The sequence below is a fragment of the Corynebacterium nasorum genome (genome assembly GCF_030229765.1).
GTDB lineage: Bacteria > Actinomycetota > Actinomycetes > Mycobacteriales > Mycobacteriaceae > Corynebacterium > Corynebacterium kefirresidentii.
In genome coordinates this window covers 288,358-345,170 of sequence record NZ_JASPGY010000001.1, presented here as the reverse complement: position 1 = coordinate 345,170, position 56,813 = coordinate 288,358, and the positions used below count along the sequence as shown (strand labels likewise).

At 57.8% G+C, this 56,813-nt stretch carries 56 protein-coding genes (2 of these 56 only partly in view); 40 read left to right on the top strand and 16 right to left on the bottom strand.

Features of this window, described 5'->3' with window-relative positions; genetic code table 11:
- The 4 genes from QP904_RS01655 to map form a co-directional block, all read left to right on the top strand.
- Positions 1-441, top strand: partial view of a M50 family metallopeptidase gene (locus QP904_RS01655; protein ID WP_200288928.1) — the end only. Its footprint begins 768 nt before the window's first position; the window shows 441 of its 1,209 coding nt (coding positions 769-1,209); the start codon falls outside the window, past its left edge; the stop codon is at positions 439-441.
- Between the two features lie 106 nt (positions 442-547).
- Positions 548-1,711, top strand: coding sequence for a flavodoxin-dependent (E)-4-hydroxy-3-methylbut-2-enyl-diphosphate synthase (ispG, locus tag QP904_RS01650; protein ID WP_023021310.1), 1,164 nt, complete (start codon positions 548-550; stop codon positions 1,709-1,711).
- An 81-nt stretch (positions 1,712-1,792) separates the two neighbouring features.
- The gene (locus tag QP904_RS01645) at positions 1,793-3,646 is read left to right on the top strand and encodes a penicillin-binding transpeptidase domain-containing protein (RefSeq protein ID WP_284835419.1); all 1,854 of its coding nucleotides are present in this window, start codon (positions 1,793-1,795) and stop codon (positions 3,644-3,646) included.
- A gap of 78 nt (positions 3,647-3,724) precedes the next feature.
- A complete protein-coding gene (map, locus tag QP904_RS01640) occupies positions 3,725-4,594 on the top strand; it encodes a type I methionyl aminopeptidase (RefSeq protein ID WP_200288930.1) in 870 nt (289 codons plus the stop codon).
- A gap of 191 nt (positions 4,595-4,785) precedes the next feature.
- On the opposite strand, the gene QP904_RS01635 is transcribed toward map, so the two are convergent.
- From QP904_RS01635 to QP904_RS01620, 4 genes are all read right to left on the bottom strand, one after another.
- On the bottom strand, positions 4,786-5,181 hold the full coding sequence (locus QP904_RS01635) for a hypothetical protein (protein WP_284835418.1): 396 nt from the start codon (positions 5,179-5,181) through the stop codon (positions 4,786-4,788).
- Between the two features lie 47 nt (positions 5,182-5,228).
- The gene (locus QP904_RS01630; RefSeq protein WP_239207577.1) at positions 5,229-5,615 is read right to left on the bottom strand and encodes a hypothetical protein; all 387 of its coding nucleotides are present in this window, start codon (positions 5,613-5,615) and stop codon (positions 5,229-5,231) included.
- 315 nt (positions 5,616-5,930) lie between these two features.
- Complete coding sequence (mtr, locus tag QP904_RS01625) at positions 5,931-7,334, bottom strand: mycothione reductase (RefSeq protein WP_023021316.1); 1,404 nt, start codon at positions 7,332-7,334, stop codon at positions 5,931-5,933.
- A 27-nt stretch (positions 7,335-7,361) separates the two neighbouring features.
- Complete coding sequence (locus tag QP904_RS01620; RefSeq protein WP_023021317.1) at positions 7,362-8,393, bottom strand: alpha/beta hydrolase; 1,032 nt, start codon at positions 8,391-8,393, stop codon at positions 7,362-7,364.
- Positions 8,394-8,657: 264 nt separating this feature from the next.
- On the opposite strand from QP904_RS01620, the gene mqo reads away from it, so the two are divergent.
- A complete protein-coding gene (gene mqo / locus QP904_RS01615; protein ID WP_023021318.1) occupies positions 8,658-10,154 on the top strand; it encodes a malate dehydrogenase (quinone) in 1,497 nt (498 codons plus the stop codon).
- A gap of 82 nt (positions 10,155-10,236) precedes the next feature.
- Here mqo and QP904_RS01610 read toward each other — a convergent pair whose 3' ends face one another.
- Together QP904_RS01610 and QP904_RS01605 are read right to left on the bottom strand one after the other, a co-directional pair.
- A complete protein-coding gene (locus QP904_RS01610; protein WP_248098769.1) occupies positions 10,237-11,592 on the bottom strand; it encodes a protein adenylyltransferase SelO in 1,356 nt (451 codons plus the stop codon).
- Positions 11,593-12,414 (bottom strand): PhzF family protein, encoded by an 822-nt coding sequence (locus QP904_RS01605; RefSeq protein ID WP_248098767.1) that lies wholly within the window; start codon positions 12,412-12,414, stop codon positions 11,593-11,595.
- Between the two features lie 67 nt (positions 12,415-12,481).
- Between QP904_RS01605 and QP904_RS01600 the strand changes: the two genes are divergently transcribed.
- From QP904_RS01600 to QP904_RS01580, 5 genes are all read left to right on the top strand, one after another.
- On the top strand, positions 12,482-13,669 hold the full coding sequence (locus QP904_RS01600; RefSeq protein ID WP_023021321.1) for a sensor histidine kinase: 1,188 nt from the start codon (positions 12,482-12,484) through the stop codon (positions 13,667-13,669).
- Positions 13,662-14,405 carry a response regulator gene (locus QP904_RS01595; protein ID WP_284835417.1) on the top strand — a complete coding sequence of 248 codons (744 nt, stop codon included), beginning with the start codon at positions 13,662-13,664 and terminating at the stop codon, positions 14,403-14,405. The genes QP904_RS01600 and QP904_RS01595 overlap by 8 nt, the downstream gene beginning before the upstream one ends.
- Positions 14,406-14,471: 66 nt before the next feature.
- Complete coding sequence (locus QP904_RS01590) at positions 14,472-15,371, top strand: ABC transporter ATP-binding protein (protein WP_259824661.1); 900 nt, start codon at positions 14,472-14,474, stop codon at positions 15,369-15,371.
- 45 nt (positions 15,372-15,416) lie between these two features.
- Entirely contained in the window at positions 15,417-16,169 is a 753-nt protein-coding gene (locus QP904_RS01585; RefSeq protein WP_284835416.1) for an ABC transporter permease, read from the top strand.
- 27 nt (positions 16,170-16,196) lie between these two features.
- A complete protein-coding gene (locus QP904_RS01580; RefSeq protein ID WP_284835415.1) occupies positions 16,197-17,510 on the top strand; it encodes a DUF4921 family protein in 1,314 nt (437 codons plus the stop codon).
- 30 nt (positions 17,511-17,540) lie between these two features.
- On the opposite strand, the gene yaaA is transcribed toward QP904_RS01580, so the two are convergent.
- Positions 17,541-18,263, bottom strand: a complete 723-nt coding sequence (gene yaaA, locus QP904_RS01575; RefSeq protein WP_239204221.1) for a peroxide stress protein YaaA — start codon at positions 18,261-18,263, stop codon at positions 17,541-17,543.
- A 31-nt stretch (positions 18,264-18,294) separates the two neighbouring features.
- Here yaaA and QP904_RS01570 point away from each other — a divergent pair, with 31 nt between their 5' ends.
- Positions 18,295-20,064, top strand: a complete 1,770-nt coding sequence (locus QP904_RS01570; protein ID WP_239207586.1) for a proline--tRNA ligase — start codon at positions 18,295-18,297, stop codon at positions 20,062-20,064.
- Between the two features lie 40 nt (positions 20,065-20,104).
- Positions 20,105-20,467 (top strand): DoxX family protein, encoded by a 363-nt coding sequence (locus QP904_RS01565; protein WP_034655866.1) that lies wholly within the window; start codon positions 20,105-20,107, stop codon positions 20,465-20,467.
- A 126-nt stretch (positions 20,468-20,593) separates the two neighbouring features.
- Here QP904_RS01565 and QP904_RS01560 read toward each other — a convergent pair whose 3' ends face one another.
- Positions 20,594-20,923 carry a transglycosylase family protein gene (locus QP904_RS01560; RefSeq protein ID WP_239207588.1) on the bottom strand — a complete coding sequence of 110 codons (330 nt, stop codon included), beginning with the start codon at positions 20,921-20,923 and terminating at the stop codon, positions 20,594-20,596.
- A 169-nt stretch (positions 20,924-21,092) separates the two neighbouring features.
- The gene (locus QP904_RS01555) at positions 21,093-21,944 is read right to left on the bottom strand and encodes a DUF4439 domain-containing protein (RefSeq protein ID WP_284835414.1); all 852 of its coding nucleotides are present in this window, start codon (positions 21,942-21,944) and stop codon (positions 21,093-21,095) included.
- 38 nt (positions 21,945-21,982) lie between these two features.
- Between QP904_RS01555 and rimP the strand changes: the two genes are divergently transcribed.
- The 9 genes from rimP to QP904_RS01510 all read left to right on the top strand — a co-directional run bounded on the left by rimP (position 21,983) and on the right by QP904_RS01510 (position 31,511).
- Positions 21,983-22,522, top strand: a complete 540-nt coding sequence (rimP, locus tag QP904_RS01550) for a ribosome maturation factor RimP (protein WP_023021331.1) — start codon at positions 21,983-21,985, stop codon at positions 22,520-22,522.
- 23 nt (positions 22,523-22,545) lie between these two features.
- Entirely contained in the window at positions 22,546-23,562 is a 1,017-nt protein-coding gene (gene nusA, locus QP904_RS01545; RefSeq protein WP_284835413.1) for a transcription termination factor NusA, read from the top strand.
- A gap of 84 nt (positions 23,563-23,646) precedes the next feature.
- Positions 23,647-23,994: a YlxR family protein gene (locus tag QP904_RS01540; protein WP_284835412.1), complete on the top strand. Its 348-nt coding sequence runs from the start codon at positions 23,647-23,649 to the stop codon at positions 23,992-23,994.
- 106 nt (positions 23,995-24,100) lie between these two features.
- Positions 24,101-26,935 (top strand): translation initiation factor IF-2, encoded by a 2,835-nt coding sequence (gene infB / locus QP904_RS01535; RefSeq protein WP_284835411.1) that lies wholly within the window; start codon positions 24,101-24,103, stop codon positions 26,933-26,935.
- Positions 26,936-27,199: 264 nt separating this feature from the next.
- Positions 27,200-27,643: a 30S ribosome-binding factor RbfA gene (gene rbfA / locus QP904_RS01530; RefSeq protein WP_023021335.1), complete on the top strand. Its 444-nt coding sequence runs from the start codon at positions 27,200-27,202 to the stop codon at positions 27,641-27,643.
- Positions 27,644-28,606, top strand: a complete 963-nt coding sequence (locus tag QP904_RS01525; protein WP_239204205.1) for a DHH family phosphoesterase — start codon at positions 27,644-27,646, stop codon at positions 28,604-28,606.
- Entirely contained in the window at positions 28,603-29,943 is a 1,341-nt protein-coding gene (locus QP904_RS01520) for an MATE family efflux transporter (RefSeq protein WP_023021337.1), read from the top strand. Before QP904_RS01525 ends, QP904_RS01520 begins: the two co-directional genes overlap by 4 nt.
- 84 nt (positions 29,944-30,027) lie before the next feature.
- Positions 30,028-30,840: a metallophosphoesterase family protein gene (locus QP904_RS01515; protein ID WP_284835410.1), complete on the top strand. Its 813-nt coding sequence runs from the start codon at positions 30,028-30,030 to the stop codon at positions 30,838-30,840.
- Positions 30,837-31,511 (top strand): 4'-phosphopantetheinyl transferase family protein, encoded by a 675-nt coding sequence (locus QP904_RS01510; protein ID WP_284835409.1) that lies wholly within the window; start codon positions 30,837-30,839, stop codon positions 31,509-31,511. The genes QP904_RS01515 and QP904_RS01510 overlap by 4 nt, the downstream gene beginning before the upstream one ends.
- Here the strand turns inward: QP904_RS01510 and truB are convergent.
- Positions 31,508-32,401, bottom strand: coding sequence for a tRNA pseudouridine(55) synthase TruB (truB, locus tag QP904_RS01505; protein WP_284835408.1), 894 nt, complete (start codon positions 32,399-32,401; stop codon positions 31,508-31,510). The genes QP904_RS01510 and truB overlap by 4 nt on opposite strands.
- Before the next feature lie 23 nt (positions 32,402-32,424).
- Here truB and QP904_RS01500 point away from each other — a divergent pair, with 23 nt between their 5' ends.
- The 4 genes from QP904_RS01500 (at position 32,425) to QP904_RS01485 (ending at position 37,210) form a co-directional block, all read left to right on the top strand.
- Entirely contained in the window at positions 32,425-33,447 is a 1,023-nt protein-coding gene (locus QP904_RS01500; RefSeq protein ID WP_284835407.1) for a bifunctional riboflavin kinase/FAD synthetase, read from the top strand.
- On the top strand, positions 33,448-34,380 hold the full coding sequence (locus QP904_RS01495; protein WP_284835406.1) for a nucleoside hydrolase: 933 nt from the start codon (positions 33,448-33,450) through the stop codon (positions 34,378-34,380).
- Positions 34,381-34,550: 170 nt separating this feature from the next.
- Positions 34,551-34,820, top strand: coding sequence for a 30S ribosomal protein S15 (gene rpsO, locus QP904_RS01490; RefSeq protein WP_005278802.1), 270 nt, complete (start codon positions 34,551-34,553; stop codon positions 34,818-34,820).
- 143 nt (positions 34,821-34,963) lie between these two features.
- Entirely contained in the window at positions 34,964-37,210 is a 2,247-nt protein-coding gene (locus QP904_RS01485) for a polyribonucleotide nucleotidyltransferase (protein ID WP_023021343.1), read from the top strand.
- A 96-nt stretch (positions 37,211-37,306) separates the two neighbouring features.
- Here the strand turns inward: QP904_RS01485 and QP904_RS01480 are convergent, their stop codons facing one another.
- On the bottom strand, positions 37,307-38,002 hold the full coding sequence (locus QP904_RS01480) for an AMIN-like domain-containing (lipo)protein (RefSeq protein ID WP_436406949.1): 696 nt from the start codon (positions 38,000-38,002) through the stop codon (positions 37,307-37,309).
- Positions 38,003-38,129: 127 nt separating this feature from the next.
- Positions 38,130-38,519 carry a VOC family protein gene (locus QP904_RS01475; protein ID WP_284835405.1) on the bottom strand — a complete coding sequence of 130 codons (390 nt, stop codon included), beginning with the start codon at positions 38,517-38,519 and terminating at the stop codon, positions 38,130-38,132.
- 141 nt (positions 38,520-38,660) lie between these two features.
- Here QP904_RS01475 and dapB point away from each other — a divergent pair, with 141 nt between their 5' ends.
- The 7 genes from dapB (at position 38,661) to QP904_RS01440 (ending at position 48,791) form a co-directional block, all read left to right on the top strand.
- The gene (gene dapB, locus QP904_RS01470; protein WP_284835404.1) at positions 38,661-39,407 is read left to right on the top strand and encodes a 4-hydroxy-tetrahydrodipicolinate reductase; all 747 of its coding nucleotides are present in this window, start codon (positions 38,661-38,663) and stop codon (positions 39,405-39,407) included.
- A 3-nt stretch (positions 39,408-39,410) separates the two neighbouring features.
- Entirely contained in the window at positions 39,411-40,157 is a 747-nt protein-coding gene (thyX, locus tag QP904_RS01465) for an FAD-dependent thymidylate synthase (RefSeq protein WP_049361193.1), read from the top strand.
- A gap of 56 nt (positions 40,158-40,213) precedes the next feature.
- Positions 40,214-41,122 carry a 4-hydroxy-tetrahydrodipicolinate synthase gene (gene dapA / locus QP904_RS01460; protein WP_284835403.1) on the top strand — a complete coding sequence of 303 codons (909 nt, stop codon included), beginning with the start codon at positions 40,214-40,216 and terminating at the stop codon, positions 41,120-41,122.
- A 2-nt stretch (positions 41,123-41,124) separates the two neighbouring features.
- Entirely contained in the window at positions 41,125-43,254 is a 2,130-nt protein-coding gene (locus QP904_RS01455) for a ribonuclease J (RefSeq protein ID WP_023021349.1), read from the top strand.
- A gap of 57 nt (positions 43,255-43,311) precedes the next feature.
- On the top strand, positions 43,312-43,947 hold the full coding sequence (locus QP904_RS01450) for a TIGR03085 family metal-binding protein (protein WP_034655396.1): 636 nt from the start codon (positions 43,312-43,314) through the stop codon (positions 43,945-43,947).
- A 217-nt stretch (positions 43,948-44,164) separates the two neighbouring features.
- Positions 44,165-47,500, top strand: coding sequence for an FtsK/SpoIIIE family DNA translocase (locus QP904_RS01445; RefSeq protein WP_396130024.1), 3,336 nt, complete (start codon positions 44,165-44,167; stop codon positions 47,498-47,500).
- Positions 47,501-47,669: 169 nt separating this feature from the next.
- Positions 47,670-48,791, top strand: coding sequence for a TerC family protein (locus QP904_RS01440; protein WP_023027867.1), 1,122 nt, complete (start codon positions 47,670-47,672; stop codon positions 48,789-48,791).
- On the opposite strand, the gene QP904_RS01435 is transcribed toward QP904_RS01440, so the two are convergent.
- On the bottom strand, positions 48,788-49,075 hold the full coding sequence (locus QP904_RS01435) for a YciI family protein (protein ID WP_023021353.1): 288 nt from the start codon (positions 49,073-49,075) through the stop codon (positions 48,788-48,790). The two genes, QP904_RS01440 and QP904_RS01435, sit on opposite strands and share 4 nt — an antisense overlap.
- A 59-nt stretch (positions 49,076-49,134) precedes the next feature.
- Here QP904_RS01435 and pgsA point away from each other — a divergent pair, with 59 nt between their 5' ends.
- From pgsA to QP904_RS01415, 4 genes are all read left to right on the top strand, one after another.
- Positions 49,135-49,719 carry a CDP-diacylglycerol--glycerol-3-phosphate 3-phosphatidyltransferase gene (gene pgsA, locus QP904_RS01430; RefSeq protein WP_023021354.1) on the top strand — a complete coding sequence of 195 codons (585 nt, stop codon included), beginning with the start codon at positions 49,135-49,137 and terminating at the stop codon, positions 49,717-49,719.
- A gap of 7 nt (positions 49,720-49,726) precedes the next feature.
- Positions 49,727-50,224: a CinA family protein gene (locus QP904_RS01425; RefSeq protein ID WP_200288942.1), complete on the top strand. Its 498-nt coding sequence runs from the start codon at positions 49,727-49,729 to the stop codon at positions 50,222-50,224.
- Positions 50,225-50,250: 26 nt separating this feature from the next.
- Positions 50,251-50,613, top strand: a complete 363-nt coding sequence (locus QP904_RS01420; protein ID WP_023021356.1) for a helix-turn-helix domain-containing protein — start codon at positions 50,251-50,253, stop codon at positions 50,611-50,613.
- A gap of 182 nt (positions 50,614-50,795) precedes the next feature.
- Positions 50,796-51,656: a PspA/IM30 family protein gene (locus QP904_RS01415; protein WP_284835401.1), complete on the top strand. Its 861-nt coding sequence runs from the start codon at positions 50,796-50,798 to the stop codon at positions 51,654-51,656.
- A gap of 80 nt (positions 51,657-51,736) precedes the next feature.
- Here QP904_RS01415 and QP904_RS01410 read toward each other — a convergent pair whose 3' ends face one another.
- From QP904_RS01410 to QP904_RS01400, 3 genes are read right to left on the bottom strand one after another with little or no spacing between them, the layout of a single operon-like run.
- The gene (locus tag QP904_RS01410) at positions 51,737-52,357 is read right to left on the bottom strand and encodes an energy-coupling factor transporter transmembrane component T family protein (RefSeq protein WP_284835400.1); all 621 of its coding nucleotides are present in this window, start codon (positions 52,355-52,357) and stop codon (positions 51,737-51,739) included.
- Positions 52,358-52,368: 11 nt separating this feature from the next.
- A complete protein-coding gene (locus QP904_RS01405) occupies positions 52,369-53,061 on the bottom strand; it encodes an energy-coupling factor ABC transporter ATP-binding protein (RefSeq protein ID WP_023021359.1) in 693 nt (230 codons plus the stop codon).
- On the bottom strand, positions 53,061-53,624 hold the full coding sequence (locus QP904_RS01400; protein WP_023021360.1) for a biotin transporter BioY: 564 nt from the start codon (positions 53,622-53,624) through the stop codon (positions 53,061-53,063). The genes QP904_RS01405 and QP904_RS01400 overlap by 1 nt, the downstream gene beginning before the upstream one ends.
- 163 nt (positions 53,625-53,787) lie before the next feature.
- Here QP904_RS01400 and QP904_RS01395 point away from each other — a divergent pair, with 163 nt between their 5' ends.
- From QP904_RS01395 to miaB, 4 genes are all read left to right on the top strand, one after another.
- Positions 53,788-54,003 carry a DUF3046 domain-containing protein gene (locus QP904_RS01395; RefSeq protein ID WP_005325117.1) on the top strand — a complete coding sequence of 72 codons (216 nt, stop codon included), beginning with the start codon at positions 53,788-53,790 and terminating at the stop codon, positions 54,001-54,003.
- 182 nt (positions 54,004-54,185) lie between these two features.
- Positions 54,186-55,322, top strand: coding sequence for a recombinase RecA (gene recA, locus QP904_RS01390; protein ID WP_200288944.1), 1,137 nt, complete (start codon positions 54,186-54,188; stop codon positions 55,320-55,322).
- Positions 55,323-55,370: 48 nt separating this feature from the next.
- Positions 55,371-55,973 (top strand): recombination regulator RecX, encoded by a 603-nt coding sequence (gene recX, locus QP904_RS01385; RefSeq protein ID WP_023021362.1) that lies wholly within the window; start codon positions 55,371-55,373, stop codon positions 55,971-55,973.
- A gap of 45 nt (positions 55,974-56,018) precedes the next feature.
- Positions 56,019-56,813, top strand: the 5' portion of a protein-coding gene (miaB, locus tag QP904_RS01380) for a tRNA (N6-isopentenyl adenosine(37)-C2)-methylthiotransferase MiaB (protein WP_284835399.1). The gene runs 768 nt beyond the window's last position; only the first 795 of its 1,563 coding nucleotides appear in the window; the start codon lies at positions 56,019-56,021; the stop codon falls past the right edge of the window.

Here is a 56,813-nt window from a genome sequence, read left to right as displayed (position 1 = left end):
TTTAGTACCTACTCGTTGGAAGCAACGGTAGATGGCCTCAAGCAATTTCCTGGCAAGGTGCCGGGCGTGGTGGCCTCCATCTTTGGTCACGAACGCGAAGCTGACGGCCCGATGTCCGTTGTCGGCGCTTCCCGTGTGGGCGGCGAATTGGCGGAGCGTTCCCTGTGGTCGATGTTCTTTATGATGCTGGCAACGCTGAACTTCTTCCTCGCTCTATTTAACCTAGTTCCGCTGCCGCCTTTCGACGGCGGGCATATCGCCGTCATCATCTATGAAAAGCTGCGCGATGGCATCCGCAAGCTCGCGGGCAAGCCGGCCTTGGGCCCGGCCGATTACACCAAGTTGATGCCGGTGACCTATGTGATGGCCGCACTGCTGATGGGCGTCGGCGTCATCGTTATCGTCGCCGATGTAGTTAACCCTATCCGGCTATTTGGTTAGCAGCCGTGTCCTCACAGCGCGCACTTCAGGCATAAAGCAAGCAGTGCTAGAGTGGGGGCGTTAATCACCCACCTTATAAATTTCTGTGCTTCAACAAGGAGAATTCATGTCGACCCCCATCGGTCTAGGAATCCCAGACGGCCCGCCACCAGTACTGCACCCGCGCCGTAAGACTCGGCAGTTGCAGGTGGGCCCGGTCGGTGTCGGCTCTGACTCACCAATTTCGGTGCAGTCGATGACCAATACGAAGACGCACGACATCAATGGCACACTGCAGCAGATTGCGCAGCTGACCGCTTCCGGCTGCGATATCGTGCGTGTGGCTTGTCCTAAGCCCATCGATGCGGAAGCACTTCCGGCCATTGCTAAGAAGTCGCCCATCCCGGTTATTGCGGATATCCACTTCCAGCCTAAGTACATCTTCCAAGCCATCGATGCCGGCTGTGCCGCCATCCGTGTTAACCCGGGCAATATCCGCGAGTTCGACGGTCGCGTGAAGGAAGTTGCTAAGGCTGCAGGCGATGCCGGCATTCCTATCCGCATCGGCGTTAATGGTGGTTCTTTGGATAAGCGCCTGCTGGAAAAGTACGGCAAAGCCACCCCGGAGGCACTCGTCGAGTCCGCCATTTGGGAAGCTGGCCTGTTTGAGGAGCACGGCTACGGCGATATCGCTATTTCCGTCAAGCACTCCGACCCTGTCCTGATGGTGGAGGCGTACCGCCAGCTGGCGGAAAAGACTGACTATCCGTTGCACTTGGGTGTGACCGAGGCAGGCCCGAAGTTCATGGGAACCATCAAGTCCTCGGTTGCCTTCGGCGCGCTACTGGCAGAGGGCATTGGCGATACCATTCGCGTGTCCTTGTCCGCGCCGCCAGTAGAGGAGATCAAGGTAGGCGACCAGATCTTGCAGTCGCTCAATTTGCGCCCGCGCAAGTTGGAGATCGTGTCCTGCCCTTCCTGCGGCCGCGCTCAGGTGGACGTCTACAAGCTGGCAGAGGAAGTTACCGCTGGCTTGGAGGGCATGGAGTTCCCGCTGCGCGTTGCCGTTATGGGTTGCGTTGTCAACGGTCCGGGCGAGGCACGCGATGCTGACCTCGGCGTTGCTTCCGGCAATGGTAAGGGCCAGATCTTTGTCAAGGGCGAGGTCGTTCGCACCGTGCCGGAAGACAAGATTGTAGAAACCCTCATTGAAGAAGCCATGCGCATTGCCGATGAGCAGGGCATGGAGGCCGTGGAAGGCGCTAAGGCTGAGGTTCGCGTAACCCAGTAATCCACCCACATTAAGTAGACTGCCCCGCACTTCGGTGTGGGGCAGTCTTTTTTAGCTCTTGCGCTGCTAGAGTGCCAAGACATGAAGAAGTTGGTCGCGCTGGTTGCAACTATCACGCTCGCTTCCACCAGCGTGGTTGCTTGTACCCCGAAGCCGGTATCTGCAGAACCGGTGGCGGAGGAATTCCTCGAAGGGATGGAATCTCGCAATAACGACGGTTTGGCCGCGCTTACCGATTCCCCCTCTGACGCCACCGCCGCCCTGGACGCCACCTACTCCGGCCTGCAGGCCGAGGGGCTCGATATTGAGCTAGAAGGTGTCGATCAAGACGAGAACCTCGCTACGGCGAACTACAAGGTCACCTGGGATCTGCCCAAGGAACGCACCTTGAGCTATGACACGCAGATGACGCTTACTAAGACCGAGGATGAGTGGACGGTGCGCTGGAAGCCGAGCCTTATCCACCCAGACTTGGGCGCAAACCAGCACTTGGAACTGCGCGCATTGGAGGCAAAGCGTGCCAGCGTGGTCTCTTCCAATGGAGTGGAATTGATGAGCCCAGGGCTGAACTACCGGCTGGTGGTAGATACCAGTTCCTTGGAGGATGTGCGCCCTACCGCGGCAAAGATTAGCGGTGCGTTGGCAGCTGCCCATCGTCAGGATGATTCAATTGCAGAGATTGATGCCAAGGATTTGGCCAAGAAATTGGAGGATGCGGATGGTTCTTTCTCCGTAACTATGTTCACAGAAGACCAAGCCAAGGCTGTGCGTCCCAAGGTGGAAGGCATGGACGGTGTGCGCCTCAACGAGGAGCCAGCCTTGGTTACCCGCGACCGCGGTCTTGCGCCCGATCTCATGTCGCGCGTGCGTTCTGCGGTCCAAGACGAGGTCGATGGTCAAACTGGCTGGTCCATTTCCGTGGTCAATGAAAATGGTGCGGCACTCTCGGACGTCGAAAAGCATGATCCCAATGCTGCGCCATCGATCAAGGTTGGTCTCGATTACGATGTGCAGCGCGCCGCGCAAGAAGCGGTAAACGAGCGTGCCGATTCGCAGGCAATGCTCGTAGCCATCCGACCTTCCAATGGCGATATTTTGGCCGTAGCGCAAACCGAGAAGGCTGATGAGGACGGCGACGTCGCCCTCCAAGGCCAGTACCCACCCGGTTCTGTTTTCAAAATTCTCACCGCCGCGGCTGGCGTGGACAAACAGGGCCTAAATACCGATACCATCGTTCCGTGCCCGGGCACTATGGATATCTATGGCCGCGTAGTGACCAACTACAATTCCTTTTCTTTGGGCAGTGTTCCGCTTAGCCAAGCCTTCGCGCAGTCCTGTAACACCACCTTTGCGGATATCTCCACCAAGCTCAAGCCTGGTGAGTTGAAGGACGTGGGCAAGAAATTCGGCTTCGGCGTTGAGTATGACATCCCCGGGTTGACGACCATCACTGGCTCTATTCCAGACGGAAAGGAGCCATTGGAGCGCACTGAATCCGGATATGGTCAGGGCTACGACTTGGCAAGTCCTTTTGGCATGGCCCTTGTTTCTGCCACGGTTGCCAACGGCAAGACGCCTACACCGACGCTTATCGAGGGGCACAAGACCAAAGCATCCGATAAACCGCAGCAGATTCCCAAGCCCGTGCTGGACAATGTCCGTGCCATGATGCGCCAAGTGGTCACCAGCGGTACCGCGCGCAGCATGGCTGCTGGCGGCACCATTTATGGCAAGACCGGTGAGGCGGAAATCAATGAAGGCTCGCACGCCTGGTTTACCGGCTACCGGGAAGAAGATGATATTGCCTTTGCCACCCTCGTGGTTTTGGGTGGCGGCTCCGATGCCTCGGTCAATATCACCAGCAATTTCTTGCAGAAGGTCGATGCCTACCGCTCCGGTCCGCACGAAGGTGCAGCGCCGCCGGCCGAGGGATAGTCGCCGCGCTGCGTCTGCAACCCCGCCGCAGGACCCCGGCTCCCGCGTTCGCGGTGGAGAGGACTACCATGGGAAACCATGAGCAATCGAGGAAAGCTAAAGCCAGGCAAGCCCACTCCGATCCTCACCGTTCCGGAAAGCATTGAGCGACCGGAGTACGCGTGGAAGGATGAGGTACAAGAGGGCATTGGCGAGCCCTATGTCCAGTCCCCAGAGGTCATTGAGAAGATGCGCGAGGCCTGCAAGATTGCGGCCAACGCCCTCAAGGAGGCTGGAAAGGCCGTTAAGCCGGGGGTAACTACTGATTATGTAGACCGCGTGGCACACGAATACATGTGTGACCACGGCGCTTACCCTTCTACGCTGGGGTACCGTGGCTTCCCTAAGTCCAGCTGCGTATCCCTTAATGAGATTGTCTGCCACGGCATCCCAGACACCACCGTGATTGAAGATGGTGACATCGTCAATATCGATATCACCGCGTATAAGAACGGGGTGCACGGCGATAATAACGCTACCTTCCTTGCCGGCGATGTCTCCGAGGAGCACCGCCTGCTGGTAGAGCGCACGAAAGAGGCCACGATGCGCGGCATTAAGGCAGCAAAGCCTGGACGCGAAATTAACGTCATCGGCCGCGTTATTGAATCTTATGCCAAGCGTTTTGGATACAACGTCGTGCGCGACTTTACCGGCCACGGCGTCGGCCCGACTTTCCACAACGGCCTAGTTGTCTTGCACCATGACTCGACCGTCTACCGCGATATCCTCGAGCCGGGTATGACGCTTACCGTCGAGCCGATGATTAATCTTGGCTCGCTGGATTACGAGATCTGGGATGATGACTGGACCGTCCAAAACACGGACGGCAAGTTCACCGCCCAGTTTGAGCACACCCTCGTCATTACTGAGGACGGCAACGAAATCCTTACCATCCCCGATGAGGACTAAGCTTCGCTAACGAAGGCCGCCTCCACGACCCCAAGCGGGGAAGTGGAGGCGGCCTTTTGCGTACTTTGCTTGCCGACGTCCCGCGCAAGGCATCAGTACTCAGCACGTAGCTGCACATAGCAAAGGGGCCCCGTTCTTAAAACGGGGCCCCTGCAAGCCCTAGCTATCTAGAGCCAATCTGCGGCTAATAATTAGCGGCGGAAGATTGGGTCCAAGATGTGCTGCGGGACGATGCCGGTGTAAACGGCGTAGTTGTAAGCGCCGATGATTGCGCCGACAATGGAGGTGATGCCCAGTGCAGTAGCACCCTTCTTCCAGTTGGAAGCCCACTCCGGGATGTTTTCGGAGGTTTCGGTGCCGAACATGTCCTCGCCGGTGACCTGGTTATCAGGAGTTACGACAGGCTTGCCGTCCTCGCCCTCGGTCCATGCGCCCCAGTCCTTGCCTAGCTGGGTGAGGGAGCTGGAAGAAGAGGAGGTGGTGTTCTCGTTGGTGGAGGGGGTCTCTGCAGAAGCAACTGCGGTGCCGCCGAAAGCTACGGTGACTGCGGTAGCAGCAGCAACGGCTGCGGTGCGGAAGTTACGCATTGTGAAAATACCTTTCGGAATTTTTGATTGAGCCGAGTGGCTGTTGCTTAGAAGGAAGGGCCGTGTACGAAGAAGTTGTAAACAGGGCCGATGATGCCGCCGAGCAGGGCGCCAACGCCTGCTAGAACGGTAGCACCGTAGAAGACCTTTGCCCATGCTGGCTGGCCGGAGAAGTCCTTGGAAGAACCGAAGATGCCAACGGCGTTAGCTGCCTGGTCGCCCTCGAGCTTGTGGCCAAGCTCGGAGGACAGGGAGCCGCCGGACTTGCCGTTGTCGTCGTCGCCGCCCTTTGCGGTGTTGGATGGGTTCTGCGGTTGGACGGTGATTTCGTTGCCGTTCTGGTTGACGGTCTCGTCAGCGGAAGCAACGGTGGTGCCACCGAAGGCAACGGCGAGAGCGGTTGCGCCAGCGATAGCTGCATTGCGGATACGCATATCAAAATTCCTTAAAGGTCGTACTTGCAAGGCTTCCACACTGGAAAACCAAAGTGTTATTGAATGTACAGGGAACATACAGAAACACGCGGTAGCCGTGTTCGTATCGGCTCGAGCCGGTGCCCCCAGTAAATCTAGTAAAACTCTTGTCCTTTTGCGCGTCAAAGACCGGAATTTCATCCATTAAAATAACGTGTGTCCCTAAATGGTGGTGAATTTCCTGCAGTCACGAATGTGACTTCCTTGGCGTGAAATGGGAATATGCCCTGGAAGCTGGGAAAATCTGGGTATGTATGAGGAAGGTCACGTAACAATTTACTTTTGCCACTCCAGTCCCAAAAGGGCGTTTTCCACTACTTCTGGTAGCGCGGGGTGAATCCAATATTGGTTGCGGGTGAACTCCCGCATGTCCAACGAGTAGGCCATCGCGGTAATCAATTGCTGGATGAGGGTAGAAGCCTGCGGTCCCATCAAGTGAGCTCCGAGAAGCTGCCCGGTAGCGCGGTCTGCCACTAGCTTGCATATACCGGTTTTATCTTCCATGGCCCAGCCGTAGGCAACATCGCCAAAGTTCTGCACCTTGACGGTGACATCGAAGCCTTCCTCGCGAGCCTGCTTTTCGGTCCGGCCCACCGTTGCGATCTGCGGGTGGGTAAAGACGGCGGCAGGGACATTGTCATGGGGGAGCGGGCGGAGGTCTTCTGGGTGCAGCAGGTTGTGCTGTACGGAGCGCATCTCGGCATTGGCTACGTGCTTGAGCATGTACGGCGAAGAGACGTCGCCAAGCGCCCATACGCCCTCGGCAGTGGTGCGGCCGAACTCATCGGTTTTTACGCGGCCGTCGGCAAGCAGCTCAATGCCTGCCTTATCCACATCCATCTGATCGCCATTGGGGGTGCGCCCAGTGGCAACCAGAATGGCCTCTGCCTCAATAGAGGTACCATCATCTAGCTCCAACCGCACTCCCTTGTCGGTCTTCTCGAGCTGGGTGCCATTGGCAATGCGGACGTCGAAGCGCTCGCGAGCAATCTGATTGAAGCGACTAGATAGATCATCATCAAGGTGGCGCAGCAAAGTCTCGGAGCGATTGACCACGGTGACCTCCGTGCCGAGCCCGTCAAAGACATGGGCAAACTCCATGGCGATATAGCCACCGCCCACCACAATGAGGCTTTGTGGCTGATGGTCCATGCGCATGATGTCTTCATTGGTGTAGTACTTCACGCCAGACTTGGCATAGACCTCTGGAATGACCGGGCGGGAGCCGGCCGCGATGACGATTTGCTCGCCAGTGATGACATGTTCGCCGGTCTGAATAGTCTTCGGGCCAATAAAGCGGGCGTGCTCGTCAAATACGGTGATATTTGGGGTTTCCTCCCCGCGGCGGTACTGCTCGCCGCCCCTGGCAATCTGGTCGATGCGGTTGGTGAAGACGCGGTCCACGATGGAATCCCAATCCACGCTATTGACCTGAGCATCTAGGCCTAGACGGCCGGCCTCGCGCGCGGCCACGGCGATATCGGCGGCATAGACATACATTTTAGTGGGAATGCAGCCCACGTTGAGGCAGGTACCGCCAAAAGTACCCTTTTCAATGATGGCGATCTTTTGGTCATCAAACTCCGGGCTAGGGATGGAGTTTCCGGAGCCGGTGCCGATGATGATGAGGTCAAAATGTTCCTCGGCCGCGGGCGTATGGTTCTGGTGTGAAGAAGTCACGTTTATTCCTTATATATAGGGACTAAATTACTGGACGGGTTTAGCGGAATCTAAGACGGTGGGCAACCACTCATCGCAGGCGTTGAAGGCCTCTTGCAGTGGATCCGGAAGGGATAGAAAAACATCGTGCCTAGCGCCCTTGATGGGGTGCAAGGTGTAGTGGGCGCTTAGTTCCTTTGCCCAGCGGCGCGTTTGGGCAACGTCGATGATGACATCCGCGTGGTTCGCGCTATCGGAATAAGGCCGGCCCAGTTGAGTGCGAGTGGACTGCAGCGTCAAAATTGGTACGCCGGCATCGATACGACCGCTATGGATGGCATCAAAGCCATGGAATACTGCGGCTAGCCAGCCAACATACTTCTTATGGCCAGCCAGTGGCTTAAAGCGGAGGTCAAATTCCCACTCGCCGTAGAAATCTTGGTGAACAGACTCGCCGTAGGCGGTGAAGTTGCCACCGGGCAGGGGAGTCCTGGGGACGATGCGGCCAAGTGCGTACAACAGCGGTTTGAGCGGGGTAAGAACCTGGCCGGGTACGCCCATCATGTCGAGCCACGGGCTATTGAGGATGAGCCCCTTCAAGCGCTGGTGGCGTTCGTAGTCGGTTCGGCGCAGATGATCCATCCATAGCGGGGCGATGAGGCCACCGGTGGAGTGAGCGATGAAGATAACCTCATCATTAGGGATGGCATCGAGTGCAGCGGTGAGGTCAGCAAAGTAGAACGCCAAGTCCGATACATAGTGCCATGACTGGCCGGAGCGGCGCGAGCGACCACACTTGCGCAGATCGACAGCATAAAAGTCATAACCTTGGGCGGCAAAGTGCTCGGCTACGTGGGTGTGGAAGAAATAGTCGGTCATACCGTGTAGCCACACCAATGCCGGGCGCGATGAGGCAGCGGATGGTTCGCGTGCCGCATCGCCCGCCTGCTGGGGCGCGTAGTGCACCAGCGTGGTGACCACGTTGCCCTCGCCGTCGGGGTCTGCGCCCAAGTCAATGGTGGCAGCTTCATAGTCGGGGCCGAGTTTGTCTGGGCCCCATACCGGGGAGTGTGTAACCATGCCTCGATTCTAGGTGTAATAAAGGATTTATGGTGCTGGTGCTGGGGTGTAGATAGTGGGGGCGGAAATTCCCACATTTTTGTCACTGGTCTGGGGGAGAAATCCCAAATTGCATAAGAAAAGCGTAGAGTAAGGCCTTAACGCGTGACGCACTGCCAGGTTGTCTTAGTGCAACGATGGTGGCGCGGGGCGCTAAGCGCTATAAGTCAAGGCGTAGACCGCGCCGATGGATATCTATTTTCAATTCGAAGAGGTAATAACAGAGTGTCCTCCGCTAAGAAGACAGCACAGGTTGTAGACGAGGTCGACGTAGCACTTATTGGTGCCGGCATCATGAGCGCCACCTTGGGCGCAATGCTCCGCGAGCTGGAGCCTAGCTGGACCCAGATGGTCTTTGAGCGTCTCGACGGCCCCGCATTGGAGTCCTCCTCCCCGTGGAATAACGCCGGCACCGGCCACTCCGCACTGTGCGAGCTGAACTACACCCCGGAGAAGAATGGTCGCATTGATATCTCCAAGGCTCTGGGGATTAATGAGAAGTTCCAGAAGTCTCGCCAGTTCTGGTCTCACCAGCTCAACAACGGTATTCTTACCGACCCGAGCGAATTTATTAACCCGGTTCCGCACGTGTCCTTCGCACAGGGCGAAATTCAGGTTGACTACCTTAAGCGTCGCTATGACGTTTTGAGCGAGAAGCACATGTTCCCAGGCATGCAGTTCTCCGCTGATGATTCTGTCTTTGCGGAGAAGCTGCCCCTGATGGCGCAGGGCCGTGATTTCTCCAATAAGGTAGCCATCTCCTGGACCGATGCCGGCACTGACGTTAACTTCGGCGCGCTGACCAAGCAGTTCCTGACCGCGGCTAAGGCCTCCGGCACCGAGATCCGCTACGGACATGAGGTCATCGACATCAAGCGCGATGGCTCTTCCTGGAAGGTCTATTCCAAGAACAAGCACACCGGTGACATCACGGTAGTCAAGGCTAAGTTCGTCTTCGTGGGTGCTGGCGGTTATGCCTTGGATCTGCTGCGCAAGGCCAAGGTGAAGGAAGTTGCCGGTTACGCAGGCTTCCCAGTATCCGGTCTGTGGCTGCGTTCCAAGAACCCGGAGCTTATCGAGCAGCACCAGGCGAAGGTCTACGGTAAGGCTGCTGTGGGCGCCCCGCCAATGTCCGTGCCTCACCTGGATACCCGCGTTATCGACGGCGAGAAGGGCCTGCTATTCGGCCCCTACGGCGGCTGGAGCCCGAAGTTCCTGAAGAAGGGCAGCTACCTGGACCTATTTAAGTCCATCCGCCCGGATAACATCACTTCTTACCTTGGCGTTGCCGTCCAGGAGTTCGGCCTGACCAAGTACTTGGTAGACGAGGTACGCAAGAACTTCTCCGACCGCGTTGAGACCCTGCGCGAGTACGTCCCGGAGGCAAAGGAAAGCGACTGGGAGACCGTCATCGCCGGCCAGCGCGTCCAGGTGATCAAGCCTGCAGGTGCCCCGCAGTTCGGCTCCCTCGAGTTCGGTACCACCCTGGTCAATAACCAGGAGGGCAATATCGCCGGCCTGCTCGGTGCATCCCCGGGCGCATCCATTACCCCTGCCGTCATGTTGGAGCTGCTGGAGCGTTGCTTCGGCGAGCACATGATCGATTGGGCGGATAAGATCCGCGAGATGGTTCCGTCTTATGGCATCAAGCTGCGCAACGATGAAAAGCTCTATGACGAGATGTGGGAGTACACCCAGAAGACCTTGAAGCTAGACCGCTAGAACCAGCTTCTTCCTAGATAACCCCCTGTACCGCACCGAGACGGTACAGGGGGTTATTCGGTCTGGGCTCGGTGAACAGCAGCTAGGTGCCACAGTAGGTGAGGTATCCCTCCAAGCCATTGGGGTCCGGCGATTCGAATGAGGGGTTGGGCTCCCACGGGTGGGTTACCGCGTGGAGGAGTTCTTGATAGGGGCTCATGTCCCCGCGTTCTGCAGCGTTAAGGGCAGCTTCCACCGCGAGGTTGCGCGGGATAACCCGCGGCATCGCGCTATTGACGCGGGAGGGATCGGGCGAGGACGCTAGGTACTCATCCAAAAAGTCTCCCTCGGGCAAAAGCTCACGGGCGGGGGTGGGGTGGCCCGCGGCGGCGTCGGCAAGAGCGCGGTGGGCCAGCGTAATATCTGGGCCGTTGAGCTGCATAGCAGCGGAATAAGCAGAGAGGATGTCTGGAGAGGCATCCAATGCTGCTACCATGTCTGCCTTGCGCTGGGCCTCGAAGCGATCTGCAAAGCCATTTATTGTCTCTTGAGCAAAATCCATGGCCTTATTCAAATCCAAGTCAAAGAGCGGCAGGAGGGACTCCGCCAAGCGCGCTAGATTCCATCCCAGGATGGAGGGTTGATTGCCAAAGGCATAGCGGCCTTGGGTATCGATGCTGGAAAATACCGTGCTCGGGGAATAGGACTCCATGAAGGCACACGGTCCATAGTCAATCGTCTCGCCGGAGATGGTGGTGTTATCCGTATTCATCACGCCATGGATGAAGCCTAAGCGCATCCACTGGGATACAGTGCGAATTTGTGCATCCATCAGCTGGAGGAAAAAGTCCCGGTAGTCGCAACCGGGATAATGGCGGGCGATGGCGTAGTCGGCCAGCTGACGTGTGTAATCCGTCTGCGCGGCTAGGTGGAAGGTGCCCACCCGGATATGGCTCGCAGCCACGCGCACCACAATTCCGGCGGGCTGTACGTGGCCGCGCTGGATGGGCCGGCCGGTGGAGATTACCGCTAGTGCTCGGGTGGTGGGCACGCCCAAGGCATGCATGGCTTCGGAAACTAGGTATTCGCGCAGCATGGAAGAAAGCGTTCCGCGGCCATCAGAGCCTGGGCGGGAAAAGGGGGTCAGCCCAGTTCCCTTGGCATGGAGATCCCACAGCTGGCCGTCATTTTCCACCTCGCCTAAAAGCATGGCGCGGCCGTCTCCCATCTGCGGATTAAACGCACCGAATTGGAAGCCAGAATAGGCCATGGCGTGTCCGCCCGCGCGACCCGTGAGGAACTCGATTCCCTCGGAGGAGCGCAGCCAGTCCGGGTCAAAGCCCAACTGCCTGGCCAGTTCCTCGTTTAGGATGACCATCTCTGGGTTCGGCTGCTCTTCGCCCTCGGTAGGGCGAACCAAGTGGGGAAGGCGTTGGGCAAAATCGTGGTGTAGCTGCATTTAAACCTCCAGTGTTCCGCGCACGCGAATATGGGCGCGCCCGCCTACCCAGATATCCGTGCCGTCATCGTTGATAAATACTTCGCCCGCTCGGCCTATCTGGCTGCCTTGTGTTGCGGTATAACGCGTTGGCACCAGGTTTCGCGAGCGCATAAACTGCGCGGCGCCGCCATTGAAAGAACCGGTGACTGGGTCTTCGAATTGCGTGGTAAAGGCCCGAACCTCATAGGCCGACTCGCCCTTTGCGGCGTTGGGATTAAGGCCCACAACACCGACCTTGGGGCGCTCAACCTGGGGCTTCACCGCGCGCACCGCCGCGGCATCGCGCAATTGAAGCAGGCGCCAGCCCGGGCCATTGTCCACCCAGCCATGGTCCACAATATCCGCGCTATCTAGCCCCAACCCAGCGCAGGCCTCCTCTAGCTCCGCCGAGCTCAGCGGTTCTTCGCGGCGCAGCGGCGGGGTAGCAAAGGAAAAGACTTCGCCCTCTTGGCGGACGGTTACCAAGCCCACGCCGCATTCTTGGACGATAGTTCCCTCCGACTGCGGGCTATTGCCCAGCGCCCGCCACGCGGCAGCGCTACCCAGCGTGGGGTGGCCGGCAAAATCAAACTCTTCGTACGGGGTGAAAATGCGCACGCGGTAGTCCGCGCGGGCGTCGTGAGGTTCGAGCAAGAAGGTGGTCTCAGAAAAGTTGGTCCAGTTCGCGATTGCTTGCATCTGCTGGGCGCTAAGCCCATCGGCGCCGGCTATCACCGCTAGGGCGTTGCCGCTAAAGGCACCCGTGGCAAAAACATCAACCTCAAAGAACTCGTGCTGCATGCCCGCCAGTCTAGTCAGCCCCAGGGATGAGGACTATAGCCTAAAGCCTGCGCTAGCCTATAAGGTCATGAAGAAGCTATGGCCCGATGCACTTCGCGCGTGGGTAGGCCCACCGTGGAGAATTCTCATTCCGCTGTTTTTCTGGACTTCTTCGGTGCGGGTGGCAGAAGGTGTTATTGATGGATCCTCGCCTTTCCAAATGTTGGTCCTCGTGCTTTATGCAGTCGGTATTCCACTAGCATTATGGCTGCACCCCAAGCTCAAGGAGTACGCCATTGGCTTCATCGCAGTAATACTAACGGTGTGTATCTTTACCCCGCTGGCTGCCATGGGTAACGCTCACTTCTTCCCAGTTGCATACTGCGTATTTCTTATAGGTGCACATTCACCCAAGCGCTTACAACGGTTCTGGATAGGGTGGATTGCCTTAGGCACCTTGGCGGCCACTGCAGCGGACCTTTATGGGCGGAGACTCATGGATGGCATCGACTTTGGTCTGGAAGATGCCAACAGCATCGGCCCTCTGCCTGCTTTCGGCTTCGTCGTTATCATCGCGTGGCCGGTCATGGGATTTTTCTTCTTGCTGGGCACCAATGACCGCAAAAAGCGCGACGACCAGCAGCTGCTGATTGAACGTGCGGAGATGGCCGGCGCGGTAGAGCGCAACCGCATTGCCCGCGAGATGCATGACATCGTGGCGCATAATTTAGCGGGCGTTATTGCCCTTGCCGACGGCGCCCGGTTCGCCGCCGCCAAAAATCCCGCAGCGGCCACAGAAGCCTTGGAGACCATCGCCTCTACCTCCCGCGATTCCCTCAAACAGATGCGCGGTTTGCTCTCCGTGCTGCGAGATGGTGATTCCCGCGCCGATACCAAGGCGCCCGGCGCGAGCGATATTGCCGGTCTCATCTCGGAAGCGCGCCGGACCGGTTTCGATATCACCGTGCACGGGCTGGAGGACCTGCCGACCGAAAGCGACGAACTCTACCAATTCACCGTCTACCGCGTGGTGCAAGAACTTTTGACCAATATGATCAAGCATTCGCGTGATAAAAGGGGAGTACTGCGTTTCCGCTCTACTGGAAACGGCCTAGTATTGAGTGCCGAAAATCCGGCCGCACGCATGCCGGATAATCACAAGCCCGGCTACGGACTTATTGGAATGAGCGAGCGTGTCAAGGCCTATGGCGGCAGCGTTGCTACCCGCACCGAGGACGGACACTTCTTTATTACCGTGGAGGTACCCAATGACTAACCCTGAGCAGCCAACAGGTGCGCCCGCTGGCCCCATCCGTATCGGCCTAGTCGATGATCAGCCCCTCGTGCGCGCCGGGTTCGCCATGCTTCTTGGCTCCCAAGAGGACTTAGAAGTTATCTGGCAAGCATCCGATGGCGATGAAGTCCTCGACCTCGCCCGCGCGCGACCTGCCGATATTGTGCTTATGGATGTACAGATGGCCCGCGTCAATGGCATCGCCGCCACAGAAAGGCTGCTGCCGGAATTCCCAGATACCCAGGTCGTTATGCTAACCACCTTCGATGACCAGAATTTTGTCCACGGAGCAATTTCCGCTGGGGCCTCCGGTTTTCTGCTGAAAGATGTAGAACCCGAAGAGCTCCTTTCTGCCATTCGCACCGTGTATTCGGGAGAGGCTGTGCTCTCGCCGCGCATTACCGCCCAGGTGCTGCAACAACTGCGCAGCGAGCAGTCTGTAGCACAGCCCGATTCACATGCCACCCCCGTTGCGGCAGCAGCTACCGCCCCTCCGGCCGAAGATCTCACGCCACGCGAGCTGGACGTCCTCAAGCTGATGGCACTGGGGTATTCGAATACCGAAATCGCGGAGTGCGAGTTCGTGTCCATGGCCACGGTCAAGACCCACGTGCGCCATATTCTTACTAAGACCAGCTCGCGCGACCGTGTGCATGCCGTGCTCTACGCCCTAACTCATGGCGTGGTCTCGGTGGAGGAGCTGCTGTCTCATCCCTAGGTATGACCTGCTAAATCACTCCCGAGGATGGTTACTTCGTGCTGGTCAGGCGGCACGATGGAAACCATGCTCAAAGTTTCACACCTTTCCAAGAATTTCCGTTCCTTTAAAGCAGTAGATGACCTCTCCTTTGAGGTCCCAGACGGTCAAGTCACCGGCTTCCTCGGACCGAATGGTTCTGGCAAGTCCACCACCATGCGCATGTGCGTGGGGTTGGAGAATCCGACTTCCGGCACCGCGACTTTTGATGGCACGCCCTTCCGCGGGCTGTCCAATCCCGCTACCACGGTGGGCACCTTGTTGGACGCCAACTGGTTCCACCCAGGCCGCAGCGCCCGTGCTCACCTGGGCTACATGGCCGCGTTGCAGGGCGTGTCCATGAACCACGTGGATGACACCCTGGACCGCGTCGGCCTTACCCAGGTAGCCACCAAGCGCGTAGGCGGCTATTCGCTAGGCATGAAGCAGCGCCTGGGCCTTGCTTGTGCGCTCATCGGCGAGCCGAAGCACTTGCTTCTTGACGAACCCGTCAACGGCCTCGACCCCGAAGGCGTGCACTGGATGCGTGCCCGCATCCGCGAATTCGCCGAGGCCGGCTGCTCCGTGTTGGTTTCCTCCCACCTGCTTTCGGAGATGCAGCTCACCGCAGATCGGCTCGTGGTCATTGGCAAAGGCAAGCTGCTCGGCGAGGGCACTATGGACGAATTCGTTAACGGAACTGGAGGCGCAAGCCTTGAAGTCATCGTTGACCAGCCCGATGAGCTCCTCCGCTTGCTGCACGGCACCGATGCGGAGACCTCCTTTGACGGTGAGGTCCTGCGGGTGCGCGGCCTAGAAGGCTCTGATATCGGCCGAATCTGCCTGGATAACCGCATCCTCATCTCCAGCTTGGAACGCAAGCAGCCCTCCTTGGAAGAGGCCTACCTCGGCGCGACCGCCGACCACGTGGCCTACCGCTCTGCATAGTTTTTCACCTGCACAACACGCTCCATCTGCAAAGGATAGATTCACATGAACGCTCTGATTTCTGAATCCCGGAAACTATTTTCGCTCCGCTCTACTTGGATATACCTCGCCGTAGTTTCAGCTGGCATGGCTGCCGGCGCTGTCTTGTTGGCTTGGGCGAATGACTTCAATGGTACGGTCGACGGCAAGTTCGAGGCTGTCGATGTGTCCATTTCCGGTTCACTCGCCATTGTCGTGATGGTGTTTGCTGCCGCCATGATGGTAGGCGGCGACCAAAGTAAAGGAACAGTTTCATGGTCATACCTCTCATCAAATCGCCGCGTAGGTATAGTGCTGAGCCAATTTTTCATCATCACCTTTTCGCTACTGCTCGCGGCCACACTGGGCATGGTGGTAGCCACGCTGTTGATTACTGCCTTCGGAGGTGATTTCAATTTTGACAGCTTTATGCATTGGCCGGATAACAATGGGTTCATCCTTGCCTACGTTGAGTGGACTGTCTTTATCCTGTTAGCTACCAGCTTGGCCTACCTTTTGCGCAGTGGTGCATTCGCAGCGATGATTCTCGTGGCAGAGTATTTCGTCATTGAAACCGCCCTCGATGCCGTTAGCGCTCCTTGGGCTAAGGCTATCCTCCGCGTGCTACCTGATGCCAACGCTTGGGGGCTAGTAATGGGCGCCAACCGCAGTGGTGATGAGCAATCTCGAGCTGTCGCCGCTGTCGTTCTAATCGTGATGATCGTGCTCACCGTTAGTGGGTCCTGTGCGGTGGCGCGTCGTCGCTCTGTTGCGAAATAGGTACTAGGCGTTACTACCCTAGTGGGCATGAGTGATGCACTTTTTGCCCGCATTGAGCCCATCCAAACCATGCGGGATGGCACGGTCAAACAGGTCAACCCGTTCTCGGGAACCGAGGTATGGACCGTGCCAGGCCGCGGCAACCGCCCGCTGTCTGTACCAGTAGCTAACCCGCAGCCACTGCAAGAGGAAGACTTTAGCCATCGCTGCGCCTTTTGCTCTGGGCGCTTGACCGATACCCCGCCGGAAAAGGCACGCATTCTGCCTTCCGGCGGGATTGTGCGTGGATTGCCCTTGCAGGAATACGATCACACAGTGCCGGCCTTTCGGCGCATCCCCAATCTGTTTGAAATCGTCTCTTATGACTATTGGCATGCCAATTACGGCTTTGAGATGGATGCCGAAACCCGCCAGCGCATGGACAACTACCTTAGCGATCCGGCCGGCCGAGAACATGTGCTCAAGATAGTGCGCACGAAGCGCAAAGCAGCGCACTTGCCTGAGACAAGCGAAGAAGAACTGGTGGACCAGGCTGCTGGATTCTTCGCCGGCGGTCACGACGTCATCGTGGCTGGCCGCCATTTTGAGCGCGGCGCACAGGATGATTCGCAGTTGGCATCTTCGGGCACGCTAAGCGCTGAAGAACACCTGCTCTTTATGCAGCTGACTATCGACGCCATGCGGGATCTCTACGAGCGCAACCGCTACGCCCCGTACGTGGTGGCTTTCCAAAACTGGTTGCAGCCAGCCGGTGCTTCCTTCGAGCACCTGCACAAGCAGCTCGTTGCTATTGATGATCGCGGTATGGCTTCTCACCGAGAGGTCCAGATGCTGCGCAGCAATATGAACATGTACAACGAGTGGGCGGCGGATTATGCCGCTAGCCGCAATCTCGTCATCGCGGAAAACGACCATGCTGTCCTCTTCGCCGGCTTCGGACACCGTTATCCCACATTGGAGGTGTACTCCAAGTCCGCAACCTGCGAGCCGTGGCTGCAGTCGGAAGAAGAAATTCGTGCCATGAGCGATCTAGTCCACGCTGCCCACGCCGCAGTAGGCCGCGAGGTGCCCTGCAATGAGGAATGGCACCACAAGCCCGCCGACGTCGATGTTGCCCAACCATGGCGCATTCTTATCAAGTTACGTATTTCTACGCTCGCTGGATTCGAAGGCGGTACCAAGATCTACCTCAACACCATTTCGCCCTGGGACCTGCGCGATAGGGTAGTAGGCCAGCTTTACCCCCTGCGCGAATCCGGACATGTTTCCGGCTCAATACGCGTGGCGACGGAGTGCTCGGTGCAACGCAATAGCCTGCTATATAACCCGCAGTTGCGCTAAACAGACCGCGCTGGGCAAACGGTGGTCGGCTCAGCGCCTGACCAGGAGCGTGAGCTCGCACGAACCCGGCCGCGGTTCTTCAACGGTCATACCTGCGGCGCGCGCGATAGCAGCAACGTCGGCGGCGCTATAGGCATCGGCAGGAGAGAGCGCTAGCTCGCGGGCGAGGAGGCCCTTGTAGTGCTTATTAAAGTGGCTGACTACCTTGCGCGAGCCATCTTCTTGCACGCTTTCTACCCGCACCGTTACCGCGTCTTTCACCCGGCCCAATTGTTGGTACGTACCCGAGCGCAGATCAACAATAAGCTCGTCTACCCCCTCGAGAGTCTGCGTGATCTGCTTGCCCCAGTGCGATTTCATGGTGCGGCCGCTAAGTTTTGTCCCGCCCGAAAGCCGGTAATGGGGGATGGGATCGCTGGCGCGGAGGATGCCAAAAAGGGCGTCGCCAATGGCAAGGCGATCCCATGTGGGGAGGGTGGGAGCGTCTAGGGCATCAAAAAGCACGCCGGTATAACGCAACACGGCCGGCATGGTGGGGGTGGTAAAAAGACCCTGGTTGGACTCGGCTTCACCGCGCAGCTTTTCTGAGAGTTTCAGCACCTTCATTGCCTCATCTACCGAAAGAGACTGCAGCTCAGCTGCAATTTCGCGCCGGGTTTCGTTTAGTCCCGGAAAGGAAAGCTGCGCGAAATCAAGCGCGTGGCCTGTGCCGCCGTGGTCCTTAGTTTCTGAAGGAGGGAGGATAATGAGCATATATACAGGGTAGCGAGGTATATTTTTGTGCATGATTACCCGCCTTTCTGAACTATTTCTCCGTACCCTTCGTGAGGACCCGGCTGATGCTGAGGTCCCCAGCCATAAGCTGCTCGTGCGCGCCGGCTATGTCCGCCGCGTTGCGCCGGGCGTTTATACCTGGCTGCCGTTGGGCCTGCGCACGCTGCGCAAGATTGAAGACGTAGTCCGTCAGGAAATGGATGCTATTGGCGGTCAGGAAATGCTTTTTCCTGCTTTGTTGCCGCGCGAGCCTTATGAAAAGACCAACCGTTGGGTTGAATACGGCGATAATCTCTTCCGCCTGAAGGACCGCAAGAACGCAGACATGCTACTCGGCCCTACCCACGAGGAGATGTTTGCCAGCGCCGTAAAGGACATGTACTCCTCTTATAAGGATTTTCCGGTTACGCTGTATCAGATTCAGACCAAGTATCGCGATGAGGAACGCCCCCGCGCCGGTGTGCTGCGCGGCCGCGAGTTCACCATGAAGGACTCATACTCCTTCGACATGACCGATGAAGGATTGGATGAGTCCTATGGCCGCCACCGGAAGGCGTATCAAAATATTTTCAACCGTCTAGAGATTGATTACGCCATTTGTAAGGCCACCTCTGGCGCGATGGGTGGTTCTGCCTCGGAGGAGTTCCTCGCCGTCTCTGAAGTCGGTGAAGATACCTTCGTGCGCTCTACTGAAGGCGATTATGCTGCCAACGTGGAAGCCGTAGTTACCCCAGCACCTGCGGAGAAGGACATCGAGGGCCAGCCAGAGGCGCAGGAATACGACACCCCGAATGCAGAGAGCATTGATTCACTCGTTTCCTGGGCAAAGCAAGCAGGCATTACTATCGACGGCCGCGAGGCAACGGCCGCAGACACCCTCAAATGCATGATGGTAAAGCTCTTCCACCCAGCTGCTGAGAGCGAAAAGCGCGAGTCCGAGTTGGCCGCGGTGCTCATCCCGGGAGATCGTGAACTGGATGAAAAGCGCCTCGAGGCTGCACTCGAGCCGGTGGAGTTTGAATTGGCCGGGGACAAGGACTTTGCTGACAATGACTTCCTAGTCAAGGGCTATGTTGGACCGCGCGTATTGAACGCCAATGACATTAAAGTCTTGGCCGATCCGCGCGTGGTCAAGGGCACAGCGTGGATTACCGGCGCTGACGCAAGCGAGCGCCACGTGGTTGGTTGCGTGGCTGGCCGCGATTTCACCGTGGATGAGTTCATTGAGGCCGCAGAGGTCAAGGAAGGCGATCTTGCCCCGGATAACCAGGGCACGTTGACCTTGGAGCGCGGCATCGAGCTGGGCCACATCTTCCAGCTGGGCCGCAAATACACCGAGGCCTTCGACGTCCAGATTTTGGATGAAAACGGCAAGCGTGCGGTTCCCACCATGGGGTCTTATGGCATCGGCATCACTCGTATGCTGGCTGTGCTAGCCGAGCAGCGCCATGATGACAAGGGCCTTAACTGGCCGGTAGCTGTCGCGCCGTACCAGGTCCATGTGGCAGTGGCTAATAAGGACGCCGCAGCCATGGAGGCCGGCGACACATTGGTGGAAGAGCTGTCCGCCAAGGGGATCGAGGTGCTTTTTGATGACCGCCCGAAGGTCTCCCCAGGCGTGAAGTTCAAGGATGCAGAGCTGCTAGGCATGCCATTTGTGGCAGTCCTGGGCCGTGCCTTCAAGGAAGGCAAGATAGAGCTGCGCATCCGCGGCGGAGAGACCCTAGAGGTCCCAGCGGAGGAAATCGTGGACAAGATTCTTGAGCTGGTTCGCGGTTAGAGAAGCGCGCAATGATTCGCGTCGGGGTACCGTGGAAGGCATGAATTTCCAAAAGAATGGACTTTCCACGGTGCTTTCCGCCATGGGCGTATTGCACTTTGTGAAGGCGCAAACTTTCGAATCCATCGTTCCGCCGCAGCTGCCCGGCCCCGCACGGTTTTATAACTTTGCTTCTGGTCTCTGGGAGATAGTCACTGGCGCGTTGCTGCGGCGCCGCGCTACCCGTGGGTTCGGCGGTGCTTCTGCGCTTGCGCTCTTTGCCGCTGTATGGCCAGCCAATATGTACCACGCCTGGATTGAGCGCAAGGCAGGATGGCCGAAAAAGATCTACCACATCATCCGTCAGCCGCTGCAGGTGCTGCTTATGATGTATGCCTGGAATATCGCCAAGCACGAGGCTTAAAGGAATTGACATTGCTGCGCGCTAGCTAGGTAGACGCAGCAGAAAAGCCGGCCCCGTCCTCAACCCCGCGGAAACGCCGCAGGGTGGGGAGGGTCCGGCTTTCTCTTTCGTGCCGGAGCCTATGATTTAGCCGGCAACTGGGCCGCCGCAGTTAGGCCATGCGCCAGCGCCCTGGGCGGCCAAAACGTTTTCGGCCACGGCAATCTGCTGCTCTCGCGTTGCTTGGTCAGCGGTTGCAGCGTACTGGGTGCCGCCATTGGCAGCCCAGGTTTGCGCGTTGAACTGCAGGCCACCCTGGTAACCGTTTCCGGTATTGATATGCCAGTCACCGCCGGACTCGCAGGCAGCAACCTGATCCCAAGCGCTAGCCGGTGCGGCAGTAGCGGCAGGGGCGGCAAGGCCAGCAAGGCCCAGTGCGGCGGCGGATACAGTCAAAATGGTCTTCTTAGAACGCATTGAGAGGAAACTCCTTCTCTTTGTGTCTTTTAGGCTCGCGGTATCTCCTGCAAGCTCATGGTGCACCAACCTACGCACGCTTGTAGAGCAGAAGCAATGCATAGCGTCGTAGAGCTCGCTACATTTTCACTGTCCGGCGTTCAGGGGATTGACAGACAGGCGTCGCGTTCTAGCGCATGCCGTGGGATTCGGCCGCGATGCCGATAAGGCAGGTGATCCAGTCTTGATCTGGTGATTCTTCTTGCGCCGCCTGCGCAGCGGCGGCGGACCATTTCCGGCCGTCCTGTTCGGCGAGGCCGCCTAAAAAGTTCAGCGCAGATGCGGAATCATGGGGGAGTTCTTGGTCGCCGGAAGAATAAGCCGGCTCGGGTTGCGGCACGGTGCCATACCGGCCTAAGGCCTCCTGCAGGGCATCGATGCGGCGGTGGTGGACCTCTAGGCGGTGGTCCACGTTGCCCTCGTGCTGTGCGCCGACGTAGGCCCGGGCGAAATCCAGCGCATAAACCTGCTCATACTCCCAGGCAAGGAGATCGGCAGCACTTTTTTGCTCTGGTTGGGAAAGCTCTGGGATAGCGGGAGCATCGCCTGGCAGCCAAGCATTGAGCGCGATGGCTTGCTCGGTCACCAGGGTGCGCGATTCAACGGTGACTTCATCGGCTGCCGCTGTCGTAGCAGAGGCGGCATTTTCCATAACCTCGGAAGAATCCGCGGCGCGGTTAGCTTTAGTGGGGCGCTCTACCTCACACGAGCGTGGGGGATTGCCGGCATCGTCGGTACCGCAGAGGCGCGTAATTTCGGCATAGAGGGCATCGGCCTGGGAACTGCGGATTCCTGCGGCGTGATCGTCGACGCCGTTTAAAGCAAGGGCGTCGGTTGCGGCGGCGTCGGCAAGCGCGAGCAGCCTATTTTCCGGCCGGGGGCCGAAATAGTCGACGACGGAATCAACTGCCTGGCACCCGGTTAAGGCGGGCAGGGTGGCGGTTGTGGCTACGAGGATCAAAGCTATACGTCGGCGGTTCACGCAAAAGACTGTACCCGGTAGCACGTAGGCTAGTGGGCATGGCTTTCCCAGATGCACAACAATTGACCGAACTCTTGCAGCCAAAGCTAGCTGAGCGGGGATTGGATGTAGAAGACATTAAGACCACCAAGGCGGGGAAGAAATCCCAGGTGGTTATCCGTATTGATGGTGATAAGCGCCCTAGCTCGGACGTGCTGGAGGAAGTATCTAATGAGATTTCTGCTTTCTTTGACGCCAAGGAAGAAGCAGGCGAGCTCAATTTTGGTGCCGGCTACACCCTGGAGGTTTCCACCCCTGGAGTGGATTTGCCGTTGACCGCTCCACGCCACTGGCGCCGCAATCGGGGGCGCAAGGTTTCCTTCGACCTTGGCGATGGCAAGTCTCAGACAGCTCGCATTGGCGCGCTTAACGACGCCGCCGATGCCGTAATCCTCATCACGGCAAATAAAAAGGACGTGCAGACGCGCGCAGAGCGATTGGAAAACATTGCCCGGGCAGTGGTAGAAATTGAATTTGCGCAGCCGTCCGAACAGGAAATAGCGGCGGTGCACAAGACGTTTGAAGAAGCCGAGAATTAACCGGCAACCGAGAGGAATGACAAGTGAATATTGATCTGCAGGCACTTCGCACCATCGAATCCGAACGCAACGTCCCGGTTAAGGACTTGCTGGAAGCGATTGCGGGTGCCTTGTTGTATTCCTACCTGGATTACCGCGAGTCTAATGCTGGCGGCAAGGTGGAAGGCGCCAAGTCCCGCGTCGATATCGATACCACCACTGGTGCAGTCAGCGTCATCGTCTCGGAGCGCGACCCGGAAACTGGGGAAGTAACCACCGAATACGATGACACCCCAGAGAACTTTGGCCGCGTAGGCGCACAGGCCGTGCGCGAGGCCATCTTGCGCAAGTTGCGCGAGGCGGAGGCAGAGCGCACCTATGATTCCTACTCGGGGCTTACCGGCCGCGTGGTCAGTGGCATCGTCCAGCGCGATGCCCGCGCTAATGCCCGCGGCATCGTCGTGGTCCAGTTGGGCTCTGAGCTGGAATCCCAGGACGGCATTCTACTGCCTGCCGAGCAGATTCCCGGTGAAAAGCTGGAGCACGGCGACCGCATTAAGGCCTACGTTGTCGGCGTGAATCGCAATGGTGCCCAGGTGCAGATCAACCTCTCGCGTACCCACCCTGAATTGGTGCGTGGCCTTTTCGAGCTGGAAGTTCCGGAGGTTGCCGATGAAACCGTAGAAATGATTGCCATCGCCCGCGAGGCGGGTCACCGCTCCAAGGTAGCGGTTATGGGCCACGCGAAGGGTCTGAACGCGAAGGGCGCTTGCATCGGGCCCCGCGGCCAGCGCGTCAACAACATCATGCGTCAGCTCGGCGGTGAGAAGATTGACATCATTGACTTCAGTGAGGACCCCACGGTCTATGTGGGCAATGCGCTAGCCCCCTCAAAGGTAGTAAAGGTCACCGTCGTGGACAACGAGGCACAGGTCGCCCGTGTGGTAGTGCCGGATTACCAGCTCTCCCTGGCCATTGGTAAAGAGGGGCAAAATGCCCGACTAGCTGCTCGTTTGACCGGTTGGAAGATTGATATTCACTCGGACGCTGACGCTAATTAAGGATCTGCGCGGTTGTAGCGTAGTCTAGTAAATGGCCCAGTTGCAGAATGGGGCATAGTGGCGACGCGAAGAGTAAGGAGTTGAATGTCTGAGAGGCTAAGACTCCGGACCTGCATCGCTACTCGCCGCCGCCTGCCAGATACGGACTTGCTACGAGTGGTTATCGACCGAGATGATCCGCATGGCCGCCGTCTGGTAGCAGATCCCCACCGCCGGCTTCCCGGTCGTGGGGCGTGGATTAGCCCCACCCTTTCTGCACTCGAGCTGGCGGAGCGCAAACGTGCTTTCAAGCGCGCGCTTCGCACGTCCGCACCCGTGGACACAGGTCAGGTACGTCAATACTTGGAAGCGCAGAGCGGACAAGTACCTAAGGCGGAAGACACCGCGTTAGATTCGTACAAACCAGAGTTACAAAGGAAGACCGAACACTGATGAGCGCACAACGATGAAGCATCAGCGATGAACGTCCAACAAACCTAACTAGGGGTCAGGCCAGTTTCCGTGGCCTTGGCTCCTAGTCGATACCAAGAGGAGACAAGTGCCCGGAAAGCTACGTGTTCACGAGCTAGCAAAGCAGCTCGGAGTAACCAGCAAGGAACTGCTCGCCACCCTGAAAGAACAGGGTGAGTTTGTAAAGACTGCTTCTTCCACCATCGAACCGCCGGTGGTTAAGAAGATGCGAGCTCATTATGAAGCACAGTCCGGTGGCGATGAGTCCGCCGAGAAGAAGCAAGACAAAAAGCCTGCCAAGGGTGCTGCTAGGAGCACTGCCAAGGCAAGTGCTCCTAAGCCAGGGGCGCAGTCCGCTGCGGCCAAGCCCGGGGCAAAGGCTGCCGCACCGAAGCCGGGCGCACAGGCTCCGAAGCCGGGGGCCAAGCCTGCCGCACCAAAGCCAGGTCAGGGCGCTCCTAAGCCCGGCGCACAGCCAGCTGCACCGAAGCCGGGCGCACAGGCTCCGAAGCCGGGGGCCAAGCCTGCCGCACCAAAGCCCGGCCAGGGCGCGCCTAAGCCCGGCCAGGCTGGTGGCAAGAAGACGGGCGAGCGCCCGACCCCAGGCAATTCCATGCCTCGCCCGATGCCGAAGCCAGGCGGTACCCGCCGCGTAGCCAATAACCCGTTCTCCACGGGCGGCGGCGATAGCCGGCCGGGCCCACGTCCAGGCGGCTCTAAGGGCCCGCGTGGCGGCAATAAGCCAGATAACCGCGGCAAGCGCGGCGGTCAAAACGAGGGCGGAAATAACCGCCAGGGCGGCAATAGCCAGGGTGGCGGCGGTCGTCGTCCATCCCCAGCGATGATGCCTTCCCATCCGAACCCTGCATCGATGCCGTCTAAGGCACCGAGCGGTGGTGGACGCGGTGGCCGTGGCCGTGGTGGTCACGGAGGACCAGGCGGCGGTCGGCCAGGTGGCGGCCGTCCAGGCGGTTTCCGTGGCGGCGGACGCGGCGGACGTCGCGGTGGCACCGCAGGTGCATTCGGCCGTCCAGGTGGCGCTCCACGCAAGGGCAAGAAGTCTAAGCGTCAGAAGCGTCATGAGTACGAAGAGCAGCAGAAGCATGTCGTAGGCGGCGTGCGCTTGCCAGATGGCAAGGGCAAGACCGTCCGCCTGCGTCGTGGCGCTTCCCTTTCGGACTTCGCTGAGAAGATCGGTGCGGATCCAGCAGCACTGGTGCAGGCGCTGTTTAACCTTGGCGAAATGGTGACGGCGACCGCTTCGGTATCGGAAGATACGCTGCAGCTGCTCGGCTCTGAGATTAACTACAACGTCGAGGTCGTCTCCCCTGAGGATGAGGACCGCGAGCTCCTCGAGTCCTTCGACCTGCAGTTCGGTGAGGACGAAGGCGGCGAGGAAGCGCTGGAGAATCGTCCTCCAGTCGTCTCCGTCATGGGTCACGTTGACCACGGTAAGACCCGCCTGCTGGACGCCATCCGCAAGACCAACGAGGGCGCCCGCGAGGAAGGCGGCATCACCCAGGGCATTGGTGCATACCAGACCACGGTAGACGTGGACGGCGAACGCACCATTACCTTCCTGGATACCCCGGGTCACGAGGCTTTTACCGCCATGCGTGCTCGTGGTGCTAAGTCCACCGACTTGGCTATCCTCGTGGTTGCTGCCGATGACGGCGTCATGCCACAGACCGTGGAGGCCATCAACCACGCCAAGGCTGCGGATATTCCGGTAGTCGTGGCAGTCAACAAGGTGGATAAGCCGGAAGCGCAGCCGGACAAGATCCGTGGCCAGCTCACCGAATACGGCTTGGTTCCGGAGGAATACGGTGGCGACACCATGTTCGTGGACATCTCCGCGAAGCAGGGTAAGAACATCGATCAGCTGCTCGAGTCCGTCATCCTGACCGCGGATGCAGCCTTGGAGCTGACCGCTAACCCAGATATGGACGCACAGGGTGTGGCAATTGAGGCACACCTCGACCGCGGCCGTGGTCCGGTTGCTACCGTCATTGTCCAGCGCGGTACCTTGCACGTGGGCGATTCCATCGTCGTGGGCGATGCACACGGCCGTGTGCGCCGCATGCTCGATGAATTCGGCGGCGACGTCGAAGAGGCCGGTCCATCCCGCCCGGTTCAGGTCCAAGGCCTGTCTGGTGTGCCTGGCGCTGGCGATAACCTGCTCGTGGTGGAAGACGACCGCGTTGCCCGCCAGATTGCCAATCAGCGTGACGCCCGCAAGCGCTCTGCCCTGCAGGCCAAGCAGCGCAAGCGCGTCTCCTTGGAGGATCTGGACAAGGTATTGCAGGAGACTTCGACCCTCAACCTCATCCTCAAGGGCGACAATGCCGGTTCCGTCGAGGCACTGGAAGACGCCCTGCTGGATATCAAGACCGAGGACGAAGTCGAGCTCAACATCATCGACCGTGGTGTGGGCGCTGTGACCGAGACCAACGTCTCCCTGGCTGCGGCTTCCGACGCCGTTATCATTGCCTTCAACACTCGTGCGGAAGGCAAGGCGACGGAGATGGCCACCCAAGAGGGCGTGGATATTCGTTACTACACGATCATCTACAAGGCCATCGAAGAGGTCGAGGCTGCGCTTAAGGGCATGCTCAAGCCGATTTACGAGGAACGCGACACCGGTGCGGCCGAGATCCGTGCCCTGTTTAAGTCCTCCGCAGTGGGTACCATCGCCGGCTGCATGGTCACCGAGGGCAAGGTTGTCCGCAACGGCAAGGTTCGCTTGCTGCGCGATAACAACGTCATCACTGCCGACGCCAAGATTGAGTCCCTGCGTCACGAGAAGGACGACGCAACCGAGATCAAGGCCGGCTATGAGTGCGGTATGGTGCTCTCTTACCCGGATATCCAGGTAGGCGACATCATCCAGGCCTACGAAGAGGTCGAGGTTCCGCGCGACTAAATGACGCCGCCGCAAGGCCCACTTCTACACTCACCGTCTCTCCACTGAATGTGCTTCCAGCACACAGGTGGGGAGGATTGGGGAGAGTGGAAGTGGGCCTTTTGCTTTAGCAGCTTGTTTATAGCGATGATTTTGCATGGCCCACTTCGTACCTGTGCAAGCGGTACGGGTTTTCATTGTCCGGTATTGCGCACTAAACTGGTGGTTTCTATACCGGTTGGCGGTAATTTTAAAGATGGATTCTTTTTGAGCTGGGAGGTTCACATGGTTGATCACGCACGCGCAGCGCGTATGGCCAAGCGCATTCAGGAAATCGTGGCAAGCGCCATCGAACGCCAGATTAAGGATCGCCGCCTTGAGCTGGTGACCATCACGGATACTCGAGTCACAGGCGACCTGCACGATGCCACCGTTTTTTATACCGTGCGCGGAAAAGACATTGACTCCGAGCCGGATTTCCAGCAAGCAGAAGAAGCTCTCAAGCGCGCTAAGGGGCAGCTGCGCAAGATTGTAGGAGATCAACTCTCCGTGCGCTTTACCCCGACGCTGACCTTCGAGGTCGATACCGTCCCAGAAGCTTCAGCTCATATGGAAGAACTATTAGCTCGTGCCCGTGCCCGCGACGAGGAGTTGGCGAAGCTGAAGGAAAACGCCCAGCCCGCAGGGGACGCAAACCCATATAAGACCTCCGATGAAGACGAGGCTTAAGTGACTAAAAAGCAATACCAGCCGGCCGTTGCTGCCCTGCAGGATGCCCACAGCATCTGCATTGTCACGCATCTGCGGCCGGACGCCGATGCTATCGGTTCTGCTGCGGCGTTGCTGCTCGCGTTGCGGCAACAGGGCAAAGACGTGTGCGCCGTCGTGGGCCAAGATCGGGAAATCTCCCGGAACTTATACACCATTCCCGGTGCCGAGGACGTCATCGTCAGCCGCGAACTGCCCGAAGGCTACGACCTTTATGTCACCGTTGATTGTGGTTCCTTGGACCGGACGGGATTTTTTGCAGACCACATTGAGCAGCTAGCCCAGCAGGGCCGGGTTCTGTGCATTGACCACCATTCTTCTAATCCAGGATTCGGTGCCATCAATGTGGTGGATACCGAATGTGAATCCACCACCGTGGTCTTGCTGAGCATTTTGGATTCTCTAGAAATTCAAGTTGACCGCCATATCGCGCACTGCCTTTATGCTGGTTTGATGACTGATACCGGCAGCTTCCGCTGGGGTAGGCCGGCAATGCATGATATTGCCACCCGCCTTATGCATTACGATCTCGATACCAAGCAGATCGCCGCTGACCTCTTGGATTCCATCACACCGGACGATCTACAGATGATTGGTAGGGTACTGGCTGGTCTGCGTATTGAGGAAGCAGGGGAGCACACCCTAGGCATCCTTGTCGCGCGAAGGGATGATATCCACGGCCACTCAGATTCGGCCGTGGAGTCACTGGTGGAATTCGTCCGCGCGCTAGAAGGAACCACCATAGGCGTGGTGTTTAAAGAGCAGGCTCCGGAGGTATGGGCGGTATCCTTGCGTTCCTCTCGGATTGATTGCTCCTCTGTTGCGCTTAACTTTGGCGGCGGCGGGCATGTTCCAGCCGCAGGGTATACCGCTCACGGAGCTCCAGAAGAAATCATTAAGGAATTGGTGGCCGCTATTCAATGAGTACAGGGCAGACGGATGGATTGAACACCCAGGATCGCTCCACCGCCGGCACAGTAACCGCACGCGAGGTCTTTGGCCTCGCGTTTCCTGCGCTTGGCGTGCTAGCGGCGATGCCGCTCTATCTTCTGTTGGATACTGCGGTGGTCGGCCGCCTTGGCGCGCAAGAGCTAGCTTCTCTGGCCGCAGCGACCACGATTCACTCCGTGGTGACTACGCAGTTGACATTTTTGTCCTACGGCACGACCGCTCGCTCTGCTCGCCTCTTTGGCTCCGGAAAACGCGAGGCTGCGGTTGCTGAGGGCGTACAAGCTACCTATGTGGCCTTGGGAGTAGGCGGGCTTCTCGCGGTTATCATGTGGATTTTCGGCGGCGTATTTGCTCGTGCTTTAACTGGTGATCCCGCCACGGCTGCCGGAACGGCGTTGTGGCTGCGCATCGCGGCACTTGCCATTCCCGTTACATTGGTGGAAATGGCTGGCAACGGGTGGATGCGCGGAGTCCAAGATACAAAGAAACCGCTGTATTTCACCTTGGCTGGCATGATTCCCGGCGCGATTGCAGTGCCCATCTTTGTCCATTTCTGGGGGCTGGCCGGCTCCGCTATAGCCACGGTACTGGGCATGAGCATTATTGCTGCGCTATTTGTCCGCGAATTACACAAGGAACATACCGGCTCTTGGCACATTCAATGGCATGTAATACGGGAGCAGTTGATTTTGGGCCGCGATCTTATTCTGCGCTCGGCTAGCTTCCAGGTGGCCTTCCTCACCGCCACGGCCGTGGTCTCCCGGGTGGGTACCGCTTCTCTGGCCGGTCACCAGATCATGATGCAGTTGTGGAACTTTATGTCCCTCATCTTGGATTCTTTGGCCATTGCCGCACAATCTTTGACGGGAGCGGCCCTAGGCGCTGGCTCTGCTAAGCATGCACGCGGTGTAGGCAGCAAGGTCGTGTTGTACTCTACGATTTTTTCGGGACTGCTGGCCGCTGTTTTCGCTGCCGGCGCGGGAATTATTCCACGCATCTTTACCTCCGCTCCGGAGGTACTCGATGCCATTGGCCAGCCGTGGTGGATCTTGGTAGCCATGGTCATTGGCGGTGGCGTAGTCTTCGCGCTCGATGGCGTACTGCTTGGCGCCGGCGATGCAGCCTTCTTGCGCACACTGACTATTTCTTCGGTTCTGGTGGGATTTTTGCCAGGCGTCATCTTGGCGCATTTTATGGGCACAGGGTTGACTGGCGTGTGGTGCGGCCTTGCTGCATTCATTGCTTTCCGTATGGTGGGCGTGGTCTACCGGTTCCGATCCATGAAATGGGCCGTAGTACAAGAGAACTAGCTGCGCTAAAGTGGGCGTATTGATATTCGCGGGTGATGCACGTCTCCGTGCAGTGCGCAGTTGTTTGGAAGGCAGGTAGAACCTATGCCAACAGTGTGGGCGGTTTCTGACCTGCATGGTGCGGTAAGCGCCAATAGTGAGCGCATTGCTCAGCTCACGCCGCCAGATCCCGCGGATTGGCTCATCGTGGCTGGAGATGTAGCAGAGCGCACCGATCTCATCATTCGTATTCTGCGCCAGCTCAAAGTCCGCTATGCCAGAGTCATCTGGGTGCCTGGCAATCATGAACTTTTCTCGCGCTCACAAGAGCAATATCAAGGCCGAGACAAATACACGCACCTGGTAGATAGGTGTAGGGAAATCGGAGTTATCACTCCCGAAGACCCGTATCCGGTATTCCACGGGACTACTATCGTGCCGCTTTTTACGTTGTATGACTATAGCTTCCGTCCACATGGTCTTAGCGTGGACCAAGCTATTGCAGCGGCACGTGCAAAGCAACTGATGATGACGGATGAGTTCGCCATTGCCCCCTTTGTAGACATTCGGGCGTGGTGCTGGGATAGATTGGCCTATTCCATTAAACGTCTTTCCCGCGTGAATGGTCCTACGGTGCTGGTCAACCATTGGCCGTTGGTGCAAGAGCCGACGATGCTGTTGCGCTTTCCCGAGATTGCCTTATGGTGCGGAACGCGGCATACACGGTCGTGGCCGCGCCGCTATAACGCCGAATCCGTAATCTATGGACACTTGCACATGCCCTCCCGCATCAATGTGGACGGCGTGGACCACATAGAGACATCGTTGGGGTATCCCCGAGAGTGGCAGGGCCGCGAGACCGCCCAGGCGTGGCCCTATCCGGTACTGCGTTTCCTTGAGGAGGAGGGGACACCATGATGTATCCAGAGCTATTTCCTGACAGTGCGCGATATTGCTATGTGCGCACGGATTCGAGCTACGCGGATTTGGCCAATTTTGAACAGCTCGCGGCCGAAGAAAAGTCACTCGTTTCCCAGGCAGTTGATGTACGCAAGGCGGAGTTCGGCGATGCGAGGTGGTGCGCGCACCGAGCCTTACAAGAATTGGGTGCTAACCCGACGACGCCGATTTTGCGCGGCGAGCGGGGCATACCGCTATGGCCAGAAGGCTTTATCGGATCGATGACGCATACTGAGGGAATGCGGGCCGCGGTGGTTGCTCCAACCTCCGCCCTAAAATCTGTGGGCTTGGACGCAGAACCCGCCGAGCCGCTGCCGGATCATGTTCTTGCCATGATTGCCCGAGCCGGGGAGATGCCGCAGCTTTTGCGGCTAAGTAAGGCGGGGATTAACTGCCCAGACCGATTGCTCTTTTGCGCCAAGGAAGCCACGTATAAATCGTGGTTTCCCATGACCTTCCGCTGGCTCGACTTTGATCAAGCTGAAATTGATCTGCGCGAGGATGGCACGCTCATTTCCTATATTTTGGCCCGGCCCACTCCGGTGCCGTTTATCACTGGGCGCTGGGTGATTCGAGATGGCTACGTCATCGTGTCCACATCGGTTCCGGCCCTAGACTTTAGCCATTAAAGGGTAGAAGGCCGTGCGACAAACACGGTGGCTAGGCGCTTGCCCTTTTCCTTGATGAGCGCGACCGCCTGACCATTGGGAGCCACGGCAGCATGCACGCCTTTAAGCCCGCGGGGTTCGAGCCATTTGCCCATAGCTAGAGCCGCCGCCTCATCCTCGGTGACGGATAGAACCGGGAAGCAGCGAGCCAAGGCTTCGTCCAAGCTCAAGGAAAGGCGCGGGGAATCGGCAAGGTCGTCGAGCGAGAGGGCGTCGGCAAGCGTAAAAGGGCCCACCTTTGTGCGGCGCAAAGCAGTAAGGTGCCCGCCTACCTGAAGCGCCTCGCCCAAATCACGGGCCAGGGAGCGGATATAGGTGCCAGAGGAGCAATCTACCGTGACATCTAAGTCGATATAGTCGCCCTCGCGGCGCTGTGCGAGAACGTCGAATGTATCCACCGTTACCGGACGCGCGGGAATGTCTACCTCATGGCCCTCGCGTACGAGCTCATGGGCGCGGCGGCCATTAATCTTAATGGCTGATACGGCCGCGGGCTTTTGCATGATATCGCCAGTGAGCTTGGTAATTTCAGCGTCAATTGCAGGGCGGTCAACGCCTGCAGCGCTAGCGCCCCAGGAGTATTCCCCCTCGGCGTCATCGGTGGTGGTGGCGGCGCCGAGCCGGATAGTGGCGTCGTAGGACTTAGTGGAGGCAACCATGTGGGCCAAGAACTTGGTGCCCCGCTCCAGGCCAAGGACAAGCACGCCGGTGGCCATGGGATCCAAGGTGCCGGCATGGCCCACCTTTTTGGTGTGAAAATACCTGCGTAGGCGGCCGACAACATCGTGGGAGGTCATACCGGCGGGTTTGTCTACGATGACGAGGCCGGAGTTTGCGAGCACATCAGTCATAGCCTCTAAGTCTATGCTCTACGATGGTCTGTGTGGATATTTGGTACGGAATCGATGACATCCCTGCGGAAGTAGGCCCAACGTCAGTAACAATCGGCGTCTTTGATGGCCTACATCGCGGCCATCAGCAGCTCATTTCCGCCTGTGTGGAGCACGCTCGCGCCAGTGGTGAGCGCGCTGTCATGGTAACCTTTGACCCGCACCCGGTGTCGGTATTCTTACCGGAGCGTGCCCCACTGGCGGTGCTCAGCTTTGAGCGCCGGCTGGAATTGGCCGAGGAGCTAGGCATTGAAGCCGTGCTTGTCATCGACTTCACCAAAGACCTAGCCGGCGTGGAGCCGCGGCCTTACGTGGAAGAATTATTGGTGGGAAAGCTCAATGCGCAGCACATAGTGGTGGGGGAGAACTTTACCTTTGGCGCGGGTGCCACCGGAACCGCCCGGGCCATGCAAGATTTTGGTGCCGAGTTTGGCTTTAGCGTGGATATCGTCCCGTTGCTGGATGATGCGGGCGTGCGTATTTGTTCTACCCATATTCGCGAGTGTCTTGCAAACGGGGACATTGAATCCGCTAATTGGGCGCTCGGCCGCCATTTCACCGTGACCGGGCCCGTGGTACGCGGCGCGGGTCGGGGAGGAAAGGAACTGGGATTTCCTACGGCCAATCAGTACTTCCCGGATACGGTGGCCATCCCGGCCGATGGCGTTTATGCAGGGTGGTTTATTGTCTACTCTGACGCTTCCATAGACGGCGACATGCGCCCTGGCGTGGCCTACGCGGCTGCTATTTCCGTGGGCACCAACCCCACTTTTGGTGACGAGGAGCGCTCCATCGAGTCCTTCGTGCTCGACCGCGATGCGGATCTGTATGGATATGAGGCCACGGTGCATTTCGTCGGTCACCTTCGCGATATGGTGAAGTTCAATTCCGTGGATGAGCTGCTAGAGGCCATGGCCAATGACGTAGCCAAGGCCCGCCAGGTGCTTGCCGCCGATGCTAAGGCACAAGGCTGGACCGCCAAAGACTATTTCCTACGGGAGAAATAAATGAAGGCCATTCTCGATCTCGATACCGGCATTGATGATGCCTTGGCGCTGGCGTATGCCATAGCCCATCCAGACTTGGAACTAATCGGTGTGACCTGTACGTACGGCAACGTGACTGTGCCCTTGGCCGTGCGCAATACACTTGCCCTCCTGGAGCTGCTGGGCAAAGGTGATATTCCGGTTTTTGCCGGCCCCAGCCCGGATGGCTTTCGGCCGAGCGATATTTCCTCCTTTATCCATGGCCGCAACGGCGTAGGCGAGGTCCTCCTGCCGCCGGCAACCGGGCAGGTCCAGTCTCAACCCGCGGCAGATTTCCTCATCCAAGCAGTCCACGAGCATGGCGCTGATTTGGTCATCATTCCTACCGGTCCTTCCACCACTATTGCGGCCGCAATGCGCCAAGACCCCAGTTTTGCCGCGAACGCGCACCTGGTGATGATGGGCGGGGCGCTCACAGTACCTGGAAATGTCACGCCGTGGTCTGAGGCTAATATTTCCCAGGATCCGGAGGCTACCGATTACCTATTCCGCCATGCCGGCGATATCACCATGGTGGGCCTGGATGTCACTTTGCGCACGTTGTTGACTGCGGAGGAATCCGCTCGTTGGCGCGCTTCGGGTACCCGTGCCGGCCGCATCTTCGCGGATATGGTCGGTTATTATATTGGTGCTTATGCCACTACGTCGCCGTATTTGGGCGGTTGCGGCCTGCACGATCCACTGGCCGTGGCGGTGGCGGCAGATGCCTCGCTTGTCGACGTCCTTTCGATAAACCTCAAGACCGATACCACCAGCCCTACCCGCGGTCGGACAATCGCAGACGAAACCCGGCTTTCGACACCGGCAACCGCGAAAGTAGCTGTAGGTGTAGATAGCGAGCGCTTTGTGCGGGAGTTTGTAGAACTACTGGAAGCCCTCTTTAGCGAGCTCTAGCAGGCCAGACTTAAGGGGCAGGTGGTTTTGATTTTCTGTGTCCGGACGCTGTAAGGTATTTCTTTGGCTTAGCGACTGCGGTTCACAGCAGTTGCGGCACGTACAAGTCTCGCGCACCGCGCAGGCTTATGCGTCACGATAATGTGGACTGAAATAAAGGAGAAATACTCATGGCTTTGACCACTGAGAAGAAGGCTGAAATCCTCAAGGAGTACGGCCTGCACGAAACCGATACCGGTTCCCCCGAGGCACAGGTTGCCCTGCTGACCTCCCGCATCAATACCTTGACCGAGCACCTGAAGTTCCACAAGCACGATCACCACTCCCGTCGTGGTCTGCTGCTGATGGTTGGTCGCCGTCGTGGCCTGCTGAAGTACCTGGCTGAGAACAACGTCGATCGCTACCGTGATCTGATCTCTCGCCTGGGCCTGCGTCGTTAATCTCGGCTCAGCTTTGGCCCTCTCGCCCCGCCCTTAGGCGGGGCTTTTGTGGTTTTTCTGTTAGAATTTGACAGCGTTGTCGTAGACAAAATTGACCAGGCGGCACCGACGATCGCCTAAACCACTCAAGGAGACATTTTTTAATGAGCGTTCAGAACTCCGTCGAGTTCAACATTGACGAGGACTTTGGCATTACCGAAGCCATTGCCACGCTAGACAATGGTGACTTTGGTACCCGCACGTTGCGCTTTGAAACCGGCCAGCTAGCCCGCCAGGCAGACGGCTCCGTGACCACCTACTTGGACGATGACACCATGTTGTTGGCCACCACCACCGCTTCTAACCAGCCGCGCGAGGGATTCGACTTCTTCCCCTTGACCGTTGACGTAGAAGAACGCATGTACGCCGCTGGCAAGATTCCGGGCTCCTTCTTCCGTCGAGAGGGACGCCCTTCCTCTGAGGCTATCCTGGCCTGCCGCCTCATCGACCGCCCGCTGCGCCCGACCTTTGTCAAGGGCCTGCGCAATGAGGTCCAGGTTGTCGTCACCGTCATGTCCCAGGATCCGGAAGAGTACTACGACGTCGTTGCCATCAACGGCGCTTCCGCCGCTACCCAGCTGTCGGGCTTGCCCGTCTCTGGTGCTGTAGGCGGCGTCCGCATGGCTCTTATCGCCGACGATAAGCACCCGGAAGGCCAGTGGGTGGCTTTCCCGAACCACGAGCAGCACGAGCGCGCGCTCTTTGAGATGGTTGTTGCCGGCCGCATGGTAAAGAAGGGCCGCAAGGACGACGTGGCCATCATGATGGTCGAGGCCGGTGCTGGCACCAACGTTGCAGAGCGCATTGCTGAAGGCGCCCCTGCGCCGCAGGAAGCAACCGTCGCTGCAGGCCTGGAAGCAGCCAAGCCATTCATTAAGACCCTGTGTGAGGCCCAGAACGGTCTGGCGGAGCGTACCGCCAAGGAAACTCAGGAATTCCCCCTCTTCCCAGCCTATAGTGATGACGTCTTTGAAGCTGTGGAAAGCGCTGCTACCAAGAAGCTGGAGAAACTGCTGACTATTCCGGGCAAGCAGGAACGCGACGATGCTACCAATGAATACATGGAGCAGGTCGAAGAAAAGCTCTTGGACCAGTTTGAAGACTTGGATGAGGACAATGCCTCGAAGCAGATCCGTGGCGCGTATAACGCCCTGATGAAGCAGATCGTGCGCCAGAAGATCCTCTCTGAGGGCTTCCGCATTGATGGCCGCGGCGTTACCGATATCCGTGACCTTTCCGTTGAGGTGGATTTGGTGCCACGCGCTCACGGTTCGTCCTTATTTGAGCGCGGAGAAACTCAGATTTTGGGTGTTACGACGCTAGACATGCTCAAGATGGAGCAGCAGATCGATTCTCTGACCCCAGTGGAATCCAAGCGCTATATGCACCACTACAATTTCCCGCCATACTCCACCGGTGAAACCGGCCGCGTAGGTTCCCCGAAGCGCCGCGAGATTGGTCACGGTGCACTAGCCGAGCGAGCCCTGCTTCCGGTCATCCCCTCCCGCGAGGACTTCCCATACGCCATCCGTCAGGTCTCTGAGGCCTTGGGCTCCAACGGCTCTACCTCCATGGGTTCCGTATGCGCCTCCACCTTGTCCCTCTACAACGCCGGTGTTCCGCTCAAGGCACCCGTAGCCGGCATCGCAATGGGCTTGGTTTCCGGTGAGGTCAACGGTAAGGAGAAGTTCGTCGCCCTGACCGATATCCTCGGTGCCGAGGACGCCTTTGGCGATATGGACTTCAAGGTCGCAGGTACTTCCGAGTACATCACCGCCCTGCAGCTAGACACCAAGCTGGATGGTATCCCGTCTAAGGTCTTGGCTCAGGCATTGGAGCAGGCTCGTGATGCCCGCTCTACCATCCTGGAAACCATGGCTGAGGTCATCGATACGCCGGATGAGATGTCTGGCCTCGCCCCGAAGATCACCTCTGTGAAGATCCCGGTCAATAAGATTGGTGAGCTCATTGGGCCAAAGGGCAAGACCATCAACCAGATCACCGAGGAGACCGGCGCAGATGTCTCCATCGAAGATGACGGAACCGTCTATGTTTCCGCTGCTACCGGTGAAGCCGCAGATGCTGCCATCGAAAAGGTCAATTCCATTGCTAACCCGCAGCTGCCGAAGGTAGGAGAGCGCTTCCTAGGCACCGTGGTAAAGACCGTTCCGTTCGGCGCATTCGTTTCCCTGACCCCGGGTCGCGACGGTCTGATTCACATTTCCAACCTGGGTGGCGATGAGCGCATCGAAAAGGTGGAAGACGTCATCAACGTTGGCGATAAGGTTCAGGTAGAAATCGCTGACATCGATAACCGCGGCAAGATTTCCCTGGTTCCGGTTGAGGATTAATCCTCAAGCCTAAAGAAGGCCCTGAGCTCCAGTTCACCCACTGGAAGTCAGGGCCTTTCTTGATTTTTGCGTACCCCGAGCGGTGATGTCAGAACTTTAATTCTGGAAATCAATCACCACGCGCGATGGCTCTTGCAGAAAAGTCACCGAGTAGGGAGTCTTTTTCTTAAGGCCGATAATGAGCTGGGTTTGTGCCTCAAATGTGGTGGCGTAGTTGATTTCGCTCACCACCCCGGCACCCGGAGTAGTGCCTGGGGACATGTATTTTTCCTTGAGCTCAGGGGTTGAAGGCCATGGCGTTCCCTCAATGCCTAGGTTTAGAAAGGTAGTGCCCTGAACCTCAACTGGCTTGCCGGATGCCTGTTGGGCAGGGGCATCGGTATAGGAGGTAAACCACCCCGGTTCACCTTCGCCCTCCAAGTCGATAACAACGCGCGTAAACCCATCATGAGCTCCCACTCGCACACCCGTGGGGATGAGGTTTCCAAGTCCTTCCGGCATATGTTGTTGGTCCTCGAGCGAGGCTGTGCCCATGCCCGCAAACGCAACTGGGGACGCGACTTGTGGGATTGATTGCTGGCCAGCATCCGCCGCTGAGGTGCTTTGCGGGGCGGAAGTAGTAGGTGGGGTGGTGCTGGCTGCGGCCTCAGCCGTGTCGACAGTTGACTGAACCTCGCTAAGTGCCGGTGAGCTTTGCTGCGTGGAGTCCTCTGCGGAACAAGCGGCAAGCGCTAATGCGCATCCTGCGCTGGTGGCTAGGGCGAGAGTGCGAGAGAAAATTGAACGAGACAAGTTCATCACTTCCTTGGTGCTTACCGTGCTATAAGCCCCATCCTACTGAGGCTGATGGGGCAGGGGTTAGAAAGTGATGCAATTGTTAAACGTCCTAAGAGGCACGTTGCGGAAGCGGGAAGTAGGCCTACTTCTTTAACTGTACGAGCTGAATAAGGTTTCCCACGGTGTCATCAAAAGCGGCAATGATGGAGGGGCCAACATCGGTGGGCTCCATGGTAAAGTGCACGCCCTTGTCATTGAGGTCCTTGTATTCCTTTTCAATATCTGCCGAAAGGAACTGGGTCACTGGGATTCGATCGGCCTTTAGTGCTGCGGCATAGTCTTTTGCAGCGGGATGCCCCTTCGGCTCCAGAAGCAGCTCAGTATCTCCTTCACCATCGGCATTGGTGACGGTAAGCCACCGGAAATCGCCGTGCGTAACGTCATCCTTAACGCGGAAGCCTAGGGTGTTGACGTAGAAATCGTGAGCGCGTGAAACATCATCTACAGGAACAGAAGCGATATAAATCTGCATGCAGGCCATCCTAGTGACGAATGTAAGTCATCGTTTAGAAGCACACGTCCTTTCAGACAGGCGAGGAATTGCGCAGCTGTCATGCGCGTTAGGATGGAGAGAAAAGTACTAAGAATGTGGCTGAAGTAAGGAGAGCACACCATGGCAATCAAAGTTGGCGTTCTAGGCGCCCACGGACGTGTGGGCCAAGCAATCGTCGAAGGTGTTAGCGCGGAGGATGACCTAGAGCTGGTGGCAGAAATCGACCGCGGTGATGATTTGCAGCAGCTTGTCGACGCCCACGCAGAGGTCATCGTGGACTTTACCCAGCCGGATTCCGTCATGGGCAATCTGGAATTCTGCATTGCCCTAGGCATTCACTGTGTGGTGGGGACCACTGGCTTTGATAAGGAACGCTTGGCGCAGGTAGAGGAGTGGACTAAGCAAGACGGTGCTGGCAATGTCCTGATTGCGCCGAATTTTGCCATCTCCGCTGTGCTCACCATGGTGTTGGCAAAGCAGGCCGCTAAGTTCTTTGAAACTGCAGAGGTCATTGAATTCCACCACCCGACAAAGCTGGATGCGCCGTCCGGTACCGCCATCCATACCGCTGAAGGGATTGCAGCCGCTCGCAAGGAGGCAGGCCTAGGCGAGATGCCGGATGCCACGGAAAAGCAACTGGACGGTGCACGCGGAGCCAATGTCGACGGCATCCCGGTACACGCGGTACGCACTCGCGGCATGGTCGCACACGAAGAGGTTATTTTCGGTGCCCAAGGTCAGTCTCTGACTATTCGCCAAGATTCTTATGACCGTGCGTCATTTACCCCGGGCGTACTGGTGGGCGTGCGCCAGATTGCGCAACACCCAGGTTTGGTCGTCGGCCTAGATAAGTACTTGGGGCTTTAAGCTATGGCTAAAGCAAGTGAGCTAGACATTCAGCTCATTGCCGCAACGCAATTTCACGCCCCGCGCACTGTGGACTGGACCGCGGATGATTCGGCCTCAGATGGGGAAGCACTAGTCGAGTTTGCTGGAAGAGCGTGCTACGAGTCTTTTGACAAACCAAATCCCCGCACGGCAACGAATGAAGCCTATCTACACCACATCATGGAGGTAGGTCATACCGCATTGCTTGAGCATGCCACAGCCACGATGTACATCACGGGGCTGTCGCGTTCGGCGAGCCATGAGCTTGTACGCCACCGGCACTTTTCCTTCTCGCAGCTTTCCCAGCGCTTTGTCCACCCAGATGAAACTGAAGTGGTTTTGCCTAAATTGGTGGCCGAAGACGAGCAGCTTAGCCGGTTGGTCATGCAGGCTGTAGATGAAACTCGCTTTGTCTATGACGAGCTGCTTAGCGCGCTCGAAGAGAAACTGGATGAGCCTAATGCACTCCTGCGTAAAAAGCAGGCTCGCCAGGCGGCCCGTGCCGTGCTTCCCAACGCAACAGAAACCCGCATCGTTGTCACCGGCAATTATCGCGCGTGGCGGCATTTTATCGGTGCACGTGCCGCGGAACAGGCCGATGAAGAGCTGCGCCACGTCGCGGTAGAGTGCTTGAAGTTGCTGCAGAGCAAGGCGCCGGTGCTCTTTAATGACTTCAATATCACCACGTTGGCTGATGGCACCCAGATGGCGGCAAGCCCCTACGCCTAACACGCGCGAGACCCCGATGCGGCTAATTGTTAGCCAAAAGGGTAATCTTGACGCCTATGAGCACAGGTATGACAGCAAAAACTGGCGTCGACACCTTTGGACGCATCGGCGTCGCCATGGTTACCCCGTTTGACCGTGACGGTGCGCTGGACGTTGCAGCAGGTCGTCGCCTAGCGGCTCATCTCGTAGACAATGGCGTTGATTCGCTCATCCTAGGTGGAACCACGGGCGAATCACCGACCACGTCGGTTGAAGAGAAGCTGGAGCTGCTCAAAGCCGTAAAGGAAGAAGTCGGAGATCGCGCAAAGCTATGCGCCGGTGCCGGAACGAATGACACCGCAGCTTCCATCAAGTTGGCCAAAGCCACCGCGGATGCGGGGGCAGATAGCCTATTGGTGGTGACTCCGTACTACTCGAAGCCCTCCCAAAAGGGTGTTTATGAGCACTTCGCCGCAGTCGCGCAAGCCACGGATCTACCAATCTGTGTCTATGACATTCCTGGCCGCTCGGGCATCCCAGTGGCGCCGGATACCCTCCGCCGCCTTGCGGATTTGCCGAATATCCAAGCCGTGAAGGACGCCAAGGGCGACCTTCCTGCGGCCGCAGAACTGATCCAAGAAACCGGTCTGGCCTGGTATTCCGGTGATGATCCGATTAACCTGCCGTGGCTTTCCCTCGGCGCTTCTGGATTCATCTCCGTCATCGGCCATGTTGTGCCGCGTGCTTTGGCAGAGCTTTATGAAGCTTTCGACGCGGGCGATATGGCCCGCGCCCGAGAAATCAATACCACAACGCTCCTTCCGCTTACCCGGGCACAAGCACGGTTGGGCGGAGCGACGTTTGCAAAGGAAGCCCTGCGCCTGCAGGGCATCGAAGTTGGCGATACCCGTCTTCCTGTTACCGCTGCGAGCGAGGAGGAACGCGAGGTACTTCGCCGTGATCTGGAACAATCTGGAGCCCTTTAAGAATGAATGAACCCCGTAACCGTTCCCGCAAGGTGACCCGCAAGGCGGGCCCACCGGCGGAAAACGAAACCGCCTCCAACGAGGCGGCTTCGCCAGTTTTCCAAGCCCCAGCTACTGATGCTGGCAATTCCGCACAGGATAAGCCGGCTAAGGGCGATAAGGACAACTCTGGCAAAAAGAATTCTTCCGATAACCACCATGATGGCGGCGGTAACAACCGCCGCTCCCGTTCCCGTGGTAGCCGCGGCCGTGGCCGTGGTGGTAACGGCAACGGCAATAACCATGGTGGAAATAATAACCATGGCGGCAACAACAAAAATGGCAACGGTAAGGGCCGCGGCCGCAATAACCGTGGTCGCCGCAACGTGCCCAAGTCGATGCAAGGTGCGGATCTAACCAAGCGTTTGCCAGAGCCGCCAAAGCAGCCGAAGGATGCACTCCGCATTTATGCTTTGGGCGGAATCTCGGAGATCGGTCGCAATATGACCGTCTTCGAGTACGGTGATGACCTCCTCATCATTGACTGTGGTGTGCTCTTCCCGTCTTCCGGTGAGCCGGGCGTGGACCTTATCCTGCCTGACTTTGGCCCCATCGAGAAGAAGATCCACAAGGTCAAGGCCCTCGTCGTTACTCACGCGCACGAGGATCACATCGGAGCTATTCCGTGGCTGCTGAAGCTGCGCCCAGATATCCCTATTGTTGCTTCCCGCTTTACCATCGCGCTCATTGCCGCGAAGTGTAAGGAACATCGTCAGAAGCCGAAGTTCGTCGAGGTTAATGAAAAATCCGACGTGACTTATGGACCATTCCGGGTTCGCTTCTGGGCAGTTAACCACTCCGTACCGGACGCCTTGGGCATCATGTTGGGAACCCCAGCGGGCAATATCATCCATACCGGTGATATCAAGCTGGATCAGACCCCACTGGATAATCGTCCAACCGATCTGCCAGCCCTGTCTCGTTACGGTGATGAGGGCGTCGACCTCATGCTGTGTGATTCCACCAATGCCACCGTGCCTGGTGTATCTGCATCTGAGGGAGATATCCCCGCCAACTTTAAGCGTCTCGTTGCCGGCGCGAAGCAGCGCGTTATCTTGGCTTCCTTTGCATCCAACGTCTACCGCGTGCAGGCTGCCATCGACGCTGCCGTGGCAAATGGCCGCAAGGTGGCTTTCAACGGCCGTTCGATGATGCGCAACATGGAAATCGCGGAAAAGATGGGCTTTTTGAAGGTCCCTCGCGGCACCATTATCCCCATTGATGAGGCTGCCAAGATGGCTCCGCACAAGACCATGCTCATTACCACCGGTACGCAGGGTGAGCCAATGGCCGCTCTATCGCGCATGGCTCGTCGCGAGCACCGCCAAATTACCGTACGTGATGGCGATACCATCATCTTCTCCTCCTCGCTTATCCCGGGCAATGAGGAAGCGGTCTACGGCGTGATTAATATGCTGTCTCAGATTGGCGCCAACGTCATTACTAACCAAGACGTCAAGGTGCACGCCTCGGGCCACGGTTATGCCGGTGAGCTGCTATTCCTGTACAACGCAGCGCGCCCGCGCAACGCTATGCCGGTGCACGGCGAGTGGCGCCACCTTCGTGCCAATAAGGAGCTGGCCATTTCCACCGGTGTGGACCGCGATCGTACGGTGCTGGCACAAAACGGCGTCGTCGTGGATTTGCGCAAGGGCCGCGCCGAGGTCGTAGGCCAGATGCAGGTGGGCAACCTCTACGTCGATGGTGTGTCCATGGGCGATGTGGATGCCGATACCTTGGCCGACCGCACCAACCTGGGAACTGGTGGCGTGGTATCTATCACGTGCGTGATTGATAACCGCACCTCGCGCCTATTGGAGCACCCAACGGTATCTACCACAGGCTTTTCCGATGATGACCGCGGCATCGTGCCGGAGGTCGCAGAAATGGTAGAAAACACCATGAATGATCTCGCCGCCGAGGGCGAGAACGATACCTACCGCATGGTGCAGAAACTGCGCCGCAAGGTATCTAAACTTATGGATTCGAAGTACAAGCGCGAGCCGGTCATTCTGCCGACCATCGTGCCGACCAACTCCGGCCCATTGGTTACCGATGATGAAGACGTAGATGCTTCTCGTGAGTCCCTGTAAATAGCAGGGTTCTTCGTATAAAGGCAGACGCAGCCCCAGCATGCTAGCTAGCTCGGTATGCTGGGGCCTATGTCGTTTTGTTCTGCTGAGCGCGCCAAAATGGTCGCGCTATTTCATAAGCTTGGTCCTGATGCCCCTACTTTGTGCGAGGGTTGGACTACCCGTGACCTAGCCGTACATCTGTGGGTGCGGGAAAATCGCCCCGATGCAGCCGCTGGAATTTTTGTCAAGGCATTGTCCGGCCACCTTGAAAAGGAATCGCGCAAGGTTTCCGAACGCGACTTTGATGAGCTCGTTGATGACTGGGGGAGGGGACCGGCTACCTATAACCCCGTTCGTTTCGTGGATGCACAGCAAAACTTTGTAGAGCATTTTGTTCACCACGAGGACATTCGCCGGGCTAATGGCATGGGTCCGCGAGATTTCTCGGCACGAATCAAACAGCAGATGCATAGCTACCTGAAGCTCTTAGCTAAGGTGGCCCTGCGAAACTCGACTCGCCCGGTCATTATGCAGCCCGAAGGATTACCGCGCATTGTCGCCGCGGATAAGCACGGCGTAGCAGATAAGGGAGATGCCGTAGTCCGAGTATCGGGGGAGGTAGGCGAACTGATTCTGTGGTCCTTCGGACGTGACGCTGCCGAAGTCGCGCTCGAGGGAGATGCCAAAGCCGCCGTACGGTCAACTCTCTAGCCTTGAATTAGTACTATTATCGCAATCGTCGTGCGCCGTTGGGGGTGTGACTTTAGATTATGACCCTAGGCCTCGGGGGAAACGCGTGTGGCTAATGTGATTTATGGGGTGTCACGGTTAAGGTAGAGGCATGTCTGTCAAAAATGCCTCTTCGCGCGGGACGCGCCGAAAGACGAATCGTTCACGGCCATCTGGCCGCAGCCGGTCCGGTGCTGGCATGCCGGAAACCTTGGCTATGACGTCCTCGCATCGGCGTGCTGCAGCGACCTCACAGGAGCGCACTGGTAGTGCGTTCCGGGCCGTCGGCAAGGGCTTGGGCGCAGTGTTTGGTGCCACGGCGCGCGGCATGGGAAACATGGCGCGAGGTGTAAGCCATGGAATGGCCGGGCTGAAGCCGAGCGAAGACGTATATGACACCGAGGAGTACGAGACGACAAGGGAGCCGGAAGAAATTTCTGCACGCGGGGAGAATAAAAAGAAAAGCAAGGTTACTCGTGCCAATGATGAAGCAGCGGAAGAACACCCTTCGACCATGGAATTGGGTGAGTCGGAGTCGCGCGGCATTCAGGTGAAAAATCCCGATGCGGTGGCACTCGTGCTCATCGGTATTGCCATCGTGCTCGCGGCTACGGTCTGGTTCGGTGTCGCTGGCCAAGTAGGTGCCTGGGTGGGCAATATCGTGCGCTATGTCATTGGTGCGGGCGCATGGGTGCTGCCAGTGGCCTTAGTGGCTTTGGCCATTGCCTTGATGATGGATATCTCCGGCCCGGCGGGGCATTTTAAGCCGCGCATTGTGGGCGGAATTAGCGTCATTGTATTGGCCATGCTCAGCTTGATCCATATCTTTGCTGGCACCCCTGAACTTGGCTTTACCCCGGAAAGTGCCGGTGGCGCGGGCGGAGTAATCGGCTATGCCATTGGTGGCCTGTTGGAGACTGCCTTTACCTCCTTCGTTGCAGTGCCGTTGCTTTTCCTCGTCATTATCTACGGCGCCCTTTTGGTCACCGGAATCACCATCCGCGAGGCTTATGAGTTGGTGGCTGATGCCATCGCTGCAGCTTTCTCTCGCTTTGGCGGTGCGGATGAAGATTATTACGAAGACGAAGGCGATGACCTCTATGGACACGTCACCGGCGATATCGATGATATTGCGGAAGGGCGTGAGCGCAGCACCCGCCCGGCCCGACCTGCAGCCAAGCGCCGAACCTCTGAACGCGGTGGAAGCCTGCGCGCTTTCCGAGGCCGCACTGAAGGCCCCTCTCCGCGTGGTTCCTCTTATCCCACAGAGTCCCCCGCTGCGGCGGAGGAGGACGAAGCAACCCGTTCCTTTAGCGCGCCAACGCGTGGCGGCTTTCAGTCCGTGTCCACTCCGGCGGAGAAGCCAGTTTCGCGCGATATTGAGGATACCGATGAGATTCCAGTCGTAGAAGGTCCTGCTGCGTCTTCGCCGGCCCAGCCAGACTCCGTAGACTCGGAGCCGACCCGCGTTCTGGGCACCGCTGGCCAGCGCTCCGCATTTGACTCTGCTCGCTCTGCTTCAGCAGCGGGTACCGCCGCCGGTTCCGCTGTGGGATCGGCTGCGGGGGCAGCCGCTGGCGCTGCGGGAGCTGCAGGGGCGGCACGTGGCGCAGCTAAGGCTGCAGGTGCCGGTGCTGCCGGAGCCGCTGGAGCCGCGGTAGCAGGTGCTGCCGCAGGTGCCGCTGGGTCCGCTGCACAAGGAGGCGCGGATGCAGTATCGTCCGCGCACGAGAAGGCTCGCCAGCTCTTCCGTGAACGTTCTGGACGCGATGCAACGACCGGCGCGCAGGTGGATAGCTCTCAACCGACGGCCGAACCAGGAGCGGGAACGGGTAGTGCCGGTGCGCCCGCGCCAGCTGAGGCGCCCGCCGCCGCGCCCGCCGCACAGTTTGGCAACGAGAATTACGCGGTTCCTTCTACGGATTTGTTGACTCCGGGAACCCCAGCCAAGGAGCGCACCGAGATTAATGACCGCATTATCGAGGCCATTACTGATGTCTTTGAAGAGTTCAAGGTGGATGCGCAAGTCACCGGTTTCAGCCGTGGTCCAACAGTGACCCGTTATGAAATCGAGCTGGGGCCAGGCGTCAAGGTATCCAAGATTACGAATTTGCAGTCCAATCTCGCCTACGCCGTAGCCACGGACAACCTGCGCTTGCTGACGCCTATCCCCGGCAAGTCAGCTGTTGGCATTGAAGTTCCCAACCCAGACCGCGAGATGGTACACCTGCGTGAGGTGCTTGATGCGCCCAGCATGACTAGCTCTCCTGACCCGATGCTTATTGGATTGGGCAAGGATATCGAAGGCGAATACACCTCGTTCTCGGTACAAAAGATGCCGCACTTGCTGGTCGCCGGTGCTACCGGTTCCGGTAAGTCCGCTTTCGTCAACTCCATGTTGGTCTCGCTGCTAACCCGAGCCACCCCTGAGCAGGTTCGCCTCATCCTGGTGGACCCGAAGATGGTGGAACTTACCCCGTACGAGGGCATTCCGCACTTGATCACGCCCATCATTACCCAGCCGAAGAAGGCCGCAGCAGCCCTGCAGTGGCTGGTGGAGGAGATGGAGCAGCGCTACATGGATATGAAGGCTGCTCGCGTGCGCAAGATTGAGGACTATAACCGCAAGGTGGTCTCCGGCGAATACCAAGCACCGGCAGGCTCCGAGCGCGAGGTACGCCCGTACCCGTACATCGTCTGTGTCGTCGACGAGCTGGCGGACCTGATGATGACTGCGCCAAAGGAGATTGAGGACTCCATCGTCCGCATCACTCAGAAGGCGCGTGCCGCCGGAATTCACCTGGTCCTGGCAACCCAGCGCCCGTCCGTTGACGTGGTGACCGGTCTGATTAAGACCAACGTGCCTTCACGCTTGGCCTTCGCGACGTCCTCACTGACGGACTCTCGCGTTATCTTGGACCAGGGTGGCGCGGAAAAGCTCATTGGTATGGGCGATGGCCTCTTCATTCCGCAGGGTAAGCGTCCTGTGCGTATGCAGGGCGCATTCGTCTCAGATGATGAGGTTATGGCGGTTGTCGATGCCGCCAAGTCGCAGGCCGCGCCGAACTACACCGAGGGCGTGACTGAAGAGAAGCAATCCGAGGCCAAGCAGGAAATCGATGAGGAAATTGGCAAGGACATGGACGACCTCCTCGAAGCCGTCGAGCTGGTGGTCACCGCCCAGTTGGGCTCGACCTCGATGCTGCAGCGCAAGCTGCGCATCGGTTTTGCCAAGGCCGGTCGTCTGATGGACCTGATGGAATCTCGTGGCGTCGTCGGACCGTCCGAGGGCTCCAAGGCCCGCGAGGTCCTAGTGAAGCCGGAAGAGCTCGATACCATCATTTGGATGATCAAGGGCGCCGACCCTGCCGAGGCGCCAAAGGAAATTCAGGAGGAGATGCAACAGCAAGAGGAGGACGAAGCTGCCGCTACTTCCGACGCCTCCTCCGCAGGCTCCGATTCCTCCCCGCAGGGCGATGCTGGCGACACTCGTACCGTCCAGGCAACGTATAACCCTTCGACAGGTGCCTTCTAAGATCGTGTAAAGTTGGACGGGTCTTGGAGGGGAGTACCCCATCCTTCGGCACCGATCGTCAGCACGGAAGCGTTATGCTCCCGGTCGTGCCGGCCCGGCTGCAGCTATCTAGCCGGGCGGGGGAGACCTCCGGTCACTTTGTTGTATCTTCGACCGGAGGGATGTACCAATGCATGTGCCATTGTGGATCTGGGCGATTTCCATCGTCGTCATTCTTGGATTCTTTGTTTTTGATTTCTACTCCCACGTGCGCACCCCGCACGAGCCGACGCTGAAGGAATCCGGGTTCTGGACCCTATTCTATGTCGGTATTGCTTTACTTTTTGGTGCCGGCGTATGGGCCATATGGGACCACGAGCACGGCATCCAATACCTCACGGGTTACGTGACAGAGAAGGCGCTATCCGTAGATAACCTCTTTGTTTTCGCGCTTATCATGGGCGCCTTCAAGATCCCGCGCAAGTACCAGCAAAAGGTATTGCTCATCGGCATCGTTATTGCCTTGGCATGCCGCCTGGTGTTTATCCTTTTGGGTGCTGCGGTCATCGCGGCATGGTCCGATATCTTCTACCTGTTCGCGATATTTCTTATCTACACAGCAATCAAGCTCATCGTCGACGAGATTCGGGACGCCCCCGAAACCGATCCCAATGATATGGGCATCATCAAGCTGATCCGCAAGGTAGTCCACGTCACCCCGCGCTACCACGGCGATAAGCTTACGCACCGCGTGGAAGATTCTTCGGGCAAGCGTAAATTCGCGTTCACCCCGCTTTTTATTGCGTTGGTGTCCATCGGCCTTATCGACGTGATGTTTGCCTTCGACTCCATTCCGGCCATTTACGGTATTACCTCGGAAGCGTTCTTGGTCTTTACCACGAATGCTTTCTCCCTCATGGGCTTGCGCCAGATGTACTTCCTGCTGGATGGCCTACTGGACCGCTTGGTGTACCTGCCCTATGGTTTGGGCATCATTTTGGGCTTCATCGGTGTAAAGCTCATGTTCCATGCGCTGCATGAGAATAACTTGCCGTTTGTCAACGGCGGCGAGAACGTGGAGTCGATCCCAGAATTTTCCACCATCACCTCACTTATCGTGATCGTGGGCGTCCTGGTTATTACGGTTATCGCCTCGATTATTAAAAACAAACGCGATGAGAACCAAGGCGGAGTACCGGTATCGCACAATCACTTCGACTGGGACGAGGAGGGCAATAAGATCGTCCGGAACAAGAAGGGCGAATTCGTGGGCAAGGCCGAAGACCTGCCCAAGGAAGAGCTACCACACTAGAAGCGGGCGTTTACGGGATTCCATTCGCGGAAGCTGCGGCCGGTGATGCAGCCGGCTTGGTAGAAGGGGTCTTTGTCCATGAGGGCGATGGCGTCGGCGACCACGGCGTCGTCGGCAAGCCCCGCAATGATGAGCGCGCCGCCCTTGGAATCCGTCAAGGGGCCGGTGGCAATGATGGTGCCCTCCTCAAAAAGTTGCGCGGTAAACTCGCGGTGCGCGGGGCGAGCCTTAGCAATCTCAGGATTATTGGGGTTGTAGTCGTAGCTAACAGCAAAATACTTCATGCTTGGCATTTTAAAATGCAGGGGCATCCAAGCGCAGGTGCTTGGTGCTAACAGGTAGTATGTATAACGTGAATCAACCCGGAACACAGTCAGCGCAATCCTCGGATGTGAATCCGCAGGTGTCCAATTGGAACCTGCCAAATATTCTCACCAGCCTGCGCATTCTTTTCATTCCGGTTTTCGCATGGCTGGTCATTGCCGGCCATGAATGGTGGGCTTTTGGCCTATTCACGGCCTTAATGCTCACAGATAAGCTCGACGGGGACATCGCACGTGCCCGTGGCCTTATCACCAATTTTGGCAAGATTGCTGATCCCATCGCGGACAAAGCGCTTATGACTACCGCACTGGTATGCCTCAACATCATCGGGGTGCTGCCAGTGTGGATTACCGTGGTCATTCTCATCCGTGAGTTCGGTATCACCATCTGGCGTATGGTGTTGTTGCGCCGCGGCAAGGTGGTACCTGCTTCGAAGGGCGGCAAACTGAAGACTGTATTGCAATCCTTGGCAGTCGGGCTGTATCTGTGGCCGTTGCCGGAGTGGATGAACGTTCCTACCTTCCTAGTGATGCTGTTGGCTGCAGTGGTGACCTTAGTTACCGGCGTCCAGTACCTCATTGACGGCAAGAAGCAGAATAGCTAGGTAGTTCATGAGCACCATGGCAACCCGCCTCGTGTCCGAGCTCACCGAGCGCGGCGAGACTTTGTCCTTTTGTGAGTCACTTACTGCTGGGTTGGCCAGCGCCACGGTCGCTTCTGTCCCTGGAGCTTCGGCTGTATTGCGCGGAGGGCTTATAACATATGCCACCGAGGTGAAATCCCACTTTTTGCACCAACCGGTAGCCGATATCGAAGCTGCCGGAGTGGTTTCTGGGGAGACCGCCCTTGCAATGGCCCGCGCAGCGGTGGCAGAAACCGCTGCGGACTGGGGAATAGGCCTTACCGGAGTGGCAGGACCAGACCTACAAGAAGGCAAGCCGGCGGGCACCGTATATATCGGCATCTATTCTCCTGGTAGAGTCGCTTTCTCCCAGCTGCTATCCGGTTTGGGCAAGGAGCGCAACGAAATTAGAGAGGCCACGGTCGCAGCCGCCTTTCGTCTACTGTGCGCAACTGTGGAAGAAAATCCGGCACTGCGGGAACAATAGCGAGACAAGGAGCGTTGACCATAGTGATGAACACTTCTACTGCAGTCCTCGAACACTCGGTAAACGGCGCTACTGCACCAGCGGCGCCCGCCACTGCTCGTACTCCTGAGCCGCTTCTGCGTGAGGCTCTTGGGTTGACGCTGCGCGCCTTCCGCGCGGACAAGGGAGTGACCCTGCGCGAATTGGCCGGGGTGGCCCGCGTGTCGCCGGGTTACCTTTCAGAGCTCGAACGCGGTCGCAAGGAGGTCTCCTCTGAGCTCCTTGCGTCTGTGTGCCACGCGCTAGATTGCTCGGTCTCTGACGTATTGATTGAAGCAGCCGGTTACATGGCCCTGCCCTCTATGGATGAGGAGCTAGCCCATACGGCACCTGCCGCATCAGAGCTCTAGCACACAGCGGTCTATGTCAACAGCCGGCCTATTCTCTCGCGAGGAGGGTCGGCTGTGGTGGTTAAGGGGGCGTCGGCAAGCGCCCGCGACCGCGGGGAGTGCAAGCGGTGGAAACAGCGCTTCGCTAGTATAAACAGCAGAACATTACGCACATTTTTAACCTAGAAAGGTTGAAGCACACCATGGCGAACCCATTTGTTAAGGGCTGGAAGTACCTGATGGCACTCTTCGATAATAAGATCGAGGAAAACGCCGATCCGAAGGTGCAGATCGAGCAGGCTATTGAGGATGCTCAGCGCCAGCACCAGGAGCTGTCTCAGCAGGCGGCCGCCGTGATTGGTAACCAGCGTCAGCTGGAAATGCAGCTTAACCGCCGCTTGGCAGAGGTAGAAAAGCTGCAGGGCAATGCTCGCCAGGCTCTGGAATTGGCTGATCAGGCCCGTGCTAAGGGCGATGAAAATAAGGCCGTGGAGTACGAGAACGCGGCAGAGGCCTTCGCCGCCCAGCTGGTTACGGCTGAGGAGTCCGTGGAGGATACCAAGAAGCTGCACGACCAGGCACTACAGCAGGCAGAAAAGGCCAAGAATGCGGTTCAGCGTAATAACGCCGCGCTGCGCGAAAAGGTCAATGAGCGCTCCAAGCTGCTTTCCCAGCTGGAGCAGGCAAAAATGCAGGAAAAGGTCTCTGAGTCTTTGAACTCCATGAACGAGCTAACTGCCAATGGCAATACGCCGTCTCTGGATGCTGTGCGCGATAAGATTGAGCGCCGTTACTCCAAGGCGCTAGGCCAGGCCGAGCTTGCTGAGAACTCCGTGGAAAACCGCATGGCCGAGGTTCAGCAGGCGGGCATACAGATGGCCGGTCATTCCCGCTTGGAGCAGATTCGCAGTGAAATGAACTCCTCTAAGTCCGTGGAAGCCAATAAGGCTCAGGCCATTGAGGGCAATAAAGCTTCTGGCTCTGCTGCCGACAGCGCTGCCCAGCCAGGCAGTGCCAACAACGAGGCTGTACAGGCCCGTCTGCGTGAGTTGCGTGGGGAGTAAAACCCTCGACTGTCTTTTAAAAAGTTATCGCCTCCCTTGGCCATCATTTGGTGGTGCAAGGGAGGCGATAACTTACGCTGCTAGTCACCGACGCCGCGGGCCTGCAACGCTTCCCCCATCGCGCGCGCTCGCCGGATGGAGCGAATAATAACGGGGGTGCCAACCGCCAGCGGGGACATCCCGGCACCGCGCGCTTTGCGGGCATCTAGGACTTCATAGACGGTTTCAAACATCAGCGGGATGAGCCGAATAGTCAGTGACATAGCCAAGCTGATGTTTTCTACCGGTATTCCTAGTCGCTTTAGGGGCTGCAGCGACTCTTCCAGCGACTCCATGATTTCATCTACCGTGGAGGTCAGCGTGAGCAAGAAGGCAGCCATCATAGCGGCGAAGACATTGAGGAACATCACCGCCGCATAGTCGAAGTCCTTTGCCCACCATTGAAAGCCTGCCAACGGGACTAGGAAAAAGAGAGGCGGCCAGATTTGACTCCACGCAATGCCCAGTGGGATCCGAGCGCAAGCATAAAGGATGACAACGAAGATGACCCCGCCTGCTGCCCACGGAATGGACTTGAAAAAGATGCTGGTAACAAGGATAAAGACTAAGAGGAATGCGATCTTCCAACTGGGTTTGATGCGATGAACAAAACTGGTGCCATCAACATAGACGGAAAGTGGGAGATTCGTGCGTCGTTGCATGACAATTCTCCCTACAGCGGCCGCTGGGCCATGAGGTCTTGGTAAAAATCTATGACCTCCGCCGGTCGGCCATCCGCGGCGATGCGGTGGTCATCGATGCAAATGACCCGATTAAAATCGCGCAGAAATTCCAGATCGTGCGTCACCACAATTAGTTGCTGTTCCAATCGCGCGAATTCTCTTTTGATTCGATCGCGGTTACGCAGATCCAGCAGGGTAGTGGGCTCATCAGCGATGATGAGAATCGGGTCGATGACCATGACCGCTGCCAGCGCGAGGAGCTGCTTTTGTCCGCCGGAGAGCGTATGCGGTGAGCGCTCAGCAAATTCGGCGAGTCCGAAGCGCTCGAGGGCAGCATCCACGCGGGCGAGGCGCTCGTGTTTGGGCAGCTTAAAACGGCGGAGCGAAAAGGCGACGTCATCGCGCACATTGGGCATGACAATCTGGTTTTCGGCATCCGAAAAGACAAAGCCCACCTTTTCGCGCACCTTTTTGCCCTGCTTGGCGACGTCCATCTGGTCCACCGTCACCGTACCGGCACTAGGCTCGCCCAACCCATTAATGAGCCTGGTCAAGGTGGATTTTCCGCCACCATTCTGGCCGATGATGCCAATGCGTTGTTCGGTGAGGGTGAGGTTAATGTCCTCGAGCACCACGGTGTCATCAAAAGCTACCGAAACCGAGGAAAATTCGATCGTGGGCACTAGGCGGCCTTTCGTCCCATCAGATCGGGGAAGGCCGAGTGAACACCGAGAGCGATGATGACGGCAACGACAAGCTTTCCGGCATCGACAGGGATGAAGGGCAATTGGGCTGCGAAGGCTGGCCCAATTTCCAAGCCAGAGCGGATCATGAGACCAAAGGCGCCGCAGATGTATTGGACGGCAAGGCCGACAATGGCAGCAATGGCAAGTATGACCGCCATGCCACCCTTGTTCTTAGGGGAGCGGTAGGCAATTGCACCTGCAACCGCTGGCGAGAGAACATAGCCGATGATGTAGCCCGCGGTTGGGCCTGCCAAGGCACGCAGCGTGGTACCGCCACCTGCTAAAACTGGGAGGGCAAGGCCCAGGAACAAAAAGAGGAGTCCCACGTAACCGCCGCGCTTGCTACCCAAAATAAGGCCGGCGAGGATCAGCGCTGCGTTTTGCAACACGATGGGCACGCCGGCCGAACCGATGGGAATGGACACGAAGGCAAGGACGATGACGAGAGCGGTAAACACGGCAACATAGGCAATGGTCGTTGCCAGAGAGTTCTTTTTCATGTTCAAGAGGTTAGCACTGCATGAAAACTGCAGACAATTGAGGGTTTTGAACGGTGTTCATCTGAGGCTGATTATTGTGAGGTGGGGCCATTGCGGCGGGCTCCCAATCGACACTTTCTGGACCGCTGGCGCCCGTGCTTTAGTGCTGAGTAGGATGGCGCGCATGCGATTGACTGAGTATCACCAGCTCATTGTGGACGAATTTGGCGAGTCTAAGGGAAAGTGGATTAGTCACTCCCATGTCTTGCCCGACCTCGGGGCAACGCCCGATGAGCTTATCGAACGCGGCGTCGATCCGCGTCGCGTCTGGCTGAGCCTGTGCGATGACTTTGATGTACCGAAGGAGCGCAGGTTGGGGGTCGATTACCCTACTTTATAGCGCCGTCGAATTTGGCGGACTGGCGTGTTCACTTTCAAAATTCGAACAGATGTATGTAATATGGCGGAGGTGTCGATGCAGTCGTCTACAGTGGGATGGCGTTGACGGAGGGAACCGTTTGAGTTCCGCGGCAGTCTAATAATGCGCTAGTACATCGTCGTTAAAGATAAGGATGAAAGTTAATGGCAACCAAAAAGAAGTCTTCTTCTGCCGCCTCTAAGGGAGATGACCGCCAAAAGGCCCTCGATGCCGCAATGGCCATGATTGAGAAGGATTACGGCAAAGGCGCTGTGATGCGCCTGGGTGATGACAACCGCCCACCGATTAAGGCCATTTCTTCCGGTAATACCGCAATCGATGTTGCTCTGGGTATTGGTGGTTTCCCGCGCGGGCGCATCGTAGAAATTTATGGCCCGGAGTCTTCTGGTAAGACCACTGTTGCGCTGCACGCCATTGCATCTGCACAAAAGGACGGCGGCATTGCCGCGTTTATTGACGCCGAGCACGCGCTCGACCCGCAGTATGCTCGCCTGCTTGGCGTGGATACCGATAACCTTTTGGTTTCCCAGCCAGATACCGGCGAACAGGCCTTGGAGATCGCCGATATGCTGGTACGCTCTGGCGCAATTGACATCATTGTCGTTGACTCCGTTGCTGCACTTACCCCGAAGGCGGAAATTGAAGGTGAAATGGGCGATAGCCACGTCGGCCTCCAGGCCCGCCTGATGTCGCAGGCGCTGCGCAAGATGACCGGTGCCCTGTACAACTCCGGTACCACCGCTATCTTCATTAACCAGCTGCGCGAAAAGATTGGCGTGATGTTCGGCTCGCCAGAGACCACCACCGGTGGTAAGGCGCTCAAGTTCTACTCTTCCGTGCGCTGCGATATCCGCCGCATCCAGACCTTAAAAGATGGCCAGGATGCCATCGGTAACCGCACCAAGCTCAAGGTAGTAAAAAACAAGGTCTCGCCACCATTTAAGATTGCCGAGTTCGACATCATGTATGGCGAAGGCATCTCTCGCGAGTCGTCCATCATCGACCTTGGCGTCGAAAACGGCTTCATCCGCAAGTCCGGGTCCTGGTTTACCTACGAAGGCGACCAGCTGGGCCAGGGTAAGGAGAAGGCGCGTAATTTCCTGAAGGATAATCCGGACCTTGCCAATGAAATCGAGCAGAAGATTTTCCAGAAGCTTGGCATCGGCGAGGCTGCGGCCGAGGGTGAAGAGGCTGCCGCGATGGATGTTCCTGGCGCCGATGACCCATTGACCGATGAGTCCGTTGATCTCGTTCCAAACGTCGATTTTGACGACGACTAGAATCGTCTAACCCGCACCCGCACACCGCGTACCATTTGAATCTGCATCATGAATCAGCCCGCCCCCGAAAAGCTCGCCCAACTCCGTCAGGCCCTCGAGGCCTATGAGAATGGAGCAGCTGGGGGCGGGCTTTTTGATCGAGAGGCAGAGGAAGCCAAGGCCAAGGTCCGCTCTCGGGCGCTGGGCCTTTTGGATCAGCGTTCTAGGTCCCGGAAAGAGCTCTATGATCGTCTGGTAAAGGCCGAGTTTGAGCCAGATGTCGTTGAGGACGTGCTAGATGATTTAGCCCACGCGGGGCTGGTGAATGACGCAGCCTTTGCACACGAGTGGGTGCGCCAACGGCATAAGCGGCGCGGCAAGTCCAGCTCGGTTCTCAACAGGGAATTGCGGGAAAAGGGCGTGAGCGAGGCCGACCGTGCTGAGGCCCTCGAGCAAATTGACCCTGCCGATGAACAAGCCATGGCGCAGGCCCTTGCGGAAAAGAAGGCTCGCTCCATTAAGACTGTCCCGCCGGATCGCAAGGAGCGCGACAAGGCCCTACGCCGCATCGTGGGTGTGCTGGCACGCCGCGGCTTCAATGAAGGAATGTCATTGCAGATCGCAATCGCAGCGCTTGACGCGCGGTGCGCGGAACTGCGCGCAGAGGACTGATACGGCCAAGGAAGGGTAGCGCCGGAATGGCCAAGTCCGGCAGTTATGAGATGCCTAACTACATGGCTAAACTATGCCGACGTGGAGCAGACAATCGCAGATACCCGTACTTATGAAGTCCGAACCTTCGGCTGCCAGATGAATGTGCATGATTCCGAGCGCATCTCTGGCCTTTTGGAGGAGGCAGGCTACTCGGCCGCCGGCGAAGGTGTAGAGCCAGACCTTATCGTCTTTAATACCTGCGCCGTGCGTGAGAATGCCGATAAGCGGCTCTATGGCACCTTGGGCGCTTTGAAGAAAACCAAGGAAAACCACCCAGGCATGCAGATTGCCGTGGGCGGTTGCCTGGCGCAAAAGGACAAGGACACTGTCCTTGATAATGCACCGTGGGTCGATGCCGTCTTTGGCACCCACAACATGGCGGCTCTTCCGACCCTGCTAGAGCGCGCTCGCCACAACGATGAAGCCCAAGTGGAGATTGTCGATTCCCTCGAGGCGTTTCCGTCCGTCTTGCCGGCCAAGCGTGAGTCTGCCTATGCCGGCTGGGTTTCTGTTTCAGTAGGCTGCAATAACACCTGTACCTTCTGCATCGTTCCTTCCCTGCGCGGTAAAGAAGAGGACCGTCGGCCGGGCGACATTTTGGCCGAAGTCCAAGCGCTGGTGGATCAGGGCGTATCTGAGGTCACCTTGCTGGGACAAAACGTTAATGCCTATGGCGTTAATTTCGCCGATCCGGAGATGCCGCGCGACCGCTTCGCTTTCTCTAAGCTGCTGCGCGAGGTAGGCAAGATCGAAGGCCTTGAGCGCCTGCGGTTTACCTCCCCGCACCCGGCGGAATTT

What these genes read in the sequence shown, in the direction of transcription:
- ispG (WP_023021310.1), top strand. Translation starts at nt 548, where the DNA reads ATGTCGACCCCCATCGGTCTAGGAATCCCAGACGGCCCGCCACCAGTA.
- QP904_RS01645 (WP_284835419.1), top strand. Translation starts at nt 1,793, where the DNA reads ATGAAGAAGTTGGTCGCGCTGGTTGCAACTATCACGCTCGCTTCCACC.
- map (WP_200288930.1), top strand. Translation starts at nt 3,725, where the DNA reads ATGAGCAATCGAGGAAAGCTAAAGCCAGGCAAGCCCACTCCGATCCTC.
- QP904_RS01635 (WP_284835418.1), bottom strand. Translation starts at nt 5,181, where the DNA reads ATGCGTAACTTCCGCACCGCAGCCGTTGCTGCTGCTACCGCAGTCACC.
- QP904_RS01630 (WP_239207577.1), bottom strand. Translation starts at nt 5,615, where the DNA reads ATGCGTATCCGCAATGCAGCTATCGCTGGCGCAACCGCTCTCGCCGTT.
- QP904_RS01620 (WP_023021317.1), bottom strand. Translation starts at nt 8,393, where the DNA reads ATGGTTACACACTCCCCGGTATGGGGCCCAGACAAACTCGGCCCCGAC.
- QP904_RS01610 (WP_248098769.1), bottom strand. Translation starts at nt 11,592, where the DNA reads ATGCAGCTACACCACGATTTTGCCCAACGCCTTCCCCACTTGGTTCGC.
- QP904_RS01605 (WP_248098767.1), bottom strand. Translation starts at nt 12,414, where the DNA reads ATGCAGCACGAGTTCTTTGAGGTTGATGTTTTTGCCACGGGTGCCTTT.
- QP904_RS01600 (WP_023021321.1), top strand. Translation starts at nt 12,482, where the DNA reads ATGAAGAAGCTATGGCCCGATGCACTTCGCGCGTGGGTAGGCCCACCG.
- QP904_RS01595 (WP_284835417.1), top strand. Translation starts at nt 13,662, where the DNA reads ATGACTAACCCTGAGCAGCCAACAGGTGCGCCCGCTGGCCCCATCCGT.
- QP904_RS01590 (WP_259824661.1), top strand. Translation starts at nt 14,472, where the DNA reads ATGCTCAAAGTTTCACACCTTTCCAAGAATTTCCGTTCCTTTAAAGCA.
- QP904_RS01585 (WP_284835416.1), top strand. Translation starts at nt 15,417, where the DNA reads ATGAACGCTCTGATTTCTGAATCCCGGAAACTATTTTCGCTCCGCTCT.
- QP904_RS01580 (WP_284835415.1), top strand. Translation starts at nt 16,197, where the DNA reads ATGAGTGATGCACTTTTTGCCCGCATTGAGCCCATCCAAACCATGCGG.
- yaaA (WP_239204221.1), bottom strand. Translation starts at nt 18,263, where the DNA reads ATGCTCATTATCCTCCCTCCTTCAGAAACTAAGGACCACGGCGGCACA.
- QP904_RS01570 (WP_239207586.1), top strand. Translation starts at nt 18,295, where the DNA reads ATGATTACCCGCCTTTCTGAACTATTTCTCCGTACCCTTCGTGAGGAC.
- QP904_RS01565 (WP_034655866.1), top strand. Translation starts at nt 20,105, where the DNA reads ATGAATTTCCAAAAGAATGGACTTTCCACGGTGCTTTCCGCCATGGGC.
- QP904_RS01560 (WP_239207588.1), bottom strand. Translation starts at nt 20,923, where the DNA reads ATGCGTTCTAAGAAGACCATTTTGACTGTATCCGCCGCCGCACTGGGC.
- rimP (WP_023021331.1), top strand. Translation starts at nt 21,983, where the DNA reads ATGGCTTTCCCAGATGCACAACAATTGACCGAACTCTTGCAGCCAAAG.
- QP904_RS01540 (WP_284835412.1), top strand. Translation starts at nt 23,647, where the DNA reads ATGTCTGAGAGGCTAAGACTCCGGACCTGCATCGCTACTCGCCGCCGC.
- rbfA (WP_023021335.1), top strand. Translation starts at nt 27,200, where the DNA reads ATGGTTGATCACGCACGCGCAGCGCGTATGGCCAAGCGCATTCAGGAA.
- QP904_RS01520 (WP_023021337.1), top strand. Translation starts at nt 28,603, where the DNA reads ATGAGTACAGGGCAGACGGATGGATTGAACACCCAGGATCGCTCCACC.
- QP904_RS01515 (WP_284835410.1), top strand. Translation starts at nt 30,028, where the DNA reads ATGCCAACAGTGTGGGCGGTTTCTGACCTGCATGGTGCGGTAAGCGCC.
- QP904_RS01510 (WP_284835409.1), top strand. Translation starts at nt 30,837, where the DNA reads ATGATGTATCCAGAGCTATTTCCTGACAGTGCGCGATATTGCTATGTG.
- truB (WP_284835408.1), bottom strand. Translation starts at nt 32,401, where the DNA reads ATGACTGATGTGCTCGCAAACTCCGGCCTCGTCATCGTAGACAAACCC.
- QP904_RS01500 (WP_284835407.1), top strand. Translation starts at nt 32,425, where the DNA reads ATGGTCTGTGTGGATATTTGGTACGGAATCGATGACATCCCTGCGGAA.
- QP904_RS01495 (WP_284835406.1), top strand. Translation starts at nt 33,448, where the DNA reads ATGAAGGCCATTCTCGATCTCGATACCGGCATTGATGATGCCTTGGCG.
- rpsO (WP_005278802.1), top strand. Translation starts at nt 34,551, where the DNA reads ATGGCTTTGACCACTGAGAAGAAGGCTGAAATCCTCAAGGAGTACGGC.
- QP904_RS01485 (WP_023021343.1), top strand. Translation starts at nt 34,964, where the DNA reads ATGAGCGTTCAGAACTCCGTCGAGTTCAACATTGACGAGGACTTTGGC.
- QP904_RS01475 (WP_284835405.1), bottom strand. Translation starts at nt 38,519, where the DNA reads ATGCAGATTTATATCGCTTCTGTTCCTGTAGATGATGTTTCACGCGCT.
- dapB (WP_284835404.1), top strand. Translation starts at nt 38,661, where the DNA reads ATGGCAATCAAAGTTGGCGTTCTAGGCGCCCACGGACGTGTGGGCCAA.
- thyX (WP_049361193.1), top strand. Translation starts at nt 39,411, where the DNA reads ATGGCTAAAGCAAGTGAGCTAGACATTCAGCTCATTGCCGCAACGCAA.
- dapA (WP_284835403.1), top strand. Translation starts at nt 40,214, where the DNA reads ATGAGCACAGGTATGACAGCAAAAACTGGCGTCGACACCTTTGGACGC.
- QP904_RS01455 (WP_023021349.1), top strand. Translation starts at nt 41,125, where the DNA reads ATGAATGAACCCCGTAACCGTTCCCGCAAGGTGACCCGCAAGGCGGGC.
- QP904_RS01450 (WP_034655396.1), top strand. Translation starts at nt 43,312, where the DNA reads ATGCTGGGGCCTATGTCGTTTTGTTCTGCTGAGCGCGCCAAAATGGTC.
- QP904_RS01445 (WP_396130024.1), top strand. Translation starts at nt 44,165, where the DNA reads ATGCCGGAAACCTTGGCTATGACGTCCTCGCATCGGCGTGCTGCAGCG.
- QP904_RS01440 (WP_023027867.1), top strand. Translation starts at nt 47,670, where the DNA reads ATGCATGTGCCATTGTGGATCTGGGCGATTTCCATCGTCGTCATTCTT.
- QP904_RS01435 (WP_023021353.1), bottom strand. Translation starts at nt 49,075, where the DNA reads ATGAAGTATTTTGCTGTTAGCTACGACTACAACCCCAATAATCCTGAG.
- pgsA (WP_023021354.1), top strand. Translation starts at nt 49,135, where the DNA reads ATGTATAACGTGAATCAACCCGGAACACAGTCAGCGCAATCCTCGGAT.
- QP904_RS01425 (WP_200288942.1), top strand. Translation starts at nt 49,727, where the DNA reads ATGAGCACCATGGCAACCCGCCTCGTGTCCGAGCTCACCGAGCGCGGC.
- QP904_RS01420 (WP_023021356.1), top strand. Translation starts at nt 50,251, where the DNA reads ATGAACACTTCTACTGCAGTCCTCGAACACTCGGTAAACGGCGCTACT.
- QP904_RS01415 (WP_284835401.1), top strand. Translation starts at nt 50,796, where the DNA reads ATGGCGAACCCATTTGTTAAGGGCTGGAAGTACCTGATGGCACTCTTC.
- QP904_RS01410 (WP_284835400.1), bottom strand. Translation starts at nt 52,357, where the DNA reads ATGCAACGACGCACGAATCTCCCACTTTCCGTCTATGTTGATGGCACC.
- QP904_RS01400 (WP_023021360.1), bottom strand. Translation starts at nt 53,624, where the DNA reads ATGAAAAAGAACTCTCTGGCAACGACCATTGCCTATGTTGCCGTGTTT.
- QP904_RS01395 (WP_005325117.1), top strand. Translation starts at nt 53,788, where the DNA reads ATGCGATTGACTGAGTATCACCAGCTCATTGTGGACGAATTTGGCGAG.
- recA (WP_200288944.1), top strand. Translation starts at nt 54,186, where the DNA reads ATGGCAACCAAAAAGAAGTCTTCTTCTGCCGCCTCTAAGGGAGATGAC.
- recX (WP_023021362.1), top strand. Translation starts at nt 55,371, where the DNA reads ATGAATCAGCCCGCCCCCGAAAAGCTCGCCCAACTCCGTCAGGCCCTC.